Below are 42,049 nucleotides of genomic sequence, written 5' to 3'. Positions count from 1 at the left end.
ATCCTGGCCCGTGACGCCAGTGCCACCGCTCGCCCCCACCCCTCCCGCGGAGCCCGCGGCACCGGTGCCACCGGTGCCAGCCACGAGGCGCGTAGCGTGCAGTGTGGTGTCCACACTGTTCACGACCTTGAGCACCACCGAGGCTCCGCCATCGTTTCCAATGTTCGCCGAGGCGATCTGTAGCGAGTCCAGCAGGACGCCTGCATCCGTCACGTCGCGCACCGTGAACGCGAGCGCGCCGCCGTCGAAGAACGTGCTGCCGCCGCCGTCCTTGAACCGGTCCCAGTAGTCGTTGCCTTCGCCGCGCCACGTGTACCCGCCGTAGAGCGAAACAGGCATGTCCACCACGGACGCGGGCTCGTTGTACGTGCCGGTGCCCAGGTACACGATGTTGCGCCCCGTGCCACCGTCGCGGATCTCCCGGAGGGCGCGTGCCAGGGTCTGGAACGGCTTCTTGCGGGTCCCGTCGTAGGCGTCGTCCCTGCCGCGCACCGGATCCACGAAGTAGCCCGCGTCCGCGACACCGTCGATGCCGTCGCAGTCGTTGTCGAAGCCGGTCAGGTCCGGGTAGTCCACGCCGCCATCACCGCAGGGGGGAGGCGTGGTGTCTCCACCGTCGCCTCCATCGCCCGCGTCCTCCCCGCCGTCGCTGCCACCGTCTTCGTTCGCCTGCGGTCCACAGCGGCCCGCGTCCTGGCAGCCTTCATAGGCGGCCTGGAAGTCACTGCAGCCACCCATGCCGAGCACCGCACCGAACACCGCGCTCAGCGCGCCGACCTTCCAGAGGTTCCGCATGGCTCTCCCCGTGCTCACTGCCACGTCCCGGCGAAGCTCAAACCACCGCCCTGCGGCGTGAGCGTCACGGACGGCTGAACATTCGTCTGCTTCACCGGCAGGAAGTACATCAGCGCGCCCGCCGCGATGGCCGCCGCGCCCACTCCGATGCCCACCACGCCAAGCGTCTGCGAACGCTTGCCGGAGTCGCGGACCTTCTCCGCATCACTCAGGTTGGGGTACTCGTTGTTGTTCAGGTCGCTGAGCTTCCCGCGCGACTGCACGTAGAACACCGTCCCCACACCCGCGAGCACCACGCCGCCCGCCGCCGGCACCCACGCCCACTTGCGCCGTCCCGGGGTCTCCCCCGTCGGCGTGCCACTCAGGCCCAGGTCGGTGGGCGGCTGCACGCCCGGCGTCAGGTCCGGCCCCGGCACCGGCTGCTTCTCTCCCGGCGTCACGTTGGGCGTCTGCTGCGCCACGGGCGGCGTCACCGGCGGCGGTGCCACCGGCTCCGGACGCAGCACCCGCAGCGTGCGCGGCACCACCACGTCCAGCGACTTGTTGAGCGCGTCCAGCACCTGGTCCTCGCTCACACCAGGGACGGACTCCTCGACGAGCGGCGCGCCGTCGTGCGCCGTGTACACGCGCACGCCCGCCTTGTACGCGTTCAGGTACGGGCCAATCTCCGTCACCATCACCACGTCCGTCTTCGCCGCGATGCCCAGCGACGCGATGCAGGACGGCTGCGTGCGGTTGCAGCGCATCATCGCCGTGCGCTTCTTCTTCGGCAGCGTGCGCGTCACGTCCTCCACGCGGATCACCTCCAGGCCGCGGGCCTTGAGCTGCTCGGCCACGTGCTCCTGGGCGGTTCCGATGAGGTAGCGCGGCGTTCCCCGCGTCACGTCCGTCGGCGCCAGCAACACGGTGACGGGTTTCGCGGAGGATGGAAGCGCGGGCGCCTGGGCGACCACCAGGGTGAGCGCGGCGAGGAAGGGGATCAACACGGGAGCACTTTCACCCCGACCCGTCCTCCTCGCAAGGTCAGGATTCGCGGACCCGCGTGGTGGGACAGGGCCCCACCCACCCGGGGGCGACGCCGGTGTCCGGCGCACGGCGCCCCGCGTGGATGCATCACGTCACCGGTGCACGGGGAACCCGGAGGGTCCCCAGGTCACGGCGCGGCTACCGGCGCGGACGCTCCGGCGCGGGACGGATCTGCGTCTTCTCCGACGTGTTCAGCTCCGTCTTCGGCCGGTCGTCGTCCTCGTCCTCGTCCAGGTCGTCGGAGGGCGCTGGCGGAGGACCCGGCGGACGGCGCGTGGGCGTCGCACCCGCGCGCAGGGTGTTGGGCGGCGGAGCGCCGGGGCGCGCGGGCGCGGGCGGCGGACGGCGCGGCGGCGGCGTGTTGCGCGCGGGCGGCGCCTCCGCGAGCAGGTCCTCGGACACCTGCACCAGCGGTTCGGAGGGCGGAGAGGCGCGGGTGTCCTCCTGCTCCGCGAACGGGTTGCGCGTGGGCGGCGGCGTCTTGTCGTCGTCCTGCGAGGGCGGCGGGCGGGGCGGCAGCGAGGGGCGCAGCGCCGGCGCGGCCTTCATGGGCGGCGGCGGCGCGGCGGCGGGCTTGGACGGAGGCGCCGCCTGCTTGGGGCCGGACACGGGGCCGTCCGGCGCCGCGTTGCGGAGCACCTCTTCGAAGCGGGCCCAGTCCTCCTTGAAGTGCGCCGGATCCGGCAGTCCCTGCTCGCGGTGCTTCAGCGAGGGGGCCCAGCGCAGGGTGTACGCTTCGCCCACGTGGAAGCTGGGCGGGGGCGGCACGCCGTAGGTGGCCGGGTCGAAGAAGGCGTCGTCCAGGTCATCGAAGCCGTACGCGCGGGCCTTCTGGATGAAGTTGGGGATGATGCCGGTGGGCGCGTGGTAGCCCAGGATGTTGCCGTGCTCGTCCTTGGCGACGGGCGTGAAGACGAAGATGTCCTGGGTGCGGTACTCGCCCTTCTCCGTGAGGGGCAGCACCTCCGACAGGGCAATCGTCTTGCGGCTGCCGTCGTGGAGGCGCTCGCAGCAGATGACGAAGTTGATGGCGCTGGCCACCTGGGCGCGCACGGCGACCATGGGCAGCTCCACGGACGACATGAGGCACAGGGACTCGATGCGGCGCAGCGTGTCCGTGGGCGTGTTCGCGTGCGTGGTGGCCAGCGAGCCGCCGTGGCCGGTGTTCATGGCCTGCATGAGGTGGAAGGCCTCGCCGCCGCGCACCTCGCCCACCACGATGCGGTCCGGGCGCAGGCGCAGCGCGGAGTGCAGCAGGTCTCCCATGTCCACGGCGCCCTTGCCGAACTTGTCGGCGGGGCGGGATTCGAAGGCCACGATGTGGGACTGGTTGAGCTGGAGCTCGGCGGAGTCCTCGATGGTGAGGATGCGCTCCTCGTCCGGGATGAGGGACGAGACGATGTTGAGCAGCGTCGTCTTGCCGGAGCCCGTGCCGCCGGCCACCAGCATGTTGAGCTTGGTGGCGATGCCGGCCTCGATGAGGCGCGCCATGGGCTTGGTCAGCGACTTGAACTTCAACAGCGAGTCGATGGTCAGCTTGTCCTTGAAGAACTTGCGGATGGAGATGGTGGTGCCGTTGCGCGCGATGGGCGGAATCACCACGTGGATGCGGCTGCCGTCGGGCAGGCGCGCGTCCAGGCGGGGGCGCTCCTCGGACAGGGGACGGCCCACGAACTGGGCCATGTTGCGCGCGGCGCCCAGCAGGCCTTCGTCGGAGAAGGAGGCATCCGTCTTGATCAGCCGGCCCTTGCGTTCGATCCACACGTCGGTGGGGCCGTTGATCATGATTTCCGACACCGACTCGTCGTCCAGGTAGGCGAGGACGGGCTTGAGGAAGGCGCGGAGCGACTCGGTGTACATCGTCATGGCGGGCGCAAGGCTAGCGCGCCCCGGCCCGAGCCCCAAGCTCCCGCCCTGACTGCCTGCTCGCTTTCCGGTGCGGCGTTCCGGCACGATGCCGCCCAGGAGGCCATCCGCCTTCCATTTTCAGGGAAGGAGACTCCAGCCCATGCGCGGTCCCTTGGGATGCTGCCTGGTGCTCTGGCTCGGGGGCTGCGCGTCTTCCGCCACCCTCGACCCGGACCTTGTGCGGCCCGAGCCCGGGGCTCCCTTCCTGGAGGAGCTGCAGGGCCCCCTGCTGGGCCCTTACGAGTCCGCCTCCGATGCGCTCCTGGCCGCGTGCGGGAAGCTCCTATCGAAGCCTCACGCCAGCGCGGGCCGTCCGGATCATCCCAGCTTCGACACCCACTGGCGTGTCTCCAGCGAGTACTGCGCATGGCTGTATTACACGCCAGAGCATCAGTACGCCGTCAGCCGACTCACCGACCAATCGAGGATTGATCCCTCTCAGCGCAGCAAGAGTTGCCTGCTGCCCTCCAGGGTCGCCGACGCGCGGTATCCCGCGGACGCAATCCGCTACATCTACGCCCTTCACAACCATCCCTATGGAAGCGCGCTGTCCTCGAACGACCTGCGCTTCATCGTTTCCGAGGGCCGAGCGCACGGCTTCGAAACCGAAACGAAGAACGGACGCGTGCGGCTCTCCATCGTCGCGTTCTTCTCCAATGTGACGGAGCCGGCGTCGTGCGACGGCTTCCACCAGTACATTCCCCTCACGGGGCAGTTGCTGAAGTGGACACGCACCGCATCGTCGGGGTGGCAGTGCGAGCAGACGGGGCGCGTCACGTGGCACGATGCGGAGGCATTGGACTTCACCATCCAGAAACTCCAGGGCCCCTGCCTGAGGGGAGCAGGGCCATGAGGCGGCTGCTGCTCATGGGCACGCTCCTGTGCGCCGGGTGCATGCGGCGCGAGGCGAACCCGCCCGACGTGCTGGCGTCGGAAGACCGCTCCATCCTCTTCCCGGAGATGTTCTCCCGAGAGGCGCTGCCCGTCGGAGCACCGGGACAGACGTACTTGTTGGAGGGGAGCCTGCTGCAAGCCATGGTCGTTGCGGCCGACGACTTCCTTTCCCGGGCGCGGGAGGGACAATCCTGCTGGAGCCGGAGGGAGGCCCATCGCTTCTGGGTCCTCCGTGAAGGGGACGTCGCCTTCGTGCGCATGGACCTGGACCCGCGGGCCTGTGAGTCCGGTGGGCTGCTTCTGGACGGAGGGGCCACCTACGCGGTTCGGCTGTCGGACGGGCGCATCCTGCGGCGGCTCTACGACGGCGAGCCGGGTGGCCCTGCTGTCCCCGGCAGCCCCGACGCGGGTGTATCCGCCGGGCTCTCGGATCCGTCCATTCCGGTGGGGGATACGTCCTGGGGTGAGCCGCTTCCCTCGTTTCCATCCCAGTGGATGGACGCAGGGAGTCCAGCACCCATCCCTGCACCCTGAGCGGCCCGCCTCCGCCACAAAGTTCGCCGTCCGGCACCGGGATGCAAACGCTTGCGCCTGTGGACACGCGCCCTGGTCTAGGGTGCGGCCCCACGGAGGGACATGAATGAGCCTGGCGGACGGGTTGCCCGAGGACTGGAAAGAGGTGCTGCATGACGCCATCCACGCGCCGTCGTTCAAGGAGCTGGAGAAGTTCCTGAAGCAGGAACGCAAGGAACACACCGTGTTCCCGTCGGAGGAGGACCTGTTCTCCGCGTTCCGCTTCACGCCCTACGCGGACGTGCGCGTGCTGCTCCTGGGCCAGGACCCCTACCACGGCCCGGGACAGGCCCACGGCCTCGCCTTCTCCGTGAAGCCCGGCGTGCCGCCTCCGCCCTCGCTCGTGAACATGTTCAAGGAGCTCCAGAGCGACGTGGGCGCACCGAAGCCTCGCGACGGGTCGCTCATCCCCTGGGCGAAGCGGGGCGTGTTCCTGCTCAACACCGTGCTCACCGTGCGCCAGGCCTCCCCCAACAGCCACGCGAAGCACGGGTGGGAACCCTTCACCGACGCCGTCATCCGCGCCGTCAGCGCCAAGGAGGACGCCGTCGTCTTCCTGCTCTGGGGCAAGCCCGCGCAGAAGAAGAAGGCCCTCATCGACGGGGACCGCCACGTCATCCTGGAAGGCGTGCACCCCTCGCCGCTGTCCGCCAGCAAGGGGTTCTTCGGGAGCAAGCCCTACAGCACCACCAACGCGGCGCTGAAGAAGCACGGCCAGCCCACCATCGACTGGACACTGCCCTCCTAGGAACGGGCCGCCGGTGGGTTGGCTATAGTGCCCGCCCACGATGGCCACGACCCTCCTCGAAGACGCCGCACGCACCCAGGCCGCCGAAGCCGTCGCGGCCATTGAGTCCCAGACGGCCGCCGAGGTCGTCGTGGCCGTGCGCCGCGCCTCCGGCAGCTACGCCCACACCGATGCCTGGCTGGGCGCGTTCGCCGCCTACGTCGTCTTGATGGTCCTCCTGTTCATCCCGCAGGAGATCCACCTCCTCGTCTTCCCGCCCGTGGTGCTGCTGTCCTACTTCGGCGGCATGCTGCTGGGCCGCCTCCTGCCGTCGCTGCGCCGCGCGCTCACCTCGCGCAAGGTCCAGGAGGCCTCCGTGCGCACCGCCGCGCGCGCCGCCTTCACGGAGCTGGGCGTGTCACACACGTCGCGCCGCACCGGCATCCTGGTGTTCGTCTCCGTGCTGGAGCGCCGCGTGGAGGTCGTCACCGACTACGGCGTGGACCCCTCGCTCATGGGCGCGGAGTGGCAGGACGCGCTCACGCAGCTGTCCGCCGCGCTGGCCGCGTCCACCGCGCCCGAGCCCTTCTTCCAGGCCCTGCGCCGCCTCCAGGCACCGCTGGCGCGCGCGCTGCCCCGTCTGGAGGATGACGTGAACGAGCTGCCGGACCTGCCCGGAGCCGTGGCGTGAGGCGCTCTCCCTCCGTCCTCCTCCTCGCCGTCGCGCTGTTCGTCGGGCTGGGCCTGGCCTCGCTCCCCGACGCGGAGGCGCGCCCCGGCGGTGGCAGCACCTACCGCGGCTCCAGCCGGAGTTCGTCGAGCAGCCGCAGCTCCAGCAGCCGCAGCTCGTCGTCCTCCTCCTTCGGCTCCGGCAGCCGGTCTTCCTACAGCTCCGGCAGCCGCTCCTACGGCTCCAGCGGTTCGTCGTCCTCGAGCGGGGACGGAGGAGGAGCGTTCGGCGGCTTCTGCATGCTCATCGTCTTCGTGGGCGTGGTGGCCATCGTCGTCATGAACATGAAGTCGGGCGCGGGCCAGCAGGACTGGAGCACGCTCGCACCCCACGCGCCGCCTCCGCCCCAGCGCCAGGGCTCGCTGCGCACGAAGCTCGCGAGCCTGGCCCGTATCGGGCCCAAGGGGTCGGACGGGTCGATGCAGCCGCTGGACCCGGAGTTCTCCATCGTCCTCTTCGAGGACTTCGTCTATTCGCTCTTCGCCCGGGTGCACGAGGCGCGCGGCGGCGACCGCCTGGACACGCTGGGCGGCTGGCTGTCCGACGAGGCCATCGGCTCGCTCCGGCGGCTGGGCACGCCGGACGCGGTGAAGGCCGTGGTGGTGGGCGCCGTGACGTACGAGGAAGTGAACGGCGTGAATCCGAACAGCCGGCGCGTCCGCGTCGTCCTGCGCTTCGAGGCCAACTACACGGAGGCCTCCTCCGGCTCCGAGCAGAGCTGGTACGTCGCGGAGGAGTGGTTGCTGGAGCGCGCCGCGTCCGCGAAGTCCCGGTCCCCCGAGGACGTGCGCGCCTTCAAGTGCCCGAACTGCGGCGCGCCGCTGGAGTCCGTGCACGGCCACAAGTGCTCGTACTGCGACACGGTGGTGAACACCGGCGAGTTCGACTGGGTGGTGACGCGCGTGACGTCGCGGGAGCGCGAGCGGCGCGGCCCCCAGCTCACCGGCACCACGGAGGAGCAGGGCACGGAGCTGCGCACCGTGAAGGACTCGCGCGCGCAGGAGCGGTTGAACGCGCTGCTGCACGACGACCCGGAGGCGACGCCGCTGGCCCTGCGCAAGCGCCTGGAGTTCATCTTCCACGAGATGCAGACGGCGTGGGCGAAGCGCGAGTGGCAGGGCATGCGGCCCTTCCTCAGCGACAACCTCTTCCAGACGCAGCTCTACTGGATCAACGCCTACCGCGAGGCGGGCCTGCGCAACATCACGGAGAACGCGCACATCACCAACCTGGTGCTCGCGCGCGTGACGCGGGATGCGTACTTCGACGCCGTCACCCTGCGCGTGTACGCCGCCAGCCTGGACTACACGGTGCGGGACCAGGACGGGCAGGTCGTGGGCGGCAGCCGTTCCCGCGAGCGCGCCTACAGCGAGTACTGGACGCTCATCCGCGGCCGGGGCGTGCACGGCAAGCCCTCCACGCAGAAGCAGTGCCCGTCGTGCGGCGCTCCGCTGTCCATCAACATGGCCGGCCACTGCACGCACTGCCAGGCGCGCGTGACGTCCGGCGAGTTCGACTGGGTGCTCAGCCGCATCGAACAGGACGAGTCGTACCAGGGCTGAGCCGAGTTCCTCCATGCACGCGAGTCATCGGCTTTCGCTGCTCGGCTTCCTCGTCACGGCCACTCCGGCCGCATCGGATCCCCAGTCCTTCGGGGGCTGGTTCGATGCGCGTGTGAAGGCGGAGAAGGTCGTCGTCCGCGAGCGCTTCCAGCTCGACCTCGACGGGGACGGCAGGGAAGACGACGTCGTCTGTTACGTCTTCGAGACACCCAGGGAATGGGTCACCACCGCGCCGGTCATCCTGGTGGGGCTCGCCACCGGTGAGCGCTTTGCCTTGCGCGGCCAGGGGTTGGGCCCCGGGTTCGTCGAGTGCCCCACGGCTCCTCTCGCGACCGCGGAGGAGCAACTGAAGACCCTCCAGGTTGGCATGAGCGCACCGACGGGCTTCCGGGCGGAGGCCTCCCTCCGCTTCGACAGGAAGGGGCCGCTGCTGACGCGCAGCAGAACCCAGGATCAGCACCACCTCCGGACCGTGGACCTGGTGCTGCAGGATGCGGAGTTCATCTCCTTCGAATCGCTCAACGCCACGCCCACGGACGGCGGCGACATCGATTCAGCTCAGGAGTCGCCCCCCGTGCGGTCCGCAGCGATGCTCGCCTCCGGCACGAAGGTTCCCGCGCCCCCCGCGCCGGTCTGGCCGAGCTGGGGCCAGAAGGACTGGGACGGCTTCGCGGATGCGAACCTGAAGGTGCAGTGGCTGCGCAAGGGCGACGCGGTGACGCTCATCGCGACGCTCCGGGACGACCATCCGGTGCCGGCCGCCGACGCCCGTGTGAAGGCCATCCTCGTGGCGGATCACCTGGAGCTGTGGTGGCGCGAATGGAAGGCGGGTTCCTCGCGCCCGGTGCGGTTGGGCGTGGCTCGCACCGCCGACGGCAAGCCCGTGACCGCCTGGTTCCAGCCGCCCGGCCGCGAGGACACGCCGCTGCCTCCCGTCCGGTGGCCCGCTCCTGACCGGCTGGAGGTGGACCTTCCCCTGAACTGGATTCTGACCAGGCCCCTGACGCCCGCGGCAACCCTCCCAAGCTTCCTGGAACCGCCGTCGGAGCGGACAGACCTCACGGTCGCTTTCTCCGACAGTGATGGCAAGGGACCGGAGACGCTCCTCTCCACCACCCAGAGCCGTCCTGACGGGGAGACCTTCAGCCTCCTCTTCATCGCTGAACCGGAATGCCCCCATCCCCGGTTGAGCAAGCGCGTCCTCCAGTGGGTGCCCGTCGGCCAGGGCACCACGCTGCGTGAACTCGTCTGGTAGTGCCAGCCGAACGGGCGCGGATCTCCCGGGGACATCCACGCCGGGAGGTCTAGGATGCGGTGCATCATGACCGCGCCCTTTCTCGCCGCCACCGTCGTTGAACCGCTGGAACCCGGGCACTACCGCTCGCGCTACGAGGCGGCCTGGTATCAGGGCCGGGGCGCGTACGGCGGCGTGGTGGCGGGGCAGGTGCTGCGCGCGCTGGAGCACCACCTGGACGACGCCCAGCGGGCGGTCCGCTCGTTCACCGTGCACTTCTGCTCGCCCGCGGCGGAGGGCGTGGCGGACCTGCACACGCGCATCGAGCGCGCCGGCAAGTTCGTCACCCACGCCACCGCGCGGGTGGAGAGCGGCGGCGCGGTGGTGGCTGTCGCCACGGCGACCTTTGGCGCCGCTCGCGGTGGGGCGCCCGGGTACATGGACTTCGTCATGCCGGAGGTGCCCGCGCCGGGGACGCTCACGCCTGTCCCCGACGACGCACCCATGCCGGACTTCTGCCGCTTCTTCGAGTACCGGTACTGCGTGGGCTCGCCGCCGTACTCCGGCGGGCCCGAGGCGGAGGTGGGCGGCTGGCTGCGGCCTCGCGTTCCCACGGTGCTGGATCCGGCGCTGTGCGTGGGGTTGATGGACGCGTATCCGCCGTCCGTGCTGTCGCGGATGGAGGGCTTCCGCGCGGCGGCGTCGGTGGACTTCAGCGTGCAGTTCTTCCAGACGTTCCCGGTGGCGGGCATCGCGCCGGACGCGCACTACCTGCGCACCGGCCGCTCGCGCCACGCGGCGGATGGCTACACGGAGGAGACCCAGCTCCTCTGGGCGGAGGACGGCACGCTGCTCGCGCAGTGCCGTCAGCTCGTCGCCGTGCTCGGCTGAAGCGTCAGCTCGGCCACCACGGCGTGGTGGTCGGAGACGGTGTCGGGCAGGCGCTCGTAGCGCGTGAAGCGCAGGGCGCGGGAGATCAGCACCTGATCCAAGCGCTGACGTGCGTTCGGAACGGGATACGTGGGCTCTCCGTCCGCGGGCGTGTGCAGCCCCAGCGCCGCGCACAGGTGGACCACGGGACCGTCCACGTCCTCCGCGTTGAAGTCACCCATCACCACGCGAGGCCGCTCCGGCCGCTGGCGCAGGGCGTGGATGAGCCGGTCCACCTGCCGCTGCCGCACCGCCGCGGAGAACGGATCCAGGTGCAGCGACACGACCTCCGGCCCGCGCTCCCCGGCGAGCGTGGCGACGACGTAGCCCTTGTCCATCCGCCGGTCGCGGCCGAAGTGCGCCGTGTCGCGCGACTCCAGCGGATGCCGGCACAGGAGCGCGGTGCCCTGCGCGAACAGCCCGGGGACTCCGGAGTGCACGCCGTGGTGCACGTGCGGATAGCCCGCCTGCTCCGCGATGCGCGCCACCTGATCCACCCGCCCGCTGAAGAGGCTGGACCGGTCCGCCTCCTGCAACGCCACCACGTCCGCGGCCTCGCGCGAGAGCAGCGCCGCCACCCGGTCCAGCGTGCCCAGCAGCGCCGACCGCCGGCGCAGGAAGGGCATGGGCACGGCGAACGGCGCACCGTGGGCCACGTTCAGGGTGAGGACCTTGAGTCGCACGCGCCCAGTGGGACCACGGAGTCCCGCGCCCGGGCAAGTCCGTCATCACGGTGCGCTGCCTTGCACGAGGCAGGTCCAGGCCCTCGGACATGAAGCCTGTCCCCTGGGATGCGACAGGGAGCATCCCGGGGGCTCCCCGGCAGCGGCGAGCCACGCGAACCTATCCGACTGTCCGACAGGTCTGGAAGAACGCCGGGCCGGAGGAGGACGGTCCGCCTGTCTGCTACCCTGAAGGCCATGGAGGTGCCGGGGGCGGCGTCGCACGACCTGAATGGGCCTCCCATGCATTGCCCGGTGGGGTGCGCATCTTCCGTGGGGAGTGTCCGTCCTGAATCCTGTTCCGCGCCATGAAACGCTGTTCAAGGCGGGTGACCTGGAAGGAGCCCGTCGCGAGGCCCTGCTGGCACAGGAGCGCGGTGCCTCCGACTGGCGCGCGATGCTCACGCTGGCGCGGCTGGCCCTGGTGGACGGGGAAGAGGCGCTCGCGGAGTCCCTGCTGCTGGGCGTCACCCGGGCCGGCGCTGCTTCCCAGCCCGAGGCCCGGCTGGTGAGCGCGGCGCTGCACACGCGGCGCGGTGAATGGCCCCAGGCGCAGGCGCTGTACCGGGCCCTCACGGTGGAGCCCGAGCCCCCCACCGAGGCCTTCTTCGGCCTGGGCTACGTGTGGATGGAGCAGGGGGACGCGACCGCGGCCTACCCGGCCCTGTCCCAGGCGGTGGCACGCGAGCCTCGCGTGGCGCTGCACCACTTCCAGCTCGCGCGCGCCCTCTTCCTGCTCGACCGGCTGGAGGAGGCCTTCGCGCACCTGGAGCGGTCGCTGCACCTGGATCCATGGCACGCGCCCAGCTACCTCGTGTTCGCGCGTGCGCTGGAGGCAGGCGGAGAGCTGGAGGCGGCGGAGGACCTGCTGCGCCAGGGCCAGAAGGCGGTGCCGGACGACGTGGGCCTGCTCAAGGCGCTGTCGGACGTGAGGCTCGCGCGAGGCAACGTGCGCGGCGCCGTGTCCGCGGCGGAGGCGCGCGTGCGCGTGGAGCCCGAAGGCGTGGCGGCGCTGGGGCACCTGGCCCGCCTGCGCGTGACGGAGCGGCGTTTCCTGGAGGCCCTGGAGCTGTGCCACCAGCTGGAGGCGCGAGGCCTCTCCACCGGCCTCAGCCGCTCCGTGGAGGCGCTCGTCTTCGAGTCCATGGAACCGCCCGACGTGGAGCGCGCGCTCGCCGCGTGGCGCGAGGCCGTGTGGCTGTCCCCGGATGACTGGATGCCCGCATGGCGCCTGGGGATGCTGCTGCTGCGTCAGGGAGAGGCCGGCCCTCCGGAGGCCGCGGCCCCCGCGCGTGAGCCCCTGGCGGAGGCCCACCGCCGCGCGCCCCACCGTCCGGAGCCCGTGCTGTCCCTGGCCCGGGTGGAGGCCCGGCTGGGCGAACGGGACGCCGCGAAGGAGCGGCTGAGAGGGCTCCTGCGCGGGCCCTCGCTGGAGCCCGAGTGGCGCGAGCGCGCGGAGGCCCTGCTCTCAGAGCTGGGCTGAATGCCCGCGCGATGAGGTCCGCTCAGGCGGCGATCTGCTTGCGCAACAGTCGCGTCAGCTCGGACGCATCCACCGGCTTGGGCAGCAGCTCCGCGCCGTAGCGGATGGCCACGGGCAGCAGGTCATCCAGGTCCGAGTGGCCGGTGAGGAAGATGAACGGCGCCCGGCACTCCTGCAGCTCGCGCATGGCGACGAGCACGTCGGAGCCGTTCATCTCCGGCATGTTGTAGTCGCACAGGATGGCGGCGACGCCGGAGAGGTCCAGGTGGAAGGCCTCGGCGGGGGACTGCACCGTGAGCACCGTGTAGCCCGCGCCCCGCAGGGTGTCTCCCACGGTCGCGAGCACGAAGAGGTCATCGTCGATGACCAGCACGGTTGGCATGGGCGGTCCTCCAGCGCCGGATCGGCGCGGCGATGCCCCGAGTGTATCCGAGCCCGCGCGTCCGCGCGCCACACCCCACCGGCCGAGTCCCGGGGGTCGGGACCACCCACGTCGTAGGGTGTGGGCGCGGTCCGGCCCCAAGGGCCTCACTGTTTCGTGGCTGTGACAGGAGACGGGATGAGGATGAGCTGCTCCTGGGGTGGGTTGAGGTACTCGGCGCCGGTGTCGGTGACGACGGCCATCTCCTCCACGGAGAGGATGCGCAGCGCGTCCGGGCTGCTGCCGTCCTTCCACGCGAAGAAGCCGTCGAAGGCGAACACCTGCCCGGGCTGGAGCTTGCGCAGCGCGGAGCCCGCGGGCGGCTTGCCGGACGCCGCGCCGGACAGGGCCGGTCCGGCGTCATGGGCCCAGTAGCCCACGGGATGGCCGGTGCCCCACATCACGGGCTCGGAGCCCGCTTCGCGCATCCAGTCGCGCTGGGCCTTGTCCACGTCGTAGCCACGCACGCCGGGCTTCATCGCCGCGAGCGCGATGCGGCTGCCCTTCTTCGACTTCTCCCACTTCGCCAGCGCCTCCGCGGGAGGCTGCTTCTCACCCGGGGCCAGCACGTAGGCGAAGCGCTGGATGTCCGTCACCCAGGTGCCGCCCACGCGGATGCCGAAGTCCGTCTGGATGAAGTCCCCCGGCTGGATGACGCGGTCGGTGGCGTTCGAGTGCCCGCGCGTGGGGCCGCTGTTCACGTTGGGGTTCTGGTCCGGCTGCCACCCGTCACCCACGCCCAGTTCCGCGATGCGCTTCTTGAGGAAGCGCGCCACGTCCGAGTCCCGCGTCTTGCCCGGCACCACCGTGCGGTACGCCTCCTCCTCCAGCTTCGCGGTGATGTCCGCGGCCTTGCGCATGATGTCCACCTCCTCCGGCGTCTTCACGGACAGCCACTCGGAGACCAGGTCCTCGGACGACACCAGCTTCTTGCGCAGCGCGGGGGACAGCGCCGCCTCCAGCTTCGCGCGCTGCGTGGCGGACAGCCCGTCCGCGATGGACATCCGCTCCGACGAGTTGATGGCCACCTTCGCCAGCTTCGCCTTGGACAGCCGCGCGGCGATGAGCGCGTTCACGTCCGCGCCGCGCTCGAAGGCTACCACTTCGTCCACCACGCCCATGTCCCTCAGCGCGGTGGCCTCACCCTCGGGGGACAGGGCGGTGGAGCGCAGCGTGTCGCCGTCGCGCAGGAACAGGAACGCGGCGGTGCCCCCCGCGTTCTCCCCGCCGACGTGGCCGGCGAGCGGGTCGTTGTCGTTCTCGCGGCACAGCACCACCCACGCGTCCACGCCCGCGCGAGCCATGGCCTGGGGCAGCAGCTTCTGGAGCCGCTCCTTGCGCACGCGGGGCCACGCGCCTTCCGCGGCGGGCACGGCGGGCGCCGCGTGGGCGAGGGAGGCAAACAGCAGGGCGGAGAGGAGCACGGGCCGGACGCGCGTCGTCATGAAAAGGCTTCCTTCGGGTGGGAGAGCGCGCGGATTGTTTCATGGCCGCGCGGCGCGACAACCCACATGCCGTGCACCGCGCAGGCGCTTCACCGGGAAGTCCCGGAATCAAGCGCTGCGGCCGGGACGTAGGCCTGTCCGGCGCTGGACGCGGCCCTGCCTCCCGGTCGCGGGCGTGGATGGCTGTCTGTCATTGTCCCGGGACCTCCGGGAGGGCGCGAAGGACGCAGGGGCTTGCGAGCGTGCGCGCTGTCTCCAACCCCGGAGTCGCACATGCGCATCGAGGAATCGGTATCCACCGTGAACCCTGCCCTGGGCCACGAGGACCGGGAACTGCACCGGCTGATGCTCCATGCGCAGGTGTACGCGCCGCTGACGGAAGGCGTGCTGCGCGGGGCCGGACTCAAGCCCGGCATGCGGGTGCTGGACGTGGGCTGCGGCGTGGGGGACGTGTCCTTCCTCGCCGCGGAGCTGGTGGGCCCCACGGGCGAGGTGGTGGGCGTGGACCGCGAGGCCCGCTTCCTCACCTGGGCCCAGCGCCGCGCCGAGGCGCAGGGCCTGGCCCACGTGCGCTTCCGGCAGAGCAGCCTGGAGTGCCTGCCCGTCGAAGGACCCTTCGACGCCATCGTCTGCCGGCTGGTGCTGATGTTCCAGCCGGACCCCATCTCGTTCGTGCGCCGCATGGCGGAGCACCTGCGCCCCGGGGGCGTGATGGCGCTGCAGGAGCTGGAGCTGGCGGCCATGGGCCTGGCGCACCCGAAGCTGCCGCTGTTCTCCCGCATCTGGGGCTGGATGCTGCCCACCTGCGAGCGGCTGGGCATCAAGGTCCACATGGGCCTGGAGCTGGTGTCCACGCTGCGCCGGGCGGGGTTGGTGGTGGACGACGGCGTGATTGGCGGACGGCTGGGCGTGACAGCGGACGCGGAGCCCACGCAGGCCCTGGTGGAGACGGTGCGCGCGCTGCTGCCCCACATGGAGCGGCTGGGCGTGGCGCTGGCCATGGAGGTGGACATCGACACGCTGGGCGCCCGCCTCACCGCCGAGCTTCGCGCCAACGGCGGCGTGCTGGTGCCCAGCCTCATGGTGGGCGCCTGGGGCCACCGGCCGGGCCCCGTCTAGCGCGGCCGTCTCCGAAACGACTTCGTCTTCACGACTTCGTCTTCGCACGACTTCACGAGCGGCGGGGGAGTGGGTCGCTTAGAGTGGCCCCATGGCAAAGACGGCACCCCGCAAGTCCCCGGCCAAGGTGAAGAAGCAGCCCGCGCGCCCGGCCGCTCCCGCGAAGGCCCCGGCCCGGCCCGTGAAGGCGAAGGTGGAGAAGGTGGACCCCCGCCGCGCCTCGTCCTCCCCGAAGCCCCCCGTGCTGGAGGCCGAGCCCGTCTTCGAGGAGGCCGCGCCCAAAAGCCTGCCCGCGGGCGAGCCGCAGGGCCGCGTGCTGCCCTTCGAAATCGACCCGGCCCAGCTGGAGGCCGGCTTCAAGAAGCTCCGCGGGGAGCTGGTCCACTGGACCAACAAGGGCCGCTACACCAAGGTCCGCTTCAAGTTCCGCGGCAAGCAGCTGCTGCCCGACCTGCCCCTGGCCGCCGTCGTCGCCGCGGAAGGCCTGTCCTTCTACTGGGGCGGCATCCTGCGCGTGCTCGTGGCCAACGTCGTGGGCAAGAGCGTGTTCGAGGTAGAGCTGGTCAACGACGCGGACAAGCGCGTCCTGGCGGGCCGCGAGGCGCTCCTGTCGGGTGACGTGGACCAGGCACTCACGTTGTTCCGCGAGGCGCTGGCCATGGACCGCGACAACGCCTCCGCGCACCTCAACGTGGGCGTGGCGCTGAAGCTCCGCGGGGACCGCGAAGGGGCGCTCGCCGCGTTCGAGACCGCGAAGGCGAAGGACCCCGAAGGCGGCGTGGGCGCGGAGGCCGAACGGCTGGCCGCGAACCTCCGTCCGAAGGCCTGAAAACGGGCCCGGAAGAGGCCCCGAAAAGGGCCTCCGGTGGGGCTGAAAACGCACCGCCCGGATGTTCCATCCGGGTGCCCCGGAAAGGCCCTCTCCGACCCCTGGAACCGGGCGGGCGGGCAGCCGTGGCGAATCCCCCCTGTTTCCCTTATTGACTGAGGGAAATCCAGGGGTTACGAACACTCTCCCATCGGGCGGAGCCCCCCACGTGAGGGGCCCGTCCGCACCTTCCAGAGCCCATGGCTGACGACACCACCGACACGCCGGCAACGCCCCCCGCGCCTCCTCCGTCGAGCGGCGCTGGAGAGCTCATTCCCATCAACATCGAAGACGAGATGCGCCGCTCGTATCTCGACTACTCGATGTCCGTCATCATCGGCCGCGCGCTGCCAGACGTGCGCGACGGCCTGAAGCCCGTGCACCGTCGCGTCCTCTTCGCGATGAACGACCTGGGCAACCTCCACAACCGCGCCTACAAGAAGAGCGCGCGCGTGGTGGGTGACGTCATCGGTAAGTACCACCCGCACGGCGACTCGTCCGTGTACGACGCCATGGTGCGCCTGGCCCAGGAGTGGAGCCTCCGCTACCTGCTGGTGGACGGCCAGGGCAACTTCGGCTCGGTGGACGGCGACTCGCCGGCGGCCATGCGCTACACGGAAGTGCGCATGGAGCGGCTGGCGGAGGACCTCCTGTCGGACATCGACAAGGAGACTGTCGAGTTCGGCCCCAACTACGACGACTCGCTGGAAGAGCCGCTCGTCCTGCCGGCCAAGTTCCCCAACCTCCTCGTCAACGGCAGCAGCGGCATCGCGGTGGGCATGACCACCAACATCCCGCCGCACAACATGACGGAGGTCGTGTCCGGGACGCTGCACCTCATCGACAACCCGGACTGCACCGTCCTGGACCTGATGGAGTTCATCGAGGGACCGGACTTCCCCACCGCCGCCATCATCACCGGCCGCGAGGGCATCCGCCGCGCCTACGAGACGGGCCGCGGGTCCATGACCATCCGTGCGCGCACGGAGATCGAGACGAACAAGAAGGGCGACCGTGAGGCCATCATCGTCACGGAGATCCCCTACCAGGTGAACAAGGCCCGGCTCATCGAGAAGATCGCCGAGCTGGTGCGTGAGAAGAAGCTGGAGGGCATCAGCGACATCCGTGACGAGAGCGACCGTCAGGGCATGCGCATCGTCATCGAGCTCAAGCGCGATGCCATCTCCCAGGTGGTGCTCAACAACCTCTTCTCCATGACGCAGATGGAGACGACGTTCGGCGCGGTGATGCTGGCCATCGACGGCGGGCAGCCGCGCACGCTCAACCTGAAGGAGCTGCTGGACCGCTTCGTCGCCCACCGCCGCGACGTGGTGACGCGCCGCACGCGCTACGAGCTGCGCAAGGCGCTGGCGCGCATGCACATCGTGGAAGGCCTGCTCGTCGCGCAGGACCTCATCGACCTGGTGGTCAGCCTCATCCGCGCGTCGCGCGACCCGGATGAAGCGCGCTGGGGCCTGATGAACATCCTGTCGCCGGAGCTGTACACGCGCGAGCGCTTCCAGAACCTGGACCGCATCGACTACGCGAAGGCCAAGGCGCAGATGGAGCTGCTGGTCAGCCGCGCGCGCAACGAGGAGCCGGCCTACGGCGGCCTGGAGCACAAGTACGAGGGCGCGGGCTTCAGCGAGGACCAGGCGCAGAACATCCTGGAGATGCGCCTGCAGCGCCTCACCGGCCTGCAGCGCGAGGAACTCTTCAAGGAACTCATCGGGCTGGTGCGCGACATCGCGCGCCTGCGCGACATCCTGGCCAACGAGAAGAGCCTGCTCTCCGTCATCAAGGCGGAGCTGATGGAGATCCGCGAGCGCTACGGCGACAAGCGCCGCACGGAAATCACGGGCGCGGTGGATGACCTCACCAGCGAGGACCTCATCGCCGAAGAGACGATGGTGGTCACGCTGTCGCACACGGGCTACGTGAAGCGCTCGCCGCTGTCGGAGTACCGCGCGCAGAAGCGCGGCGGGCGCGGCAAGACGGGCGCGGGGACGAAGGAGGACGACTTCGTCACCAAGGTATTCGTGGCCAGCACGCACGCGTACCTCATGCCCATCACCACGAAGGGCAAGCTGTACTCGCTGAAGGTGCACCAGATTCCGCAGGGCAGCCGCACGTCGCGCGGCAAGGCCATCGTGAACCTGGTGCAGTTCGGGGAAGGGGAGCGGCTGGCGCAGGTGCTGGTGACGCGCGACTTCCCGGAGAACCGCTACGTCTTCTTCGTCACGAAGAAGGGCGTGGTGAAGCGCACGGACCTGAGCGCGTTCGAAAGCGTCCGCGCCAGCGGCATCATCGCGCTGGGCATCGACGAGGGCGACGAGCTGGTGGGCGTCATGATCACCGACGGCACCAAGGACATCCTCCTGTCCACGGCCACGGGCATGAGCATCCGCTTCAAGGAAGAGGACGTGCGCTCCATGGGCCGTCAGGCCTACGGCGTGAAGGGCATCACGCTGGAGGACGGCGACGAGGTGGTGGGCGCGGACCTCCTGGACAAGGAACCGGAGGAGGGCCAGGCGCCCGCGGAGCAGGGCAGCGCCATCCTCACCGTGACGGAGAACGGCTACGGCAAGCGCACGCAGGGCGCCGAGTACCGGCAGCAGGGCCGTGGCGGCAAGGGCATCATCGACATCAAGACCACCGAGCGGAACGGCCGCGTGGTGGGTGTGGTGCAGGTGAAGGACAGCGACGAGGTGATGCTCGTCACCAACGGCGGCATGCTCATCCGCATGAAGGTGAAGGAGATCTCCGTCATCGGCCGCAACACGCAGGGCGTGCGCCTCATCGCGCTGGAGAACGGCGAGGAGAAGGTGATGGCCATCTCCAAGCTCCCCGAGGGCGAGGAGTCCGAGGAGGAGACGGACGAGGTCACGTCGCCGGTGGAGGGGGCCAGCGCCGAGGGCGCGGAGGCTTCCGCGTCGGAGGCTCCGGAGGCTTCGACGGACGAGTCCGGCTCCGAGGACGCCGCCAGTCCTGAAGGCGAGCCCGGCTCGGAAGGCTGAGTCAGGGCAGTAGGTTGAAACACGGGAGGGCCGGGCACGGGACGCGGGATGCGCGCTCCGGGACCCGGCCCTCTTCGTTGGCGCGGAGTGGCTACTTCTGCGTGAGGTCCTTGGGCACCTTGAGGCCGGCGGTGTTCTCGTCGATCCAGAAGATGTTCATGACCCACCAGCGCTGGCCGTCGTTGAAGAGCTGGATGCTGTTGACGCCCTTGGCGATGAGCGGCCCGTCCTGCGTGCCGCGCGCCTCATAGGTGCTCATCACCTGCACCAGCGCACCGAAGGCGTGCGTCTGGCGCGCGGTCTCCTTCTCGAAGAAGCCGTGCGTCGCGGTGGCCTCCTGGCCCCACGTCACGTAGTCCTCCGGGGTGATGGGGCGGGCCGCGAGCGTGGTCGCGCCCGGGGGCTTCACGAGCGGGATGAGCTGGGCGCCCGGGTAGAAGAGGGAGCGGAAGCGCTGCCAGTCGCGAGGCGTCCCCGCCGGCCCGCTGATGACGTCGTAGAGGGCCTTGAGGATGGCGTCCATGGACTTCACGTCCTCGGGCTTCGCCTTGGGCACTTGCGCGAGCGCGGCCTGGGTGCGGTCCGCGGCGGCCTTCAGCGGGTTCGGCTTCGCCGGAGCGGCGGGGGCGGCCGGAGCGGTCGCGGCCTTGGGCGGAGACGGAGGGGCGGCGGGGGCCTGGGCGAAGGACGTGGCTCCCAGCAGGACGGCACAAGCGATGAGCAGGCGCGACATGGGGACTCCCTGAAGAGGGGAAGAACGGGTCGGGAGCCTAGCCTCACGGTGGGAAGCGCCGCAGCCGGTTCGGGTAGCGTGTCCTGCGATGGAACCTGAAGCGGACGAAGCGGGGGCTCCCCGAGCGAGCGGATGGCGGGGCCTGTGGCAATCCAGGTCCTTCACGCGGGCGCTCGTGAGCCTGGGGCTCAGCGCCGCGGCCATGAACACCTGCGACCTCTACAGCCACCTGGAGTGGAAGGTGATGAATCCCGTCCTCAACAAGCCTGCCCTGATGGCGGTGGAAATGCAGGTGCCATTGGAGGCGCTCATGGAGGGACTGGAGCGGATGGAGCGCGTCTTCGCCTGGCTGGGGTTGGGCTTCATGGTCTGGGCGTTCCGCTCCGGCACGCCACAGTGGCCCGCGTGGGTTGCGCTGTTGCCGGCCGTGTTCGCCTGGATCGCGGCGTGGCACATCTACGTGTAACCGTGTCCACCGGGCGTCCAGCAGTCCCCAGCGGGCGGGACCCGGTGCTTGGCCCGGCCAGTGCCGCACCGTAGTGTGCCCGCCGTCATGGCCTTCCTCTCGCTCGATGCCCTCACCCTGAAGTTCCTCGGCGCCGCAGCCCCGGCGGTGCGGGACGTGACGCTGGCGCTGGAGCCGGGCGACGCGGTGGCGCTGATGGGCACCTCCGGCTCCGGGAAGACCGCGCTGCTGCGGCTGGTGGCGGGCCTGGAGCAGCCGACGTCCGGCACCGTCACGCTGGATGGCCGCGTGCTCGCGGGGCCGGACACGTTCGTGCCCCCGGAGCAGCGCCCCCTGCGCCGCGTCCTCCACGACGCCGAACTCGAATCCGGCCTCACCGTGCGCGACGTGGTGATGGGCGTGCAGCCGAAGGGCGAAGGCCTGGCGCACGCGCGTGGCCTGCTGGCGCTGTTCCAGCTTGAAGACCTGGAGTCGCGCACCTGCGGCACGCTCTCCCGTGGACAGCGGCAGCGGGTGCTGCTGGCGCGCGCGCTGGCCTCCGGCACGAAGCTGCTGGTGCTGGATGAGCCCTTCGCGGGAATGGACGCGGGCCTGCGTGCCACCGTCCTCGGGGAGTGGCGCCGCGTGCTCAAGGCGCGAGGCACCGCCGTGCTCTTCGCCACGCACGACGTGGGGGACGCGCTGGCCTTCGCGGACCGGCTGGTGCTGCTGCGCGCGGGCACGGTGGAGCAGCAGGGCACGCCGGAGTCCGTCTACGAAGCGCCGCGCACCGCCTTCGCCGCGTACTTCCTGGGCGGCACCAACCTCTTGCCCGGCTCCGCCTTCGGACGCGTCGCGCGCACGGCCCTGGGCAACCTGCCGCTGAGCAGCGATGCGCGCGGCGAGGTGATGCTCTCCCTGCGCCCGGAAGCGCTGCGGCTCGTCCCCGACACGGACGGCGTCGCGGTGGGCGGCGCGCTGCGAGCGGAGGTGCTGGAGCGCGCCTTCCGGGGCGCGCACGTGGACCTCACCGTGTCCTGCGCGGGCATGGCGCTGGTGGTGCGCACGGCCCCCGCGTCCACCCTGCGCGAGGGCAGCCGCGCCCGTCTGGAGGTCTCAGGCCGCGCGGACGTGCTGGAGGAGACACCCGGGCAGGCCCGCTAGCACACCGGGCGTGCAAGCGCCGGGCCGGGGTGATGCAATCACCCGCGTCCCCCATGCGTAGGGAGGGGTATGAACATCGCAGGCCTTCGAGGAATGGGGACCCGCTTCTTCCACTACGTTCGCGACCCCCGGGTGGCGACGTGGCGCAAGCTGGCCGGGCTGCTGGCCGTCCTGTACTTCGTGTCGCCGGTGGATGTGATTCCGGACTTCATCCCGGTGGTTGGCTGGCTGGACGACCTGGGCGTGCTGTCCGCCGCGGCGTTCTTCATGGTGCGCGAGGTCCAGCGCTGGCGTCCCGGCACGCTGTCCGGCGAGCCGGAGCTCGACGGCCTTCCGCGTGACGAGGAGGGCCGCACGCGCGAGCCCTCGCTGCGCCGGCACTCCTAGCCGCTGCTCTCGCGGCGGTTTTCGAAGTGCACGAAGTCGATGAGGAACGTGGCGGCCACGACCAGCGTGCGGACATGCGGGTCGTTGAGGCCGTCGAACCGGACGCCGAAGTTGTCGGCGTCCGTGAACATCTCCTTGCCGAACCCGCTCCACCGCTTCGCGATGGTGCCTACCTCGCGGCCCTGCTGCTCCACGTTGAACGTCCACGGCCGGAAGAACGGCCCGCTCAAGTGGGCCAGCTCCTCGTCGCGAGGCCCGAGCACGTCGTAGGCCCGGGTGAAGAACCGGAAGCGCTGCTGGATGGCGCCCAGGTACCGCCCCTCGCCGTCCTCCACCTCCATGCGGGACAGCCAGAAGCGCCACGGACGGCGCAGCCGCAGCAGCGTCTCCCCGCTCGTGGACTTGAGCTCCATGGTGAAGGGCCGCTTCGCCTTGAGGAAGCTGCGCAGGATGAACAGCCCCACGCCGCCGCCCACCTCGCCCGCGAAGAAGAGCGGGCCTCCGTCATTGCCCACCACCTCGTAGCGGTTGCGGCCCTCGAAGCCGGTGAGGATTTCGCCCCACTCCTTCACCTGCCGCACGCGCAGCGCATGCTCACCACGCAAGAGGGTCAGGGCCTGGGACTCGACGGGCATGGGCGGCTCCGGGACGGCGGAACGAAGCGGGCAGCTTAAGGCTAGAACTGGCCCAGCACCGCCAGCCCCAGCCCCCCGTGGCGTCCCAGCGTCGCCGGGACGACGGAGACGGTCGGGGCATCATCGGGCTCGTCGAAGTCGTGCGTGAGGAAGGTCGCGGTCCCCAGGCCGGCCACCACGCCCACGGCGGTGCCCACCAGGAGGGCGTCCCCATGGTCGTCGTTGAACGCCAGGAACAGCGCGCTCAGCCCCACCAGGCCGCCCAGGATGCCGCCCGCGTCGATGAGCAGCACCCGGCCCCGGGAGATGTCCAGGTTGCGCCCCACCAGCGCGAAGGTGATGAGGCCCGCGCCCACCACGCCCTGCTCGAGGGCGATGAAGTCGCGCGTCTCGCCGCTCTGGGTGGCCATCAGCAGCCCCGCCACCACGCCCGCCCACAGTCCGCCGGAGTTCGCCAGCGACACCTGTCCGGCGGTAGGCCGCGCGAACTCCGCCACCAGGATGCCCAGGCCCGTGAAGCCCAGCGCCCCCACCATCACCGCCCCCGTGGAACTCTCCCCCTCCAGGTCGAACGTGCTCGTGGACGCAAGGCCGTAGCCGAAGCCCCACACCGTGCCGGAGTTGATGGCCGCCGCCTGGCCCTGCGTCAGCCCGCTCCGGGTGGCGAGCATCGAAATCGCCGCCCCCGCGCCGCCGCCCAGCAGCGACACCGCCACGAACGCGCGCCCGTCCTGGCAGTTGGCGATGGAGCACAGCAGGACGCCCTGGGTGATGCCGTGCAGCGTCTGCACGACGGTCAACGACGCCCGCGCCCCCTGCGACGGTCCCTCCTTCAAGGTCGCCTCTGGCTCCGCGTCCACCGGCCGCGCCAGCGTGTCCTGCGCCAGCCGCGCGCCCGGCTCCAGCCGCGTCCGCGCCAGCCGCGCCAACTCCGGCGCGTACGGATGGCGGGGGCACACCAGCAGCACCCGCTCCAGCAACTCCAGCGCCCGCGCGTCCTCGCCGCGCACCAGCGCATCGAAGCCCGCCGCGTAGTCGGACTCGGCGGCGCAAGTCTCGTCACTCGCCACGAGCGGCGGCGTGGACACCGCGTCCGCAGGCGCGGGGGCAGGGGAGCCAGGAGCCGTGACAGGGGCCGCGGCCCCCGGGGATGCCGTGCCTCCCTGGGGAGAAGGACCGGGCTGCGCTGCGACGAGGACGGCCAGGACGAAGGGCGCGAGGAGCATGCGGGCGCAACCCTAGTCGACCCCCGTGAAAAGGCGGGAGACCCGGGACCCCGGTCCTCCCGGAGAGGAGGCACGGAGCCCAGGTGACGCCACGCGGCGGCCTACCGCGTCGCCAGCGTCTCCACGTGCTGCCGGAGCGCGGCCGTGTCTCCCATCCGCCCGCCCAGGCCCGGGAGGGGCTTCGCGGCCTGCTCGATGCGGCCCCGCGTGCGCGGACCCGCCGCCACCAGCCACGCGACGCCCAGCGCCAGCTCCGCCACGTCCGGCGCCTGGGTGAGCTGCGCGGCCAGCGCGAGCAGCGCGTCCACCGCCTTCTTCACCTGCGCGCCGTGCAGCGGGTGGCTACTGGTGATGCCCTCGCGCAGGAGCACCAGCAGCACCCGCGCGGTGGCGCGGGCCTGGCGCACCGGCTCCGGCCCCTCACCCGCGCCGGCCCACAGGCCGTTCGCGAGCTGCTGGCCCAGCAGGCTCCCCACGTCCTCGGTGGCGATGGACGCCTCCGCCACGGACGGCAGCGAGACCTCCTCCTGCTCGTAGAGCACCTCCGCCTTGTCCTTCTGGGCGCTCGACGCGGCCTGGGCGGAGGGCCGCCCCTCCAGTTCGGGGGCGGTGAGCAGCTTCGACGAGGCGGACATCAGCCGGTCGATGAGGCCGCCCTTCGCCTTCTTCGCGGACTCCTGCTCCCTGCGCGCCTTGGGCGCGGCACCAGGCCTCATGGCCCCGGCACCATCCGCGGACCCCGCCTGGAAGGAGGACCCGGTGGTGGGCTCCGACGACAGCTCGGGCGCGAACGCGGGTGCGGGTGCGGGTGCGGACACGCTCGGCGGAGGCGGGGGCACCGCGCCGCCCCGGGAGCGGCCCACCGCACCGGGCATCGCCCCGGGCGCGGGCATCGGCTTCGAGGCCATCCGCTTCATCCCGGGCGCCCGCGCCGGCACCAGCTCCTCCGCCTCGTCGTCCACGTCCCCAGGGGCCGGGTTGAACATGCTCCAGCCCGCGGGCGCGTTCACCGGCACCACGCGCGTCTCCGGCGTGCCCGACGCGCGACGGTCGCCCTGGCGTTCCTCCACCACCACGAAGGACGTGTACTGCGTGGCCAGCTGATGCTCGATGGCGAGCCGCACGATGCGCTCCTTCATCGCGTCCGCGCGCCGGCCCACGAGCCCCGCGTCCATCCAGCCCCGGATGCGCTCGGCGGCCCACAACTTCTCCACCACCGGCCGGTCCGACAGCGAGGGCAGGTCCAGCCGCACCGTGAGGGAGAAGGGCTCCCGGCCCGACCTCCCCTTGAGCGTCACGCTGCCCGTGCCCGCCTGCGCATAGCGCCCGAAGAGCGTCCACGGCGTGCCGTCCACCAGCGGCGGCAGCGTGGCCGGCGCCAGCTCACTGGCCTCCACGCCGTCGAAGCGCACCTCCAGGTCGGTGACGCGAGGCGCGAGCGCCCGTGAGAACTGCGCCACCACCTTCTCGTCGATGCGCTCCCCCGGGTGGATGAACTCCACCGCGCCGTCCGTGCGCCGCGCCAGTTCGCGCAAGAGCACGTCGCTCACGTTGGTGCCGATGCCGAACGAGAACACCCGCCCCGCCCCGCGCGCCGCGAGCACCGCGTTGAGGATCTCGCTCTCGTTGCCCACCTGTCCGTCCGTCAGCAGCACCACCACGCCGTCTGGCGCGGCCTTCATCGCGGCGACCATCGGCTCCAGCAGCTCCGTGCCGCCGTAGGCCTTCAGCCCGGCGACCCACGCGTCCGCCTGCTCCAGCGTGCGCTGGGTGAACGGCACCGTCTGCGCGGAGAAGGAGCGGAACGAGTTCTCGAACGCGATGACGTTGAAGCGGTCGCCCTCGCGCAGGTGGCGCAGGCACAGCCGGAGCGCGGCCTGGGCCTGGGGCAGGCTGTCCCCGGCCATGGAGCCGGACGTGTCCACCACGAACACCACCTCCTGCCGGGGTGGCGCCGCCGCCAGGTTCAGCAGGTCCGGCACCACGGTGAGCGCGAACGTGCCCGGCCCTTCCGCCTTCCGGTGCGCGACCACGGGCGTGAGCATCGCGTCCGGGTTGGCGTTGCGCATCGTGAGCACCACGTCCCGATCCAGCGCCACCTCGTCGCCCGCGAGGTTCTTGTAGAGCGAGTCGCGCTGGAGGTTCACCCGCGTGCGGGTGCCGTCCTTCGTGACGGTGATCCGGTGGGACGGACTCTCCACCACCACGTCACGGCCCACGTCGATGAGCAGGTCCATGCGCAGCCCGTAGTCCACCGGGCCCTGGGGCGGGGAGATGCGGTCCGCGTCCGGCACCCGCGCCGTCGGGGCCGCGCTGCCGTGGCCCGTGCGGTCGCCGCGCACCGGGCCGGGGATGTACCGGGGCGCCACCAGCGTGGGCAGCATCCATCGCACGCTGCCCTCCTCGGAGGTGAGCGCTTGAAGGAACTCCACCTCCACCAGGGTCTCCTCACCCGGCAGCAGGTTGCCCACCTGCGCGGTGAAGACGTTGGCGCGCTCCTGGTCCAGCAGCGCCGCGCCATGCCCTTCGGTGATGGCGTCGTCGTAGGCGCGGAAGGCTGCCTCGCGCTCCTTCACCACGCCGGCCACGCGGCGGCCCGCGCACGTCATGGAGAAGGCGCTCAGCGTCGCGTCCGAGGGCAGGGGGAAGGTGTAGATGGCCTCCACCGGCTTCTTCTCGTCGTTGCGATAGCGCTGCGCCACGCGCACCCGCGCGTGCCCCCCGAGCAGCTCACCGGAGACCTCCACCCCCTGCAGGGGCACCTGGGCCCCCTCACGCGTGAACAGCCCACACTTCGCCTGCTCGTTCATGACGGCGTTCCTTCCTGGGACTCCTCGATGAGGGCGCGCACCCGCTCCGCCAGCGCCCGGACCTTCGCTTCCGCCTGCTCCGACACGTGCAATTCCAACCCCGGCGCCAGGAGCCAGCGCTGGTAACGCGCCACCTCCACCGTCGGGTCTTTTCCCGGAGGCCGGGGGGGCGGCAGTCGGGGGGCCTCTTCCGGCAACGTCCCGGGGCCCACCGGCGTCTCCGCCAACCGGCGCAGCTCCTCCGGCGACAGCCGCAACAGCTCCGCCTGGATGGCGTCCAGGGGCAGGAACCTCGCCTGGAGCACCCGGATGGCCTTGAGCCGCACCCGGTGCTCCTCCCCGTAGACCGTGTCCGGCCCCTTGAAGGGCGGCGCGGGCAGCAGGCCCCGCTGGACGTAATAGCGGACCGTGCGAGGCGAGACGCCCACCTCCTCCGCCAGCGCGGTCAGCTTCCACTCCGTCTGTGTCTTGGGCGTGCTCACGAACCTGACAGTAGGTTGTGACAGTTAGGGTGTCAAGACGTCGGTGGCGATTCGTCAGCGGTGGTGTCGGGATTTCCTGGAGGTGGCGGCCGGGCGGGCGGTGTGACAGAAGGGGGCATGAATGGCGTCGTGGACGGCCTGGACCCCTCCTCCATCCAGCTCATTGGCACGGCGGTGACGCCCGCGGTGATGGTGTCCGGGTGCGGCATCCTGGCCACGGGCCTGGACAATCAAATCTCACGCATCACCGCGCGCATGCGGGACATGGTCCGGGAATGGCGCACGCTGCCGGAGGGCCATGCGCGCCGCTCGCTGCTGCGCGAGGAGGTGGCCATCATGGACCGCCGCCACGCCATCCTCGCCAGGGCCATCGGCTTCACCTACGCGGCGCTGTTGTCCTTCGTGGTGACGTCGCTGCTGTACCTGCTGCGCCGCAGCGTCGCGGTGCCGGAGGGGCTGCCGGTGATGTCCTTCTCCCTGGGCGTGGGGTTGCTGGGTTCCACGGCGGTGCTGGCCCTGGCGTCGCTGCGGTTGAGTCGCCGCGCCATCGCACTGGAGCGCGAAGACCTCTTCCGCGACGGGCAGCCGGGCGGCCCACCGAAGGCCTGAATTTGTTCCGCAGCGCACGCGAAGGTGCTAGCGGGTGCCTCCGAGACGCGAGGGTCTGGTACGTCCCGGCCCGCGCGCCTGGTACCGCGCTGGATTCCGAAGCCTCTGGCTCAACCCACACCGTGGAGCACGTGAACATGGCAAACACCAAGGTCTTCTTCGACATGTCGATTGGTGGCCAGCCCGCCGGCCGCATCGTGATGGAGCTGTTCTCCGACGAAGTTCCCAAGACCGCCGAGAACTTCCGCGCCCTGTGCACGGGTGAGAAGGGCGTCGGCCGCAGTGGCAAGCCGCTGCACTACAAGGGTTCGTCCTTCCACCGCGTCATCCCGCAGTTCATGTGCCAGGGCGGCGACTTCACCGCGGGCAACGGCACGGGCGGCGAGTCCATCTACGGCGAGAAGTTCGCGGACGAGAACTTCAAGCACAAGCACACCGGCCCGGGCTTCCTCTCCATGGCGAACGCCGGCGCCAACACCAACGGCTCGCAGTTCTTCCTCACCACCATCGCGACCCCGTGGCTCGACGGCAAGCACGTCGTCTTCGGCAAGGTCGTCGAGGGCATGGACGTGGTGAAGAAGATTGAAGGCGTGGGCAGCCAGTCCGGCGCGACGCGCCAGCCCGTGAAGATCGAGGACAGCGGCCAGCTGTAATCCGGCCCTCGCCGCGTCTCACCCGGAAGGTCCATCCGTGCCTCGCGCGCGGGTGGACCTTCGCCGTTTCAGGACAGGCCGTGGGACGCGTCCTCGTCCTCCTCCTCTCGCGCCACCTCCGGGCGGGAGGGCTGCGTGGGCATCACGCCGAACGCGCGCAGGAGCTCCAGGGGAATGGGCAGGATGGTGTGGTTGCCACCGCCGGTGATCTCCACCAGCGTCTGCAGGTAGCGCAGCTGGAGCGTGGCGGGGTTGCGGCTGAGCACGTCCGCGGCCTGGGCCAGCTTCTCCGCGGCCTGGTGTTCGCCTTCCGCGGCGATGATCTTCGCGCGGCGCTCGCGCTCGGCCTCGGCCTGCCGCGCGATGGCCCGCTGCATCTCCAGCGGCAGGTCGATGTGCTTCACCTCCACGTTGGAGACCTTGATGCCCCACGGGCCGGTGCGCGCGTCGAGCACCTGCTGCAACTCGTGGTTGATGCGCTCGCGCTGGGACAGGAGATCGTCCAGCTCCACCTGGCCCAGGATGGCGCGCAGGGTCGTCTGCGCGATCTGGCTGGTGGCGTAGAGGTAGTCCTCCACCTGGAGCACGGCCTTGTCCGCCTGCATGACGCGGAAGTAGACGACGGCGCTGACCTTCACGCTGACGTTGTCCTTGGTGATGACGTCCTGCGGGGGCACGTCGCGCGCGACGGTGCGCAGGTCGATGATCACCATGCGTTCAATGAAGGGGATGAGCCAGCGGAAGCCCGCGCGCTTGAGGCCCACGTAGCGGCCCAGCCGGAACACGACGCCGTTCTGGTACTCGGTGACGATGCGCACGCCGGAGATGAAGAGGAGGAACAGCACGGCCACGGGGATGAGCCACCCCAGGGCTCCGAACAGCTCGTTCATGGCATCGACTCCGCGACGGTGAGGGTGAGCCCTTCCACGGCGCGCACCACGACCTGCGCGCCCTCGCGGATGGGAGTGAAGGAGACGGCGCGCCAGCGCTCGCCGTGGACGAACACCTCGCCGCCAGAAGGTGTGACAGGGCCCAGCGCCGTGCCCGCCTCGCCGACGAGGCCCGCGTCGCCGCCCCGCTGCGGCAGCTTGCGCGTCTGGGCGCTGCGGTACGCGATGAAGGCCGCGGTCCCCGCGAACACGAGCGCTGTCGGAAGCATCACGCCCCACGACAGGCGGAAGGACGGCTCCACGAACCAGCCCGGTTCGAAGCGATCCACCAGGAACACGCCGCCCAATATCAGCAGGCCCACGCCCGCGGCCCCCAGGAGGCCACTGGTGACGAACAGCTCCGCGAGGATGAGCCCCATGCCCACGAGCATCAGCACCACGGCGCCCGAGCGCACCGGCAGCGTCGCCGAAGCCATCAACGCCAGCACCAGCGCCACGCTGCCAACGAGCCCCGGTGCCACCGCGCCTGGATGGGACAGCTCCACCACCAGGCCCAGCGCCGCGGTGAGGAACAGCAGGTAGATGATGGAGGGCTGCGCGAGCGCATGCACCACCTGCTGTGACAGCCCGGGCTCCAGGGACACCACGTGGGCATCGCGGGTGGCGAGCGTCACGCTGTCCCCACTGGCCACCTCCACGCGGCGGCCATCCACGGCGTTGAGGAACGCGGCCTCGGTGGGGGCGACGAGCTCCACCACGCGAAGCTCCACGGCGCGGTCCGCGGGAACGCTGGCGCTGTCGCGCACGGCGGCCGCGGCCCAATCCGGATTGCGGCCCCGCTGCCGTGCGATGCCCTCCGCGAAGGCGACCGTGTCGTTCTCCACCTTCCGGGCGAGCTGCTCGCCTCCGCTCTTCTCAACGTCCTGGCCCCCCAAGCCCACGGGATGCGCCGCGCCGATGTTCGTCCCCGGCGCCATGGCGCTCACGTTCGAGGCCAGTGAGATGAACACGCCCGCGCTGCCAGCACGCGCGCCGGAAGGCCCTACCCACACGAGCACGGGGACGCGCGAGCCCAGGAACGCTCGCACCACGGCGCGGGTGGCCTCCAGTGATCCGCCCGGCGTGTCCAACCGAACGAGCAGCGCCGTGGCCCCGCCGTCCTCCGCGCGCTTCACGCAGTCCGCGAGGTACGCGCCCGACCCGGTATCCACCACGCCTTCCAGCTCGCATCGCGCGACGAAGGACGGTGACGCGGGAGCCGCCGGAGCGACGAGGCCCGCGAAGAGGAACGCCAGGAGCCAGCCCCACAGGACGTGACGGCGCCACCTCCTCCTGTCGACGTGCTCCCGCATGTCCGCCCCCGGTGCGCGCACCGTGCGCACACGTACTCGGACAACGATGTGCATTGGCCTTCTGGCGGACCGTGAGTGAAGCCGGGGGCCTGGAGGGCATGCGGGCAGGAGGGGCCCGGCGTCCTGCTTGTGCATCCAATGTTGGACGTTGCAGGGGATGCGCGTTGCTGGAGGAGGACGCACCTCCCTAGGGTCGGCCTCTCGAATTTCTCCCAGGAGGTTTCATGCGCCGTGCCGTGCTGCTCATCGCTGCTCTGGGCCTGACCGCTGCTGGAGCGGTGGCCTGCAAGACCACCCAGCCCGCGGGGACGGACGACCAGATGCCCATCCAGGGCCCGGACACGGCCCGCGAGACCATCCAGAACGTGCCCAACGAACCGGCGGGCCCCGCAGGCCCCGTCAATGCGCCGGACGTGGATGCTGGCACCCCCGGGGGTGGCGAGTAGTCTTCCGCGCCATGACGGCGGAGACCACGGTCTACAGGGCGGAGCGCGTCTGGACGTTGGATCCAGCGCGTCCGCGCGCGGAAGCATTGGCGGTGCGTGACGGGCGGTTGCTCGCGGTGGGGACGCTCGCGGAGGTGCGTGCCGCCGCGGGGCCCACCGCGCGAGAAGTGGACCTGGGCCGGGCCACGGTGGTGCCCGGTCTGGTGGACGCGCATGCGCACCTGCACGGCCTGGGGAAGAGCCTGACCACGGTGCGCCTGGAGAAGGCGCCTTCGGTGGAGGACGTGGTCCAGCGTCTGGCGAAGGCGCCCGCTTCGAGCTTCCAGGGAGACTGGTTGCTCGGCAAGGGGTGGGATCAGAACGAGTGGCCCGGCGCCGCGTTTCCCGGCCGCGCGGAGCTGGATGCGCGCTTCCCCACGACGCCGGTGTTCCTCACGCGGGTGGATCATCACGCGGCCTGGGTGAACGGCGAGGCGCTGCGCCGCGCGGGCATCACGCGGGACACGCCGGATCCGCAAGGAGGCCGCATCCTCCGCGACGCGAGGGGCGAGCCCACCGGCGTCCTCGTGGACAACGCGATGGACGTGGTGGAGGCCGCCATCCCCACGCCCACGCGCGAGCAATTGGAGACCCGGCTGCGAGCCGCGCTGGAGCGTTGCGCGCAGGTCGGGCTCACGGGCGTGCACGACGCGGGCATGGACCTCCACGCGTTCCGCACGTTGCAGGCGTGGGACGCGGCGGGGACGCTGCCCCTGCGCGTGTACGCGATGGCGGCGGGGCAGGGTGAGCAGCGCCACACCTATCTGGAGCAGGGGCCGTGGCAGGGGCGGCACCTGGCGATGCGCTCGGTGAAGTTCCTGGCGGACGGAGCACTGGGAAGCCGGGGCGCGGCGCTGCACGACGACTACAGCGATGAGCCCGGCCAGCGCGGCCTGTTGCTCCTCGCTCCCGAGGAACTCGAGGCCCGGGCGCAGGCCTTCATGGCCCGGGGCTTCCAGGTGTGCATCCACGCCATTGGAGACCGTGCCAATACATTGGTCGTGGACGTCCTCTTGCGAGGCGCGGAGCGGACGGGCACGCAGGCCCTGCGTCACCGCGTGGAGCACGCACAGATTCTGCGGCTGGAGGACATCCGCAGGCTGGGCGCGGCGGGGCTGGTGGCCAGCGTGCAGCCCACGCATGCGACCAGCGACATGCCCTGGGCGGAGACGCGGCTGGGGCGCGAGCGGCTCAAGGGCTCATACGCGTGGCGCACGTTGAAGGACGCGGGCGCGCACCTGGCGCTGGGCAGCGACTTCCCCATCGAGAATCCGGACGTGCTCGCGGGGCTCTACGCGGCGCGCACGCGGCAGGACGCGAAGGGCTGGCCGGAAGGTGGCTGGTATCCGGAAGAGCGCCTGAGCGCGGCGGAGGCGCTGGAGGGCTTCACGGTGGGGCCCGCGTGGGCGTCCTTCGAGGAGGCTCGGCGCGGAAGGCTGAAGCCCGGCCTGGACGCGGACTTCGTCGCGCTGTCCGCGGATCCGCTGGAAGGGCCCGCTTTCGAGTTGGTGGACGCGCGCGTGCTGGCCACGGTGGTGGCGGGCGCGGAGGTGTTCCGGGCAGCGGAGTGAGCCTCAGCCGCCGAAGATGTGCGAGCGCGCGGCCTCGGCGATGGCGACGACGGCGGGGTGGCGCAGGCGGCGCTCCACGGTGATGGCGTAGAAGCACTGCTCGATTTCGTCGGTGTGCCCGATGGCGGTGACGTTGAACTGCCGTTGCACCTCGGCGTCGATGATGGAGGGCATGGCGAAGATGCCGTGGCCCTTCTGTCCGAAGGCCTGGAGCAGCGCGCTGTCGTCGAAGTCACCCGCGATGAGGGGCCGGATGCCGAGCCGCTCGAACCACAGGTCCAGCGAGCGGCGCACCGAGGACTCCTCCGACGGCAGCAGCATGGGCGCGCCGTCGAGCGAGCGCGGGAAGTCCTTGCGCAGGTGCGCGAGCGGCTGGGCCGCGAAGAACGTCACGCCGCACTTGCCCAGCAGGTGGTTGAAGGACCGGACGCTGACGGGCTCGGAGCCGGGGGCGTCCGCGAGCACCACGTCCAACTCATGCAGCGCCAGCTGTGCAAGCAATTGGGGCAGGGGGCTCTCGCGGCAGATGATGCGCAGCGAGGGGCCCGCCTCCAGCGCGGGCTTGAGCAGCTGCTCGGCGACGAGCTTGGGGATGACGTCGAGCACGCCGACGTTGAGGCGCAGCTGCTGCCCGGTGGGCAGGCCGGAGACGACGTTCTTCAGCTCGTTGCCCAGGCGGAAGATCTCATCCGCGTAGCGCATGACGGTGCGGCCCACGTCGGACAGGACGAGCTTGCGGCCCTTGCGCTCGAAGAGCTGGTGGCCCAGCGACTCCTCCAGCAGCTTGATCTGGGCGCTGATGGTGGGCTGGGCGAGGCGCAGCTCCTCACTCGCCTTGGCGATGCTGCCCGCCCGCGCAACCGTCCAGAAATACAGGAGATGGTGGTAGTTGAGCCACGCCATGACTTAGGTTTAACCGAAGGGTTTCATCCAAACTAGCTCATTTTTTTAAGAGTCGCGGCCGCTTATCTCTATCCCCGTCACCGCGCGATGGGTGCGCGGGGGATTGATTGGGGAGGTTGCGTTCATGGAAGCCATCTACGAGGAGCGCGAGTCCACGGTGGAGCTTGTCGGGGCCGAGGTGGACTCGGCCGAAGTGGAGATGCGGGTGCGGGGGCACCTGGAGCTGGTCCGCCGGCTGGCCTGGAAGTACCGCTGGACGGGCCTGTCGCTGGAGGAGCTGATGTCAGAGGGCAACGTCGGCCTGGTGGAGGCGGCGCGCCGGTTCGAGGAGCGGGGTGTGCCGTTCGGCGCCTACGCGCAGCAGTGGATCCGCGCGCGCATCCGGGCGTACGTGTCCCGCACCTGGAGTGTGGCGGGGGGCCGCGCGCCGTGGATCGTCTTCCAGCTGAGGCGCGAGCGTGCGCGGCTGGAGGCCCGTTGGGGCGAGGGCCACCCGGAAGTGACGAAGCGGCTGGCCGAGGCGCTGGGCAAGCGGGAGGAGGAGGTGGCGCGGGGGTCGGACGCCCTGGCGAAGGACGTGTCGTTGAACGCGCCCTTGGGGTGGGAGGGGGACGTGACGCGACTGGACATGCTGGAGTCGGACGAGGACTCGGCGGAGGAGCTGGCGGACCGGGGCGCCTGGGCGGAGAAGCTGCACCAGAGCGTGGCGGAGGCCTGGCCGGAGCTGGACGCTCGGGAGCGGGCGCTGGTGAAGGAGCGGATGCTGGCGGAGGACGGGGTGAGCGCGGAGTTCCTGGCGAAGCGCTTCGGGGTGACGGCGGTGCGCATCCGGCAGATCGAACAGGGGCTGCGCCAGAAGCTGCGCCAGAAGCTGACGGCGGGGTGCACGGCCTGGGACAGCGAATCGCCCCGGCTGGCGGCCTGAGTGTCGGGCGAGGGGGAGGGCTGGCGGAAAGAGGTTGACGGCGCGAGCCAGGAACCGTAAATCGGCGCTGCCGCTCGCGGTGCGCGGTACGCCCAAGTAGCTCAGTCGGTAGAGCAGGGGACTGAAAATCCCCGTGTCGGTGGTTCGATTCCGCCCTTGGGCACACCAGTAAGAAGAATCTGAAGGGCGTCGGACTCCGGTCCGGCGCCCTTCTTCTTTTCATTGCCCGCGCTGGCGGGCGGCGTCGCTACGGGGGGCTGATGCGTCCGGGGGCGCCATTGGCGCCGGCCACGGTGTGGCAGGAGCCGCAGGCCCCGGTGCCCTGCGCGGTGTTCATGGCCCACTGGGTGCCACCGTGGGTGACGCGGGCGGTGTAGGGGAACGCGAAGTCCTTCGCGTCTCCAGCCTTGAGGAAGAAGTTGCCGGAGGCATTGGCCGTCAGTGGGTAGGTCTTCTGATTGGCGTCGGTGATGACGACCTGGGCGCCCTCGAGGCCCGCGCAGTCGTCCGCCTCGTGCGCGGTGGCCAGGACGGTCCCCGCCACCACGAACTTCGGCCCCTCGCCCCGGTCCGCATGACATTGGATGCAGTTGCCACCGGGATGCATCAGGGCGTTGCCGCTGTCGCCGCCCGTCCACTTCATGCCCGTGGAGCACTCGGAGGTGCTCACCGCCTCCAGGCTGCCTCCGCCGCAGCCCGTGACAAGACCACCAAAAGCCAGACACAGCATGAGTATCGGGGGAATGCGTTGAGACATGTGTCACCTCTGGAAGGACTGTGTTTCATTCGAGGACTTCACCTCCTCGCTGTCAACGGCACTCCCGGTACGGGGGCCCGCGGGGCAGGTTGGGAATACGGGAGGCAGCTCGTGGTTCATCCGGGTCGTGCCTTCGTTGGTTCCAGGAGCCTTGCGTGCGGTCCCTCCGCGTCCCGGGTGCACATCCGGGCGCGACGCGGTAGATGGGAGTCCCGGAGGAACATCAACGCAATGGACGCGAACGTGGTGGCGGAGCTGGAGAAGGCGGGCGTGAAGGTGGAGGACCCCATGCGCTTGTTCATCCCCGTGGAACGGGACGAACAGGGCCAGGTGAAGCCCGTGGGCGACGAGGTGCCCGTGCGCTTCGGCGACGTCACCGCCCACGTGCGCCTGCAGCCCGTCTCCGCGCTGTGGACCGGGAACAAGCAGCCCCCCGACTTCACCCGGCCGCCCTTCCCCGAGTACGAGCCGTTCTTCTTCCTCATCGAGGCCACCGCCGCCGGCTTCTGCCGCGACACGCGCCACGCGGAGGTCGACCAGGAGTTCTCCCAGCTCTACCGCCACCTCGCGCGCCGGCCCGACGGCCATCACAAGAACCCGCTCTTCTCCTACCTGCGCGCCGCCGCCCGCCTGTACCTGTCCCTGCGCGACGTCAGCCAGGCGGAGTACGAGGCCGTCGCCCAGCGGCTCCACCAGTCCGCCAAGCTGCACGCGGGCCACATCGGCAGCACGAACTACTTCCAGGCCGTGCTGCGGCAGGTGCTGGGCGCGTAGCCCCGCGAGCGGGAGCGGCTGCGGGGAGCGCATGCCCGGCCGGCAGGCGTCCCCTCGCGGAGGGCCCGGCGTGACGACTTGAGGGTAGGGCTCGTCGGAAGACCACCCCATGGGTAGTTTTCCCATGCGATGCCCGGCCTCCCCTCGTCGCCAGCCCCTTCGCTCCAGCAGCGGCTCACGCGCAAGCATCTCCACGAACTGGCCGACCGGGAGCTGCTCGTGCAAGCCCGGAGGTGGCTCGTCCGGGACGCGGTGGACGTGGGGCCCCCTTTCCCGGACTGTGTGGCGGGGACCGTCTCCGACGGCCACGGGCGCACGTTCGAAGCATCCCTCTGCGTGGACCCTGGCTCCGACGGGTTGATGCTGGAGTGTCAATGCGACGCCTACTGGAACGAAGGGGTCTGCTCGCACGCGGTCGCGGTCTGGCTCGCGTGGCTCCAGTCCTCCGCTCCCCATGAGCGGAAGCCCGCCTCCCCGCGCCTCGCGAAGGCCTCGTCGCGGCCCGCCACTTCCGACGCCCTCCAGGCGTGGCTCGTGGAGCACCACGTGGAGCGTGCCCGGACCGTGCCCCTGGCCGTGCTGGCGTCCCTGGTGCCCGACTCCGTCACGCGCCACGCGCGCTCCGCGCTGCGCAAGGCCACGGTGGTGGATGCGCTGGGGGGCACCTCGAAGCTCCGGCGTTTGAGGGGCAGCGAGCAGGACGCGCTCGCGGAGGCCGCCTGGCGCTGGGTGCGTGACGAGGCAGGGCGCGTGTCGCGGGGGCTGGCCCGTGAAGCCTCCACGACGCCGTTGCCTCCCCAGATGGACGACCGCCTCGCGCCGCTGCGGGATGCGCTCGTGCGGAGCCGCGCGCGGATCCGCGCCGAGGCCATGCCCCGGCTGCTGTCGCCCGCACCCAGGGCCATCCTCCAGGAGGCCCTCTTGCGGCTGCTCGTGAAGGAGCCGGAGCTGGCGGCATGGGAGCCTTGTGACGCGTGCGGCGCGGAGGAGGACGGGGGCGCCGTGGTGCTCGACCCTCGCGCCATGATGGAGGGCCGCCCCGGCCTGTGCTGTCCGTGCTCGCCCAGGGCGGAAGAGGCTTCCTGTGTCCACGCATTGACCGCCGTGGACGCGGCGCTGGCGTTCCTGGTGCTTCCGAAGCACGCCGCTGTCGCCGCGAGGCTGGCGGAGCTGTTGTTCGAAGTGCCGGGCCGTGCGCTCCTGTCCGCGCTGGAAGGGTCTCTCCTGGCGCAGGCGGTGCACGACGCTCCGGCGACCGGTGACTTCGTCACCTTCCGGCTGGAGCCCGAACCCCCGCGCGGCTGGCGGCTCCAGCCCTACCTGCACGTGCCCTCGAAGAGGGGCGGCCTTTCCCAAGGCCGCGCCGTCACCTGGTACGACCGCGACAAGGCGCTCCGGACGCTTCAGGATCCGGACGAACGCCATGCCTGGTCGCTCCTCGACGCGGAGGAGCGCATGGACCGGAACGGCGCGTACCTGGGAGACGGCCTCGGGGACGGCGCGTCGTACACGCTGCTGCTCCAGGCCCTGCGCTCGCTCGCGCACAGCCCCCGCCTCCGCCTGGCCGGCGCTCCGGACGCGGCCGCGCGGGTGCGGGAAGCGCCGCTGGGCTTCGCCCTGGAAGAGGACGCAAAGGCCCTGCGCCTGCGGCCTGCGGTGGACGGACGCCCCGTGCCCCCGGAGGCCCTGACGCCACCTCCCGGTGGGCCGGAGGCTCCCCAGCCCTGGCTGCTTGTGGAGCCCGGCGGGCCGAGCGTCACCCTGGTGTCCGTTCCCCCGGGCGCGGTGCCCCTGCTCGAGTCCCTGGCGCGCCACGGCGTCTATGTGTCCGAACACCAGCGCGAGGCGTTGCTGGGCCACCTCTCCGCGCTGGAGGCGGCCTTCCCCGTGGCGCTGCCGCCGTCCCTGGAGCCCCGCCCCGTGGAGGCCAGCCCGGGCGTGCTGGTGCGGCTGCGCGCGGTGGAGGACTCCGCGCTGGAGGTTTCGCTCCTCGTGAGGCCGCTCCCGGAGGCAGCTCCACAGCCCGTGGGCGAGGGGGCTCCCGTGGTCCGGGGCCAGCGCGGCAATGAGCGCGTCATGGTCCGGCGCGCCCTGGATGCGGAGCGCGCGCAGGCGGACGCGCTCCTCACACGTCTGTCATTGCCGGCCGGGATGTATCACTTCACGCGTGACACCGCGGAGGACGCGCTTCAGCTCCTGGAGGCACTGGAGCCGCTCACGGGCCCGGAGGTGCGCGTGGAGTGGGCGGAGCAGCCGTGGACGGTGACGCGCGTGGAGACCGCGGACGTCCGGGTCCAGGTCCTGCGGGAGCACGACTGGTTCGGCGCGAAGGGGGGCGTGGAGCTGGATGGCGCGCGTGTGGAGCTGGCCATCCTGCTGGAGGCCGTGCGCCGCCGCCAGCGCTACGTCCCGCTGGGGAAGGGGCGCTGGATGCGCCTCACGGATGCGCTACGTGAGCAGCTGACCCCGCTCGCGGACGTAGCGCATCCGGGACGGAAGGGGCTGGAGGTGAGCGCCGCGGCGGCGCCCGTGCTGGACACGCTGGAGAAGGCCGGCGTGAGCGTCCAGGCGCCTCCGGACTGGCGCCGGCTGGCGAAGCGCATCCACGACGCCCACGCGCGTCCGGTGCGCGTGCCCCGGGGCTTGAAGGCGGAGCTGCGCGACTACCAGCGCGAGGGCTTCGTGTGGCTCGCGCGGCTGGCGTCGTGGGGCGCGGGCGCGTGCCTGGCGGATGACATGGGATTGGGCAAGACGGTCCAGGCGCTGGCCCTGCTGTTGTCCCGCGCGGCGGACGGGCCCGCGCTGGTGGTGGCGCCCACGTCCCTGCGCGGCAACTGGGTGCGCGAGGCCGCTCGCTTCGCGCCATCGCTGCGCGTGCACGTCTGGCAGGACGCGGACCGCGACGCCCTGCCGTCCCTGCTGGGGCCCCGGGACGTGCTGATCATCAGCTACGGCCTGCTGGCGAGGGATGCCACGAAGCTCGCGGACGTGACCTTCGCCACGCTGGTGGTGGACGAAGCGCAGGCAGTGAAGAACCCGGACACCGCGAGGGCCCGCGCGCTGCGCACCGTGAAGTGCGAAGCCCGCGTGGCCCTCACCGGCACTCCCGTGGAGAACCGCCTGTCCGAGCTGTGGAGCCTCTTCCACCTGCTCTTCCCAGGCCTGCTGGGCGGGCGTGAGTCCTTCCACGCGCGGTTCGCGGTCCCCATCGAGCGGGACCGGAACGCGGACGCCCGCGCATCCCTGGCCCGGCTGGTGCGTCCCTTCCTCCTGCGCCGCACCAAGGCCCAGGTGGCGCGCGAGCTTCCTCCGCGCATGGACACGGTGGTGCCCGTCACCTTGTCGCCTACCGAGCGGCGTCTGTATGACGACGTGCGGCTCGCGGCCCTGGCGCGACTGGGCGAGGGAACTCCTGGTGGAGACCAGCGCTTCGAGATGCTGGCCGCGCTCACCCGGCTGCGGCTGGCCGCCTGTCATCCCCGCCTGGTGGATCCGGACACGGGGATGGCCTCCTCCAAGCTGGAGCGCGTCCTGGAGCGGGTGGATGAACTGCTGGCGGAAGGGGGCCGCGCGCTCGTCTTCAGCCAGTTCGTGCGCCACCTGGCCCTGGTGCGCGACGCGCTGGAGGCGCGGGGCATCACGTTCCAGTACCTGGACGGGCGGACACCCGCGGCGGAGCGGCAGGCGCGCGTGGAGGCCTTCCAGCGGGGAGAGGGGGCGCTCTTCCTCATCTCGCTCAAGGCGGGCGGCACCGGCCTCAACCTCACCGGCGCCGACCACGTCCTCCACCTGGACCCGTGGTGGAACCCCGCCGTGGAGGACCAGGCCTCGGACCGGGCCCACCGCATCGGCCAGACGCGCCCCGTCACCGTGACGCGGTTCGTCTCCGAAGGCACCATCGAGGAGGCCATCCTCGCCCTTCACGCGGAGAAGCGGGACCTGGCGGACAGCCTGCTTTCGGAGGCGGACGGCGCCGCCGCGCTGTCACCGGAGCAGCTGCTGGGACTGCTGCGCTTCGGTGCGGGGCCGCCCGGGGATTGAGCCGGAGCCTCCACGCCCGGGCGCTGCGTTTCTGGAATAGGGTGCGCTGCCGCCCGTTCCCGGGCGCCGCCGTGGTCCCTCCCCAGGAGCAAGGATGTTCCGTCCACCGTTGTCGTGGTTCGCCTGTCTGGCCCTCCTGGGTGCGCCCCAGGCCGGGGCCCAGGCCGTCTCCGAGCCGTCCGCGAAGCCCGCCGCCGCCTCCACCCCCGCCGCGAAGCCAGGCTCCGACATCCAGGCCCGCACGCTGAAGAACGGGCTCACCGTCGTGGTCTGGCCGGACCACGACATCCCCAACGTGGCGCTCGCCAACTGGTTCCGCGTGGGCAGCCGCAACGAGCGCCCCGGCATCACCGGCCTGTCCCACTTCTTCGAGCACATGATGTTCAACGGCGCGAAGAAGTACGGCCCCGGTGAGTTCGACCGCGTCATGGAGGCCAACGGCGGCGCCAACAACGCCTTCACCTCCGAGGACGTCACCGTCTACCTGGACTGGTTCCCGGCCTCCGCGCTGCCCCTCATCCTGGAGCTGGAGCAGGACCGGCTCCAGTCGCTCGCCTTCGACCCCAAGGTCATCGAGTCCGAGCGCGGCGTCGTCTACTCCGAGCGCCGCTCCGGCGTGGACAATGACAACGGCGGCGCGCTGCAGGAGCAGATGCAGGCCACCGCCTTCGTCGCGCACCCGTATCAAATCCCCGTCATCGGCTGGCCGTCCGACATCGAGTCCTGGCGCATGGAGGACCTCCAGCGCTACTTCAAGACGTACTACGCCCCCAACAACGCCACGCTCGTCATCGCGGGCGACGTGGAGCCGGCGCGTGTCTTCGAGCAGGTGGAGGCCACGCTCGGCACCATCCCCTCGCAGCCCGCGCCGGAGCCCGTGCGCACGAAGGAGCCCGAGCAGCAGGGCGAGCGGCGCATCGTCGTGAAGCGGCTGGCGCAGTCCCCGCTGCTCCAGGTCGCCTACCACGGCCTCGCCGCCAACGACCCGGACGCGGAGACGCTGGAGCTGCTGGGCCTCATCCTCACCCACGGTGACTCGTCGCGCCTGCACCGCAAGCTGGTGGATGAAGCGCGCGTGGCCATCCGCGTCCGCGGCACCACCGCCGGCGGCTTTGACCCGACGCTCACGTGGTTCTACGTGGACCTGCCGCCGGGCGGCGACCTGGCGAAGACCGAGGCGCTCCTCACCGCGGAGCTGGCCCGCGTGGCGAAGGACGGCGTCACCGACGCGGAGCTGAAGAAGGCGCGCAACGTCGCCCTGGCCACCTTCTGGCGCAAGCTGGAGACCAACGACGGCCGCGCCCGCGAGCTGGGCAACGCCGCCACCTTCCGAGGTGACTGGAAGGCCCTGCTCGACGCGCCCACGCGCTACGAGAAGGTCACTCGCGACGGCGTGAAGGCGCTGGCCGCCCGCATCTTCAACCCCGACCACCGCACGGTGGGCTGGCTCGTCCCCACCACGCCTTCCGCCACCCCGGCCCGCCAGGAGGCCGCGCGATGAGTGCTTCCTTCCGACTTCGTTCCGCCAGGCCTCACGCGACCCGCGTCCCCCCCCGTCCTGACCCGAGCAGGCCTCACCCGATGCTGACACCCCGCCCGCTGCGCTCCGCCCTCGCCGCGCTGCTGTTCGTCTCCGCGTGCGCGACCACGCAGGCGCCCGCTCCCGACTCCGCGCCCGTGCAGCCTCCCCCGGCGCCGGAGGCCTCGGCGCCGGGGGAGGCTGCACGGGCGCGGAGTCGGGAGCGGGCGCCTG

General features: G+C 71.2%; 37 protein-coding genes and 1 tRNA gene. 23 read left to right on the top strand and 15 right to left on the bottom strand.

Annotation, left to right across the window (positions count from 1 at the left end; all coding sequences use genetic code 11):
- The 3 genes from D7W79_RS05975 to D7W79_RS05965 all read right to left on the bottom strand — a co-directional run.
- Positions 1-795, bottom strand: a 795-nt coding sequence (locus D7W79_RS05975) for a DUF1565 domain-containing protein (protein WP_120524358.1), incomplete at its 3' end; no start/stop codon positions are given.
- Positions 796-809: 14 nt separating this feature from the next.
- Positions 810-1,781 (bottom strand): hypothetical protein, encoded by a 972-nt coding sequence (locus D7W79_RS05970; RefSeq protein ID WP_147441812.1) that lies wholly within the window; start codon positions 1,779-1,781, stop codon positions 810-812.
- A gap of 178 nt (positions 1,782-1,959) precedes the next feature.
- Positions 1,960-3,687: a TadA family conjugal transfer-associated ATPase gene (locus tag D7W79_RS05965; RefSeq protein ID WP_120524356.1), complete on the bottom strand. Its 1,728-nt coding sequence runs from the start codon at positions 3,685-3,687 to the stop codon at positions 1,960-1,962.
- A gap of 142 nt (positions 3,688-3,829) precedes the next feature.
- On the opposite strand from D7W79_RS05965, the gene D7W79_RS05960 reads away from it, so the two are divergent.
- The 7 genes from D7W79_RS05960 (at position 3,830) to D7W79_RS05930 (ending at position 10,340) form a co-directional block, all read left to right on the top strand.
- The gene (locus D7W79_RS05960; RefSeq protein WP_120524355.1) at positions 3,830-4,582 is read left to right on the top strand and encodes a hypothetical protein; all 753 of its coding nucleotides are present in this window, start codon (positions 3,830-3,832) and stop codon (positions 4,580-4,582) included.
- A complete protein-coding gene (locus tag D7W79_RS05955; RefSeq protein ID WP_120524354.1) occupies positions 4,579-5,157 on the top strand; it encodes a hypothetical protein in 579 nt (192 codons plus the stop codon). The genes D7W79_RS05960 and D7W79_RS05955 overlap by 4 nt, the downstream gene beginning before the upstream one ends.
- Positions 5,158-5,263: 106 nt before the next feature.
- Positions 5,264-5,944 (top strand): uracil-DNA glycosylase, encoded by a 681-nt coding sequence (locus tag D7W79_RS05950; RefSeq protein WP_120524353.1) that lies wholly within the window; start codon positions 5,264-5,266, stop codon positions 5,942-5,944.
- A 40-nt stretch (positions 5,945-5,984) separates the two neighbouring features.
- A complete protein-coding gene (locus D7W79_RS05945) occupies positions 5,985-6,614 on the top strand; it encodes a TPM domain-containing protein (RefSeq protein WP_120524352.1) in 630 nt (209 codons plus the stop codon).
- Positions 6,611-8,215, top strand: coding sequence for a TIM44-like domain-containing protein (locus D7W79_RS05940; RefSeq protein ID WP_120524351.1), 1,605 nt, complete (start codon positions 6,611-6,613; stop codon positions 8,213-8,215). The genes D7W79_RS05945 and D7W79_RS05940 overlap by 4 nt, the downstream gene beginning before the upstream one ends.
- 13 nt (positions 8,216-8,228) lie before the next feature.
- The gene (locus D7W79_RS05935) at positions 8,229-9,470 is read left to right on the top strand and encodes a hypothetical protein (protein ID WP_120524350.1); all 1,242 of its coding nucleotides are present in this window, start codon (positions 8,229-8,231) and stop codon (positions 9,468-9,470) included.
- A 66-nt stretch (positions 9,471-9,536) separates the two neighbouring features.
- Positions 9,537-10,340 carry an acyl-CoA thioesterase gene (locus D7W79_RS05930; protein WP_120524363.1) on the top strand — a complete coding sequence of 268 codons (804 nt, stop codon included), beginning with the start codon at positions 9,537-9,539 and terminating at the stop codon, positions 10,338-10,340.
- On the opposite strand, the gene D7W79_RS05925 is transcribed toward D7W79_RS05930, so the two are convergent.
- Positions 10,316-11,062 (bottom strand): endonuclease/exonuclease/phosphatase family protein, encoded by a 747-nt coding sequence (locus tag D7W79_RS05925; RefSeq protein ID WP_120524349.1) that lies wholly within the window; start codon positions 11,060-11,062, stop codon positions 10,316-10,318. The two genes, D7W79_RS05930 and D7W79_RS05925, sit on opposite strands and share 25 nt — an antisense overlap.
- A gap of 319 nt (positions 11,063-11,381) precedes the next feature.
- Between D7W79_RS05925 and D7W79_RS05920 the strand changes: the two genes are divergently transcribed.
- Positions 11,382-12,584, top strand: coding sequence for a tetratricopeptide repeat protein (locus tag D7W79_RS05920; protein WP_244221615.1), 1,203 nt, complete (start codon positions 11,382-11,384; stop codon positions 12,582-12,584).
- A gap of 22 nt (positions 12,585-12,606) precedes the next feature.
- Here D7W79_RS05920 and D7W79_RS05915 read toward each other — a convergent pair whose 3' ends face one another.
- Complete coding sequence (locus D7W79_RS05915) at positions 12,607-12,966, bottom strand: response regulator (protein WP_120524347.1); 360 nt, start codon at positions 12,964-12,966, stop codon at positions 12,607-12,609.
- A 146-nt stretch (positions 12,967-13,112) separates the two neighbouring features.
- A complete protein-coding gene (locus D7W79_RS05910; protein ID WP_120524346.1) occupies positions 13,113-14,450 on the bottom strand; it encodes a M24 family metallopeptidase in 1,338 nt (445 codons plus the stop codon).
- A 273-nt stretch (positions 14,451-14,723) separates the two neighbouring features.
- Between D7W79_RS05910 and D7W79_RS05905 the strand changes: the two genes are divergently transcribed.
- From D7W79_RS05905 to gyrA, 3 genes are all read left to right on the top strand, one after another.
- On the top strand, positions 14,724-15,569 hold the full coding sequence (locus D7W79_RS05905) for a class I SAM-dependent methyltransferase (RefSeq protein ID WP_120524345.1): 846 nt from the start codon (positions 14,724-14,726) through the stop codon (positions 15,567-15,569).
- A gap of 91 nt (positions 15,570-15,660) precedes the next feature.
- Positions 15,661-16,398, top strand: a complete 738-nt coding sequence (locus tag D7W79_RS05900) for a tetratricopeptide repeat protein (RefSeq protein WP_120524344.1) — start codon at positions 15,661-15,663, stop codon at positions 16,396-16,398.
- Positions 16,399-16,637: 239 nt separating this feature from the next.
- Positions 16,638-19,454 (top strand): DNA gyrase subunit A, encoded by a 2,817-nt coding sequence (gene gyrA / locus D7W79_RS05895; RefSeq protein WP_120524343.1) that lies wholly within the window; start codon positions 16,638-16,640, stop codon positions 19,452-19,454.
- 91 nt (positions 19,455-19,545) lie between these two features.
- Here gyrA and D7W79_RS05890 read toward each other — a convergent pair whose 3' ends face one another.
- Positions 19,546-20,187 (bottom strand): nuclear transport factor 2 family protein, encoded by a 642-nt coding sequence (locus D7W79_RS05890; RefSeq protein WP_120524342.1) that lies wholly within the window; start codon positions 20,185-20,187, stop codon positions 19,546-19,548.
- 88 nt (positions 20,188-20,275) lie between these two features.
- Between D7W79_RS05890 and D7W79_RS05885 the strand changes: the two genes are divergently transcribed.
- From D7W79_RS05885 to D7W79_RS05875, 3 genes are all read left to right on the top strand, one after another.
- Positions 20,276-20,653: a hypothetical protein gene (locus D7W79_RS05885; RefSeq protein WP_120524341.1), complete on the top strand. Its 378-nt coding sequence runs from the start codon at positions 20,276-20,278 to the stop codon at positions 20,651-20,653.
- 87 nt (positions 20,654-20,740) lie between these two features.
- The gene (locus D7W79_RS05880; protein ID WP_120524362.1) at positions 20,741-21,796 is read left to right on the top strand and encodes an ABC transporter ATP-binding protein; all 1,056 of its coding nucleotides are present in this window, start codon (positions 20,741-20,743) and stop codon (positions 21,794-21,796) included.
- A gap of 93 nt (positions 21,797-21,889) precedes the next feature.
- Positions 21,890-22,183: a YkvA family protein gene (locus D7W79_RS05875; RefSeq protein WP_208729644.1), complete on the top strand. Its 294-nt coding sequence runs from the start codon at positions 21,890-21,892 to the stop codon at positions 22,181-22,183.
- Here the strand turns inward: D7W79_RS05875 and D7W79_RS05870 are convergent.
- From D7W79_RS05870 to D7W79_RS05855, 4 genes are all read right to left on the bottom strand, one after another.
- On the bottom strand, positions 22,180-22,818 hold the full coding sequence (locus tag D7W79_RS05870; RefSeq protein WP_120524339.1) for an LURP-one-related family protein: 639 nt from the start codon (positions 22,816-22,818) through the stop codon (positions 22,180-22,182). The two genes, D7W79_RS05875 and D7W79_RS05870, sit on opposite strands and share 4 nt — an antisense overlap.
- 41 nt (positions 22,819-22,859) lie before the next feature.
- The gene (locus D7W79_RS05865; RefSeq protein WP_120524338.1) at positions 22,860-24,044 is read right to left on the bottom strand and encodes a hypothetical protein; all 1,185 of its coding nucleotides are present in this window, start codon (positions 24,042-24,044) and stop codon (positions 22,860-22,862) included.
- A gap of 101 nt (positions 24,045-24,145) precedes the next feature.
- Positions 24,146-26,854: a VIT domain-containing protein gene (locus D7W79_RS05860; protein WP_120524337.1), complete on the bottom strand. Its 2,709-nt coding sequence runs from the start codon at positions 26,852-26,854 to the stop codon at positions 24,146-24,148.
- Positions 26,851-27,336: a MerR family transcriptional regulator gene (locus tag D7W79_RS05855; RefSeq protein WP_120524336.1), complete on the bottom strand. Its 486-nt coding sequence runs from the start codon at positions 27,334-27,336 to the stop codon at positions 26,851-26,853. The genes D7W79_RS05860 and D7W79_RS05855 overlap by 4 nt, the downstream gene beginning before the upstream one ends.
- A gap of 117 nt (positions 27,337-27,453) precedes the next feature.
- Between D7W79_RS05855 and D7W79_RS05850 the strand changes: the two genes are divergently transcribed.
- Positions 27,454-27,945, top strand: coding sequence for a DUF2721 domain-containing protein (locus D7W79_RS05850; protein ID WP_120524335.1), 492 nt, complete (start codon positions 27,454-27,456; stop codon positions 27,943-27,945).
- A 137-nt stretch (positions 27,946-28,082) separates the two neighbouring features.
- On the top strand, positions 28,083-28,598 hold the full coding sequence (locus tag D7W79_RS05845) for a peptidylprolyl isomerase (protein WP_120524361.1): 516 nt from the start codon (positions 28,083-28,085) through the stop codon (positions 28,596-28,598).
- Positions 28,599-28,666: 68 nt separating this feature from the next.
- On the opposite strand, the gene D7W79_RS05840 is transcribed toward D7W79_RS05845, so the two are convergent.
- Together D7W79_RS05840 and D7W79_RS05835 are read right to left on the bottom strand one after the other, a co-directional pair.
- Positions 28,667-29,488, bottom strand: a complete 822-nt coding sequence (locus tag D7W79_RS05840; protein WP_120524334.1) for a slipin family protein — start codon at positions 29,486-29,488, stop codon at positions 28,667-28,669.
- A complete protein-coding gene (locus D7W79_RS05835; RefSeq protein ID WP_120524360.1) occupies positions 29,485-30,840 on the bottom strand; it encodes an NfeD family protein in 1,356 nt (451 codons plus the stop codon). The genes D7W79_RS05840 and D7W79_RS05835 overlap by 4 nt, the downstream gene beginning before the upstream one ends.
- A 224-nt stretch (positions 30,841-31,064) precedes the next feature.
- Here D7W79_RS05835 and D7W79_RS05830 point away from each other — a divergent pair, with 224 nt between their 5' ends.
- On the top strand, positions 31,065-31,286 hold the full coding sequence (locus D7W79_RS05830) for a hypothetical protein (protein ID WP_120524333.1): 222 nt from the start codon (positions 31,065-31,067) through the stop codon (positions 31,284-31,286).
- Positions 31,287-31,297: 11 nt separating this feature from the next.
- Positions 31,298-32,896 carry an amidohydrolase gene (locus D7W79_RS05825; protein WP_120524332.1) on the top strand — a complete coding sequence of 533 codons (1,599 nt, stop codon included), beginning with the start codon at positions 31,298-31,300 and terminating at the stop codon, positions 32,894-32,896.
- A 3-nt stretch (positions 32,897-32,899) separates the two neighbouring features.
- On the opposite strand, the gene nhaR is transcribed toward D7W79_RS05825, so the two are convergent.
- Positions 32,900-33,799, bottom strand: coding sequence for a transcriptional activator NhaR (nhaR, locus tag D7W79_RS05820; RefSeq protein ID WP_120524331.1), 900 nt, complete (start codon positions 33,797-33,799; stop codon positions 32,900-32,902).
- 124 nt (positions 33,800-33,923) lie between these two features.
- On the opposite strand from nhaR, the gene D7W79_RS05815 reads away from it, so the two are divergent.
- Positions 33,924-34,724 carry a sigma-70 family RNA polymerase sigma factor gene (locus tag D7W79_RS05815; protein ID WP_120524330.1) on the top strand — a complete coding sequence of 267 codons (801 nt, stop codon included), beginning with the start codon at positions 33,924-33,926 and terminating at the stop codon, positions 34,722-34,724.
- 90 nt (positions 34,725-34,814) lie between these two features.
- Positions 34,815-34,887: transfer RNA gene (locus D7W79_RS05810), tRNA-Phe, on the top strand.
- A gap of 84 nt (positions 34,888-34,971) precedes the next feature.
- Here D7W79_RS05810 and D7W79_RS05805 read toward each other — a convergent pair.
- Positions 34,972-35,394 carry a hypothetical protein gene (locus D7W79_RS05805; protein WP_120524329.1) on the bottom strand — a complete coding sequence of 141 codons (423 nt, stop codon included), beginning with the start codon at positions 35,392-35,394 and terminating at the stop codon, positions 34,972-34,974.
- Positions 35,395-35,712: 318 nt separating this feature from the next.
- Between D7W79_RS05805 and D7W79_RS05800 the strand changes: the two genes are divergently transcribed.
- From D7W79_RS05800 to D7W79_RS05790, 3 genes are all read left to right on the top strand, one after another.
- Entirely contained in the window at positions 35,713-36,255 is a 543-nt protein-coding gene (locus tag D7W79_RS05800; RefSeq protein WP_120524328.1) for a hypothetical protein, read from the top strand.
- A 129-nt stretch (positions 36,256-36,384) separates the two neighbouring features.
- Complete coding sequence (locus D7W79_RS45660) at positions 36,385-40,296, top strand: DEAD/DEAH box helicase (RefSeq protein WP_276375046.1); 3,912 nt, start codon at positions 36,385-36,387, stop codon at positions 40,294-40,296.
- 94 nt (positions 40,297-40,390) lie between these two features.
- A complete protein-coding gene (locus D7W79_RS05790) occupies positions 40,391-41,797 on the top strand; it encodes a M16 family metallopeptidase (RefSeq protein WP_120524327.1) in 1,407 nt (468 codons plus the stop codon).
- The last annotated feature ends 252 nt before the right edge of the window (positions 41,798-42,049 follow it).

It is taken from the genome of Corallococcus exercitus (assembly GCF_003611585.1).
Lineage (GTDB): Bacteria > Myxococcota > Myxococcia > Myxococcales > Myxococcaceae > Corallococcus > Corallococcus exercitus.
The sequence above is the reverse complement of the archived record's forward strand: the minus strand, read 5'-3'. Positions and strand labels throughout refer to the sequence as shown.

Excerpts from the sequence above, each read along its gene's own strand:
- D7W79_RS05965 (WP_120524356.1), bottom strand. The coding sequence starts at position 3,687 with ATGACGATGTACACCGAGTCGCTCCGCGCCTTCCTCAAGCCCGTCCTC.
- D7W79_RS05960 (WP_120524355.1), top strand. The coding sequence starts at position 3,830 with ATGCGCGGTCCCTTGGGATGCTGCCTGGTGCTCTGGCTCGGGGGCTGC.
- D7W79_RS05955 (WP_120524354.1), top strand. The coding sequence starts at position 4,579 with ATGAGGCGGCTGCTGCTCATGGGCACGCTCCTGTGCGCCGGGTGCATG.
- D7W79_RS05950 (WP_120524353.1), top strand. The coding sequence starts at position 5,264 with ATGAGCCTGGCGGACGGGTTGCCCGAGGACTGGAAAGAGGTGCTGCAT.
- D7W79_RS05945 (WP_120524352.1), top strand. The coding sequence starts at position 5,985 with ATGGCCACGACCCTCCTCGAAGACGCCGCACGCACCCAGGCCGCCGAA.
- D7W79_RS05935 (WP_120524350.1), top strand. The coding sequence starts at position 8,229 with ATGCACGCGAGTCATCGGCTTTCGCTGCTCGGCTTCCTCGTCACGGCC.
- D7W79_RS05930 (WP_120524363.1), top strand. The coding sequence starts at position 9,537 with ATGACCGCGCCCTTTCTCGCCGCCACCGTCGTTGAACCGCTGGAACCC.
- D7W79_RS05915 (WP_120524347.1), bottom strand. The coding sequence starts at position 12,966 with ATGCCAACCGTGCTGGTCATCGACGATGACCTCTTCGTGCTCGCGACC.
- D7W79_RS05910 (WP_120524346.1), bottom strand. The coding sequence starts at position 14,450 with ATGACGACGCGCGTCCGGCCCGTGCTCCTCTCCGCCCTGCTGTTTGCC.
- D7W79_RS05905 (WP_120524345.1), top strand. The coding sequence starts at position 14,724 with ATGCGCATCGAGGAATCGGTATCCACCGTGAACCCTGCCCTGGGCCAC.
- D7W79_RS05900 (WP_120524344.1), top strand. The coding sequence starts at position 15,661 with ATGGCAAAGACGGCACCCCGCAAGTCCCCGGCCAAGGTGAAGAAGCAG.
- gyrA (WP_120524343.1), top strand. The coding sequence starts at position 16,638 with ATGGCTGACGACACCACCGACACGCCGGCAACGCCCCCCGCGCCTCCT.
- D7W79_RS05890 (WP_120524342.1), bottom strand. The coding sequence starts at position 20,187 with ATGTCGCGCCTGCTCATCGCTTGTGCCGTCCTGCTGGGAGCCACGTCC.
- D7W79_RS05885 (WP_120524341.1), top strand. The coding sequence starts at position 20,276 with ATGGAACCTGAAGCGGACGAAGCGGGGGCTCCCCGAGCGAGCGGATGG.
- D7W79_RS05880 (WP_120524362.1), top strand. The coding sequence starts at position 20,741 with ATGGCCTTCCTCTCGCTCGATGCCCTCACCCTGAAGTTCCTCGGCGCC.
- D7W79_RS05875 (WP_208729644.1), top strand. The coding sequence starts at position 21,890 with ATGGGGACCCGCTTCTTCCACTACGTTCGCGACCCCCGGGTGGCGACG.
- D7W79_RS05870 (WP_120524339.1), bottom strand. The coding sequence starts at position 22,818 with ATGCCCGTCGAGTCCCAGGCCCTGACCCTCTTGCGTGGTGAGCATGCG.
- D7W79_RS05865 (WP_120524338.1), bottom strand. The coding sequence starts at position 24,044 with ATGCTCCTCGCGCCCTTCGTCCTGGCCGTCCTCGTCGCAGCGCAGCCC.
- D7W79_RS05860 (WP_120524337.1), bottom strand. The coding sequence starts at position 26,854 with ATGAACGAGCAGGCGAAGTGTGGGCTGTTCACGCGTGAGGGGGCCCAG.
- D7W79_RS05850 (WP_120524335.1), top strand. The coding sequence starts at position 27,454 with ATGAATGGCGTCGTGGACGGCCTGGACCCCTCCTCCATCCAGCTCATT.
- D7W79_RS05845 (WP_120524361.1), top strand. The coding sequence starts at position 28,083 with ATGGCAAACACCAAGGTCTTCTTCGACATGTCGATTGGTGGCCAGCCC.
- D7W79_RS05840 (WP_120524334.1), bottom strand. The coding sequence starts at position 29,488 with ATGAACGAGCTGTTCGGAGCCCTGGGGTGGCTCATCCCCGTGGCCGTG.
- D7W79_RS05835 (WP_120524360.1), bottom strand. The coding sequence starts at position 30,840 with ATGCGGGAGCACGTCGACAGGAGGAGGTGGCGCCGTCACGTCCTGTGG.
- D7W79_RS05830 (WP_120524333.1), top strand. The coding sequence starts at position 31,065 with ATGCGCCGTGCCGTGCTGCTCATCGCTGCTCTGGGCCTGACCGCTGCT.
- D7W79_RS05825 (WP_120524332.1), top strand. The coding sequence starts at position 31,298 with ATGACGGCGGAGACCACGGTCTACAGGGCGGAGCGCGTCTGGACGTTG.
- nhaR (WP_120524331.1), bottom strand. The coding sequence starts at position 33,799 with ATGGCGTGGCTCAACTACCACCATCTCCTGTATTTCTGGACGGTTGCG.
- D7W79_RS05815 (WP_120524330.1), top strand. The coding sequence starts at position 33,924 with ATGGAAGCCATCTACGAGGAGCGCGAGTCCACGGTGGAGCTTGTCGGG.
- D7W79_RS05800 (WP_120524328.1), top strand. The coding sequence starts at position 35,713 with ATGGACGCGAACGTGGTGGCGGAGCTGGAGAAGGCGGGCGTGAAGGTG.
- D7W79_RS45660 (WP_276375046.1), top strand. The coding sequence starts at position 36,385 with ATGCCCGGCCTCCCCTCGTCGCCAGCCCCTTCGCTCCAGCAGCGGCTC.
- D7W79_RS05790 (WP_120524327.1), top strand. The coding sequence starts at position 40,391 with ATGTTCCGTCCACCGTTGTCGTGGTTCGCCTGTCTGGCCCTCCTGGGT.